Source organism: Williamsia sp. Y721, assembly GCF_059683565.1.
The window spans coordinates 632047-688893 of record NZ_JCASNH010000001.1 but is presented as its reverse complement, the minus strand read 5'-3'; the positions used below and the strand labels follow the sequence as shown (position 1 = coordinate 688893).

Here is a 56847-nt window from a genome sequence, read left to right as displayed (position 1 = left end):
CCCTGGGTGAGCGCACGACCGGACCATGCCGACGAGACCGGTGTCGTGGCATCGGAATCCCTCGAGGGTGCCGACCGGCCGCAGTATGCACCGACCGGAGATCGGACCGACGAGCGGTTGGTGGCACTGGCAACCGCATTCCCCGCCGACACCCACGCGCAAGAGACCGGTCTTCGCGCCTACCTGCTGCACACCGCGATCCTCTCGTCCCGGCAGCTCACGGTGTGGACCCGCGACAAGAAGGTCCTCATCCAGAGCATTGTCTTCCCCGCACTGAGCATGATCATGTTCAAAGTGGTACTCGGCGACGCGATCACCGCTGCCACAGGTATCAACAGCGCCTACGGCACCGTCCCTCTCGTGGTCCTTGTCGGTGCGATGTTCGGGTCCCTCATCGCCGGCATCAGACTTCGACGTGAGCAACGTACCGGACTGTTGACCCGCCTCTACGTCCTGCCGGTTCACAAGGCAGCCGACCTGAGCGCGCGTCTCATCTCAGAACTGTCCCGGATCCTCATCGCCACAATCGCTCTGACCACGTTCGGCATGCTGATCGGGTGGCGTTTCGACCAGGGACTGCTGCCCGCGTTGGGGATCTTTCTCGTGCCACTGCTCTTCGGTGCCGCATTTTCGACAGTCATGCTGACGGTCGCGATGTCGTCGACCAACCTGCCACTGGTACAACTCATGTCACTGTTCTCGAGCCTGCTGATGTTCTTCAATTCCGGTTTCGCACCGGTGTACGCCTACCCCGCGTGGATACAACCGATCGTGCGCGAGCAACCGATGACGTGTGCGATCGACAGTATGCGCGCACTCGCACTCGGTGGTCCGGTGGCCGAGAGTCTGACCAAGACCATACTGTGGGCAGTTCTCGTCATTGCGATCTTCTTCTATCCGGCTGTCCGTGGATTCCGCAGGGCTGCAGCCACCCGCACCTGACGGCTAGGCCGTCATATCGAGCGCTGCAATGACTTTCGTCGGCTCGATCCAGATCACCAGTTCGCCGGGCACACCGTTGCGGTCGCCGAACTCTTTCCCGCGATCGGCACCCATGTAGCGCGCCCCGCACGCTGTTGCGATTCGATGCACCTCACCCAGGTCGTCACTGACATGCGCGATGCCCTGAACCTGGACAAAGGCATAGGGCGGTTCTTGTAGGTCGACACACATCACAACCCGATCGTCGCGGACAAGCGCCTTGCCCTTTGCCGTATCCACTCCGGTGTTGAATGCCAACCGGTCACCGTCGACCACGAACCAGACCGGGGCCACGAGCGGTCTGCCATCCGAGGCGGTGAAACCGAGGTGACCGGTCTTCGTTCCATCTTCGAGGAACGCCCGGACCGCAGGATCAGAAAGTGAGGTCATCACTTCAGGATACCGACGATTGCCCTTCTGATCTCAAATATTCTGTGTACTCACGCAATCTGGTCTGCGATCTGCGCGGCCACCATCATCACCGTTGCATGCGGACCACTCGACCCCGCGGTCGGCAGAATCGACGCATCGAGAACGCGCAACCCGGGGACCGCGCTCACCGCGCCGAGCCAATCGGTGTCGACACCCATCGGAAGTGTCCCCCACGCATGTTGGGACGTACGGATCACCGGATCGGCCACGGCTCCACCCCGGCTTCGATCGGCCAGGCCTGCGAAGCGCGGGCCGTCGAGCATCAGGCGGACGCGCTCGGCCCATGCCGCGAGTTTCTCGGTGTCGGATCGGCTCACCTCACCGAGATCGACAACCAGACCACTCACCAGATCCCACGCGATCGACCCGGGGTTCTCGGGGTGCATCAGGGCAACCCCCATTGCGGGCCCAGTGGCCGGGACTCCGGAGATGAAGTCCGCGAAATCTCCGTTATAGCAGCGCACTTCGATTCCGTCGTCGGTATGCAACACCGATTGCAACAATGCCCGCGCCACCGGCACCGCCGGATCGGCCGCTGTGAACCGGACAAGCATCTCGCGATGCTCCCAGACGCGAACGCGTTGCGTGCCGGAGATGCCCGACCGGGCCAGGAGCGCAGCGGTACCCAATGTTCCTGCGCACAGGATCACCTCGTCGGCGGTGATGACCTGCTCCCCGACCACGACCGCGGTGACGCGATCACCACGGCGCCGCAATCCGATCACCTCGGCGTCGGTGACCAACTGCAGATTGGACCGGCCCTCGATACGCTGCGCGATCGATTCCGCCGCGGTCCACCGCAGATCGCCATCGCGATTCGATCGCACCCGGACCACACCCACATCCGGCCACGGCGCCACAGCGTCACCGAAACCCTGGTCATGCCAATGACTCTCAAACGCTCGCGCGTAGTCATGCAACTCGTCGTCACCGAAGGCCGACACATGCATGCTGCCGCCACCGGGACGGCCCCCGTCGAGCCGGTCGTAGGCCGCGGAGATCTCGGATCGCTCCCACGGCCAGCCGGCGAAATCGGATTCGTGCCAGCGCATGAAGTAACCACCGTTGACCACCGACGAACCGCCGAAACCCCGTCCACGTGGCAGATCGAAACCCTGGCGGCTCGGAAAGTGGACCGCACGCCCGGAACCGGCCTCCACCGGCAGTCGATCCAGCCTCAACGAGGCCGCCTCCGGCATGCCGGCACCGGCCTCCAGCCACAACACCGTGCGTTCGGGATCGCGCGAAAGTCGTTCGGCCACCACACATCCGCTGCTACCGGCACCGACAACGATCACATCCGCGCCACTCGAGGGCAACCGGGATCGCCCCGGCGCAACCACACTCACCCGGCGGCAGCGGGCGCGCCCGGTGAACGCGGCCGGGTGTTGGCCGAATCCCCGATCTGCGGGTAGAGCGCTTCCATACTGCGCCCGGTCAACGCACCCTGCCAGAGCCCGGTCCCGTAAGCGAGGTCATCGAGACGTTTGAGGACCATGAACCGCCACCAGCCGACCCTGGCGCCAGGGGTGGGGTTGACCAGTTCGAGCCGCACCCACTCGTATGCGGCCTCACCCACCGCAACGGCGAGGAGCAGTGTCCGGAATCGCTTGGACACCAGTGCAAGCAGGAATGACAGCGGCCAGTAGTGCCTGCACATCGCCGACGCCGACTGCAACAATCCGAATCCCACCGATTGGGCGGTCAACTTGGCCGCCATCCGGGCCGCATCCGGCATCGACGACACCCTGCGATGCAGACGTCCGCCCAGCACACCGAACACGACCAATGCCACCAGGACACCCCAGCCGGTACCGGTCACCAGTGCGGCCATTGCCGCGGCCATCGGGACGGTCAAGGCCAGCGGGGCAGCCATGCCGGGGTGACGGCCGGACAGCAATGCTGCGCCGGTCCCGTAGTACCGTTTGCGATCCAGACTCTTCGACAGTCGCTGCCGATGATCGTGAGCCACCGTGGCCACCGGGTCGTACCGCAGCGACCAGCCGCGCTGATGTAGCCGCCAGCACAGATCGACGTCCTCGGCCACTTCCATCGACTCGTCGAAGGCGTCAAAACAGCTGCGCCGCACGACCATCGCGGCGCTCGGAACATAGGGGATCCGCGACCGGGGCGCGATCTGCCCCTCTCGCCAACCCATGTCGAGTGACGAGCACAGCGCCTCGTAGCGCGACATCGCGCCGCCACCCGGGTCGAGCGCGACGATCCGCGGCGCCACCAGCGCCACCTTCGGATCGGAGAAATGGCCGAGCAGCTTGGTCAGCCAGTCGTGTTCGGGAACGACATCCGAGTCGAGGAACGCGACCAGTTCGGTATCGGCCTGCGCGGCACCACGATTGCGGGCCGCGGCGGGCCCCAGACTCTTCTCGTTGCGCAACACCGTCGCGCCGGACGCCGTGATCGGAACGACCGAACCGTCATCCACCACGACGACCTTGTGGCCGTCGAGCACAGTCAACAGCCGATCGATACCGGATTGGTTGTCGCGAACCGGGATCACCACGGTGACAGCGGAATCCGTGGGTCCGAACATCGGCCGGGGATGCCCTACCCCGGCATCGAGGAGTTTACGGGCCAGACTGGAGGTCAGCTGATCGCGCACGGTCAGCCTGCCGTCGGCATCGAGTAGGCCTCCGGCGACCTCGGACAGGTTCAGCAGTCGCACCGGAGAGCCGCCGACGATATGGCGGCGATCGGACGTCACCGTGCAATGGGAGTCGATCTGTACCTGGAAACCGATCGGCGGAAACTGTGCCGCCGGATCCACCGCTGCCGGGACCACATACTCATCGGGGCGGTTGTCTTGCTCCGAGATCACTGCAGCATTCCATTCGCATCGACCTGCCACCGCTCGAGCCCGTCCGAGAGTTTCGCGGCCATCTCGTTCAACATTCGCCTTCCATCGGCCGCAGAGGCGGCCAGGGGGTCTCCGAGTACTCCGTTGTCACTCACCGCCGCGACACCCCCGGTACGCATCGACGCCATGAGCTCCGAGACCGGGGCCACGTTGCCGCGGACCATCTCGCCGGACCGCACGACCAACGGTGAAATATGAAGCAGTAGCGATGTTTCGGTGTGGCCTGCGTGCGCATCGCCGCCGGCCGTGGCGCAGGGAAACCAAGCGACGTCACGTCCTTCCGAACGTAGCTGCGTGACCGCGGAAACCAGGGTCCGACCATTACCACCATGCCCGTTGACGAACAGTAACCGCGGAGACCAACGGCAGGCACTTCGACCGTACTCGACCAGCACCGAATGCAGAACCTCCTGACCGATCGAAATCGTGCCAGGAAAGCCTTCGTGCTCACCGGCGGCGCCATAACTCAGTGGCGGGGCGAGCAAGAGGTCGCGGGCGACGCTCGCCGGGCCATCGACGCTGCCGGGTCGAACTGCCTCCTCCGCCACCGCCACCGCGATCCGGACGTCGGTGTCGAGGGGCAGGTGTGGTCCATGTTGTTCGATGGATCCCAAAGGGACGACAAGAGTTGTTGATCGCTCGTTCAGCTCGGTCCAGCTCTGAAGTCCGAGCTCGCCCGCCGGTGTCATTCCGACCATGTTAGACCGTATCGGGCAACGCCTGAAGGGTTTACCGCCCGAGCAATCGCTCGGTACCTGGTTTACTGGGAAACCGACCGTATCTGGTTGCGAAAGATCGCGCCCGCGAGACGCGGTGCACGACCATTCAACGATGAGGGGCAGTGAATGACGAAAAACGGGCCGTTGAGCGGGACACGGGTGATCGAGTTCGCGGGGATCGGGCCGGGCCCGCATGCCGCGATGATGCTCGGAGACCTCGGCGCCGATGTCGTGCGTATCGAGCGGGCGGGCAAGTTGCCCGCTTCCGGCGATGTTGCCGACCAATTGCTACGCAACCGGACCGTCGTCGAAGCGAACCTCAAAGACCCGGTCGACAAAGAGGCGATCATGAACCTCATCGCGAAGGCGGATGTGGTGATCGAGGGTTTCCGGCCCGGTGTGACCGAGCGGCTGGGGTTCGGACCCGAGGACGTCGCGAAGGTCAACCCACGCATCGTCTACGGCCGCATGACCGGATGGGGCCAGGACGGACCGCTGGCGAACGTGGCGGGCCACGACATCAACTACATCTCCCTGACCGGCATGCTGCACGCGGTCGGTCGCGCGGACGAGGTTCCCACTCCCCCACTGAACCTCTTCGGCGATTTCGGCGGTGGGTCGATGTTCCTGGTGCAGGGCATCCTGGCCGCTCTGCTCGAACGCGAGAAGTCCGGAAAGGGCCAGACCATCGACGCCGCAATGGTCGACGGAGTGTCCGTGCTCGGCCAAATGATGTGGGCCTGGCGCGGTACCGGCTTCTGGGGAGACCAGCGGGGCTCCAATCTTCTCGACACCGGCGCACCGTTCTATGAGGTCTACGAGACCGCGGACGGCAAGTACTTCGCCGTCGGGGCCATCGAGCCGCAGTTCTATGCCCTGCTCCTCGAAGGCATGGGCCTGACGGACGACACCACACTGCCGCACCAACTCGACATGCCGCAGTGGCCCGCGATGAAGATCCGTTTCGCCGAAATATTCAAATCCAAGACCCGCGACGAGTGGACCGCGATCTTCGATGGCACGGATGCCTGCGCGTCGCCGGTTCTCGATTTCGAGGAGGCCACCGAGAACAAGCACCTGGTGGCCCGCCGGACCCTGATCGAACTCGACGGTGTCACGCAACCCGCTGTGGCCCCGCGCTTTTCGCGGTCGGTCCCCGATGCCCCGGCCGCACCGGCCCGCACCGCGACCGACCCGGCCACCCTCTGGCTCGACTGACACCGGCCAGACGCTCCACGTATACGAGGACGCTCCACATATTTGTGGAGCGTCCTCGTATTTCCGGAGCGTTTGCGGGTGGTCAGACCTTGGTGGCACCCATGTCGACCTCGATCGAGGACGCGGTGATGAACTTCGCCTTCTTCGAGCACAGGAACATCACCGAATCGGTGATGTCGACGGACTTGGCCATCCCGGTCAGAATCGGCTCGAAATGCGCCTTGTACTGGGGCATCTCGAAGATGGCAAGCGCATCGGTGTCCTCGAGACACATCGGGGTGTCCACGCCGTAGGGGTGGACGGTGTTGACGCGAATCCGGTGCTGTCCCAGCTCTTTTGCGGTGGTGTGCGCCAAACCCACCAGCGCGTGCTTGGACGCCGAGTACGACGCCTGCATCGGCATCGACTTGATGCCCGCGACCGAGGAGATGATCACGATCGAACCGCCGTTGCCGGCCTCGATCATCGCCGGGATGGTCGCCTTGAGTGTCTTCCAGGTGCCGTTGACGTTGATGTCGATGACGTCGGTGAACTGACTCTCGCGCAGCTCGGTGACACCACCCCAGGTCAGGACGCCGGCATTGGCGATCACGTAGTCGAGACGACCGAACTGCGCCACTCCGTCGGCCACGAGCTGTTGCTGGGCAACAAGATCGCGCGTATCGGCCTGCCGGGCCAGGATGCTGCCTCCGGCCGCCTTCACCAAGCGGATCGTCTCCTCCAGATCCTCCGCGGTGGCAGGCGGATATCCGGTGGCGGTGACCGCCTGGCAGACATCGAGCCCGATGACCGCGGCACCCTCCTCCGCGAACCGAATCGCGTGGCTACGACCCTGCCCACGGGCGATGCCCGTGATGTAGACGACCTTGCCGTCGAAATCTCCCATAGACGGACTGTAACGTGTTCTAGTCTCGTTGCCCAGTAGTCCCCGGACAGACAAAACCACCCGTTGCAGTCATACCCAGGTGTTGTAACTGCTGGATGTGACCGCAACGGGTGGCTCTGTTCGTGATCCCTACGCGGTGGTCTCGCCGAACCGCTTCTCGAAGCCTTCCGGGATGATGATGTCGTCGCGGGTGAGGTCGTGGATGCTCTTGCGTCCCAGCCCCATCAGCGCCGAGTCGATACCGCCGCGCAGGATGTCGAGGACGTTCTCGACACCGGTCTGGCCGTTCGCCGCCAGGCCCCACAGGTATGCGCGACCGATCATGACCGCGTCGGCACCGAGTGCCAGCGCCTTGACCACGTCGCTGCCGCGCCGGATGCCGCCGTCGAGCAGCACCTGGATGTCGCCACCGACCGCGTCGGCGATCGGTCCGAGCATCCGGATGGTGGCCGGGGTGCCGTCGAGGTTGTTGCCGCCGTGATTCGAGACCGAGATCGCGGTGGCGCCGATGTCCACGGCACGCTTTGCGTCATCGAGGCGGGTGATGCCCTTGACCATGAACGGGCCATCCCACTCCTTGCGGAGCCATTCCAGATCCGCCCAGGACGGGGGTGCGGTCTGCATCCACTGTCCGTACGCACCGAAGAACGTCGGACCCTGCTCGCCCTTGTCAACCACGTTGGGAGCGGTCAGGTCCGGGATGTTGATCTTGCCCCTGTTGAACCAGTCCAGCGCGTAGCGCGGGCGCATCGCGATCTCCGGTGCGAGCTTGAGCAGCGCCTTGAAGTCGACCTTCTCGGGGATCTCCGGGCTACCCCAGTCGCGGCCCATCGAGAACGACCAGTCGGTGGTGACGATCAGGCCCTTGGCTCCGGCTTCGCGAGCCCGCTCGGCGCGCTTGAGGATGTCCTCGCGGGAGTTGAGCCAGTACGCCTGGAAGAAGATCTTGTCATTGACCGCGGTGACCTCTTCGATGGGCTTGCTGGCAAAACTCGACAGTCCCATCGCGGTGCCCCGTGCCGCCGCTGCACGCGCGACGGCGACCTCGCCCTCCGGGTCAACCGCCTGTACACCGGTCGGCGAAATGATGACGGGCAACGAAATGTCTTGCCCCATGATCGATGTCGACAACTCGCGCTCCGCCTGCGCGCCGACGACGTGCGGAGCGAACCCCAGTTCGGAGAACGCATCGACATTGTCGGCGAGCGTGATGCCCTTTTCACTGCCCGCGATCAGCGAGGAATAGACCGATTTGGGGAGCCGCTTCTTCGCCCGACGCTGGGCTTCGAGCACCGTCTCGAACCAGGGGTTCGCCATTACTTCATCCTTTGCTCACCCGGCAACGCTGCCGGGGGTTCTTCGTTACTTGGCGGGGGTCAGACCGGCCGGCTCGAGACCGGCACCGTCTTTGAGATCGCCGGGCAGGAACCCGGCGAGTGGGTTTTCGTCGCAGTCGCGTGAAGGCGGCCTGGTCATCAGGGTCAGCGGCACGCCGCGTGAGTGGTCCTTGTTGGCCGAGGGCACCTTGCGGTCTTCGGCGAGCAGGGATTCACCGAAGCCCTGTACACATTCGGGGTCGGGGCCGGCCAGCGGGAGTCCGGTGAAGAACTTTGCTGCCATGCAACCACCACGGCAGGCGTCGAAGTGCTGGCACTTGGTGCAGGCGCCGGCGTTCTGCGGCTCGCGCAACTCGAGGAACAGATCCGACTCTTGCCAGATCGTCTTGAATCCACCGTCCGACAAGATGTTTCCGGCGAGGAAGTTCTCGTGGATGGCGAACGGGCAGGCGTACACGTCGCCGATCGGATCGATCAGGCAGACAACACGTCCGGCGCCGCAGAGGTTGAGCCCCGGCAGGGCACCCTGTCCGGGTTCGGCGAAGGCCGACAGGTGGAAGAACGAATCCCCGGTCAGAACCCGATCACCGTGTTCGACCAGCCAGTTGTAGAGGTCGCGCTGCTGCTCCGGCAACGGGTGCAGGTCGTCCCACACGTCGGCGCCGCGGCCCGACGGACGAAGGCGGGTGATGCGCAACGTGGCACCGTACTTGTCGGCGAGCGCTTTGAACTCGTCGAGCTGGGTCGCATTCTGGCGGGTGACGACCACACTGATCTTGGCATCGGCGAATCCGGCCTCGTGAAGGTTCTCTAGCGCCTTGATCGCCATGGCATAGGAACCGGGTCCACGCACAGCGTCGTTGACCTCGGCGGTCGCACCGTCGAGCGAGATCTGCACGTCGACGTAGTCGCTGGCGGCGAGCCGCTGTGCGACCGCCTTGTCGATCCGCAGTCCGTTGGTCGAGAACTTCACGCCCACTTGGTGATCGGTGGCGTAGTCGACCAGTTCCCAGAAGTCCGGGCGGACCGTCGGCTCACCACCACCGATGTTCACGTAGAAGACCTGCATCCGCTGCAGTTCGTCGATGATCGCCTTGCACTGCTCGGTGTCGAGCTCACGTGGATCACGCTTGCCCGACGAGGACAGGCAGTGCACACACGACAGGTTGCAGGCGTAGGTCAGCTCCCACGTCAGGCAGATCGGTGCGTCGAGGCCTTTCTCGAACTGATCAACCAGACGGCCGACCGGCTGACGAGGCGCCGCGGGGCGCTCCAAAATGGAAGTCATTGGGGTTCCTCACAGGTGAACATGGGGCGTGGGCGTACGCCTGGCGTGATGCTCGGGGCCGAGGGCTGCGGCACCGAGCATCACGGGACTACTCAGGATTTGGGGACGATCATTCCCGAAGTCGCCAGCGCGGCAAGCGCATTGACGTACAGCGAGCGGTCACTGTCGGCGATTCCGGCAGCGGCGATCGCATCAGCGGCGTTGTCGTGGTCACCGAGCGACTGCACCACTTCGACCACTGTCAGATTCTTCAGAAACGACAGCTTACGTGTGCCGAAGTGGTACAGCAGCGCGCCGAACGGTTCGGGTCGCAGGGCGACCGAAGAGTTCAGGACCCACGCCCGGTCGACATCGAAAACAGTCACAGTCGGCGTGGGTGCAGACGAAGGCGAAGCCGGAGCTCGACTCGTCGAAACCGACATGTCAGTAGACGCCGCACATGCCGTCGATGGACACCTCTTCGACCAGCGACTCGGTGACGAGATCGTTCTCGGTGCCGGCTGCGTCGGCTGACACGGAAGGATTCTGGGCTGCCATCTGGGTTACCTCCTGGTTGTTGATGTGAGCTCCACCATAATGGCACCGAGTGCATAAACGCCAGGGTTTCTGGCCGATCCTTCTGTTAAATCTTTGAAAAACGACCATAAGCACAGGTCCGGGGCTCGCACCTAGACTCCGAGATCCCGCCCGATGAGATCCTTCATGATCTCGGTGGTGCCACCGAATATCGTCTGGATCCGGGCATCGACGTACGCCTTGGCAACCGGATACTCGTTCATGTATCCGTACCCACCGTGCAACTGCACGCAGTTGTCGACCACGCGCTTGGCGAGCTCGGTCGTCCACCACTTCGCCTTGGCCGCATCCACGGCCGTCAGTTCACCGTCGACCACCGCTTGCAGACAGCGATCGACATACTGCTCGGCGATGTCGAGTTCGGTGGCCATCTCGGCGAGCTGGAACCGATTGTGCTGAAAAGACCCGATGGATTGACCGAAGGCCTTGCGGTCCTTGGCATACTGCAGGGTCTGCGCAAAGGTCTTTCGCGCACCGGCGACCGCCGCGATCGCAATGGACAACCGCTCAGATGGAAGGTTGTGCATGAGGTGGTAGAAGCCCTTGCCGACCTCCCCCAACACGTTCGTCACCGGCACCGCCACGTCGATGAAGTTCAACTCGGCCGTGTCCTGGGCGTGCTGACCCATCTTGTCGAGCTTGCGGCCACGCTCGAATCCGGGCATGCCGCGCTCGACAACCAGCAACGTGAATCCCTTGTGCCCGGCGTCGGGATCGGTGCGTGCCACCACGATCACCAGGTCCGAGTTGATACCTGCGGAGATGAATGTCTTGGCACCGTTGAGAATCCAGTGGTCGCCATCGAGAACCGCGGAGGTCTTGATACCCGCCAGATCACTGCCCGCGCCCGGTTCACTCATGGCGATGGCGCCGATCAGTTCACCCGAGGCGAATCCCGGTACCCAGCGTTCTTTCTGCTCGGTGGTGGTCAGGTTCGCCATATACGGGCCGACGATGTCGTTCTGCAGGCTCAGCGCCGGACATGCGGACCCGAATTTCGCGAGTTCTTCGACGATCACGGCGTTGAACCGGAAGTCGTCGATCCCGCCACCGCCGTACTCCTGCGGGAGATTGAATCCGATGAGCCCGCATTTGCCCGCGGCCACGTACACGGATCGGTCGACCAGGCGGTCGGATTCCCATTGCGCCGCATGGGGTGCGATCTCACGCTCGATGAATTGCCTTGCGGTATCCCGCAATTGTTCATGTTCGGTCTCGAAGACGAGCCTGCGCATTGACTTCCACCCCTCACCCGGTGCCGATGTCTTCGGTTGTGCGACCTCGGCATCGGCTGCCATGGTAGACGCTGAAGATGCTGGTCACGGGCGATTCGGCGAGAATTGGATCGCCCCCGGCCGGGCGTCCGCCCGAGCGCGAACCCGGGCCACCCACCCTGCCGACCGCGCGGCGAGCCGAGGTGGCACAGTCGAGGCGATCCCCCGAGAGGAGTTGCATCCGTGCCGACAACAACACCACCGCAGCCCAGGCAAGTCGAGTTCACCGGGTCCGGCGGTCTCCGACTCGTGGCCGACCACTGGTCCCCCACATCGCCGGACCGGGCTGCCGACGGTGCGATCGGCACGTCGTCACCACGGATCGTCCTGCTCATGCACGGTGGTGGCCAGACGCGGTTCTCCTGGAAGAACACCGGAGCATTGCTGGCGGCCCACGGCCATGAGGTGATCTCCCTCGATGCCCGCGGGCACGGCGAAAGTGATTGGGCCCCCGACGGCGATTACAGCCCGGCTGTCCTGCAGGCCGACGGACTCGGGGTGCTCGAACAGCTCCCCGCCGTGACGGGCCGAACACTGCCGGTCACGATCGTCGGCGCCAGCCTCGGCGGGCTGACCGGCATCGGGATGGCTGCGATGGCACCACCGAACACGGTCGACCGTCTCATCCTCGTCGATGTGGTGCCCCGGCCGGAAGAGCGTGGCACCACGCGGATCCGGGATTTCATGGCATCCGGCGGTGACGGATTCGCCGATCTCGAACAGGCCGCGGCTGCCATCTCCGAATACCTGCCGCACCGACCGTCCACCGGAACAATCGAGGGCCTCAAGCGAAACCTGCGGCGCCGCGAGGACGGTCGGTGGTACTGGCACTGGGATCCGGCGTTCCTGAGCGTCACCGGTGGTCCGGCCGTGCTGCCCAGCGACATGTTCGAAGAACAGGCGCTGGGGCTCACGATCCCGATCCAGTTGATCCGCGGCCGGCTCTCTGACGTCGTGAGCCAGGAGTCGGTGGACGCGTTCCGCGAACTCATCCCGAACCTCGAGGTGACCGAACTGCTCAGCGCCGGGCATACCGCGGCCGGTGACAGCAACGACGCCTTCACCTCGGCGGTGATCGACTTCATCGACCGATGACGATCTACCATGGATCTTCCACACAATTTGCAGGTCAGGCGAACGGAGATGATGGGTTGATCAACGCATCACGGCTGCCATGACCACCCCGATCGGCCGCAGGCCCACCACCACCAAGTCGAAGATCACCGACGCGGCCATCGAGCTGTTCACCGAGGCCGGATTCGACGAGACCAGCGTCGACGACGTTGCCGCGGCAGCCGGCATCGCCCGTCGCACGCTGTTCCGCTACTACCCGTCGAAGAATGCGATCGCGTGGGGTGATTTCGACGAGCATCTCCACGACATGCGCCGCCTGCTGGCCGACGTACCGGCCGACATGCCCGTCTCCGAAGCACTGCGCAGCGCCCTGCTGGCCTTCAACCAGGTTCCGCCGGACTACCGCGATCACCATCGCAAACGGATGCGGCTGCTGCTGGGTGTTCCTGCACTACAAGCACATTCGATGCTGATGTACACCGGCTGGCGCGAGGTGGTCGCGGAGTTCGTGGCCGCCCGCACCGGTGCCGAGCCGGGCGACCATCTACCGCAGACCGTCGCGTGGACGTTGCTGGCGACCGCCTTGGCCGCATATCAGCAGTGGCTCGACGACCCGGATTCCGACCTCGACGAACTGCTCACCCGAGGCACCCGCGTGTTGAGTAACGGCCTCAACAGCGAGTTGGGGTCGACCACAGCTGCTGGTAATCTAAACTAGAACGTGTTCTCGTTTTGTGGGCATCTGAGTATTCATGGCATTGAGCTGAGTATTCATGGCATTGAGGAGGTACGCCGGTGACCGTCACCCCACACAGCACGCGCAGTGTTGTGCTGACCGTGGCCGAGGTGATCGACGAGACGAGCGACGCGAAGTCGCTGGTCTTCGACGTCCCGGACGACGCCGCAGGCCGGTTCGATTACAAACCCGGCCAATTCCTGACGCTCCGGATCCCCAGCGATCAAACCGGTTCGGTGGCCCGCTGCTATTCCCTGGCCTCGTCCCCGTGGGGTGACGAGAAGCCCAAGGTCACCGTCAAGCGCACCGTGGACGGCTATGGATCGAATTGGATCTGCGAGCACGTCAGCGCCGGTGACCAGATCGAGGTTCTCCCGCCCTCAGGGGTTTTCACACCAGCCGATCTCGACGCGCCGATCCTGCTGCTCGGCGCAGGCAGCGGCATCACCCCGGTGATGTCGATCCTCAAATCCGCACTGCTCAAGGGCAGTGGCCGTCTGGTCCTCGTCTACGCGAATCGCAGCGAGACCGACGTCATCTTCGGCGACGAGCTGAAGGATCTGCAGAACCGATACCCGCAGCGTCTCACCGTCGTCCACTGGCTCGAATCGGTCCAGGGTCTCCCGTCGGCCGACAAGCTCGCCACACTGCTCCGTCCGTTCAAGGCGTATCACGCCTACATGTGTGGCCCCGGGCCGTTCATGGACGCCGTACACAAAGCCCTCGCCGAGGTGGAGATGTCGCACCATCAGGTGCACGCCGAGGTGTTCACATCGCTGTCGGGCGACCCGTTCGAAGACACCGAACCTGCCGAACTCACCGAGGAGCAGCTCGCCGACGCCGCGTCGGTCGAGGTCGAGCTCGACGGTGAAGTCCACCAGTTGTCGTGGCCCAAGAGCCGAACCCTGGTCGACATCATGCTCGGTGCCGGTCTCGACGTGCCCTACTCCTGCCGCGAGGGCGAATGCGGTTCGTGTGCCTGCACACTCACCGAGGGAACCGTCGAGATGGAACACATCGGCGCGCTCGACGAGGAGGACGTCGCCGACGGCTACATCCTCGGATGTCAGGCACGACCGACGTCGCCGGTCCTCAAGGTCGAGTTCTGAGCGCGGGTCTCACCTGAGCGCACGATAGTGGGCGCGCTGATCGGGGTCGAGGTGCTCGGTCGCGTAACTCAGTGCGGTACGGCCCATCTCGGCCGCATGGGCTTCGAGGAAGGCGAGCAGCAACGCCCGGTCGATGCGCTTGCCCATCTCCCGGAGCATCCAGCCGACCGCCTTCTGGATGAGGTCGCGACGGTCGGCCAGAACCCGCGGCGCCACATCCAGGATCGGCACCGGGTCTCCGCTCTTGATGAAGGCGGCGGTCGCGATGATCGCCACCCGGCGCACCCAGAGATCCTCGTGGTCGGCGAGTTCGAGCAGTAGCCCGTGGTCCCCATCCAGCATCCAGGCCCCCAGGATGTATTCGGCGGAACTGTCCACCAGATCCCAGTTGTTGACGCAGCCGTCGAACACCGCCCGCAGGTAGAGGTCGACCCAGGCCTGACGGTCCGCTGCGGTCGTGGCGCTCTCGAATCCGCTGCGCAACAAGAATAATCCGGTCAGCCGATGCTCATGGACATCGCTGTCGAGCATCGCCGCGACCCCCACCCGGTCGAGGCCACGAAATTCCTTGGCGACCCGGCGCTGCTGCGGAACCGTCACCCCGATGAAGTGATCACCCTCGCCGTACTCGCCGGGTCCGGTCTTGAAGAACGACGCCGAACTCAGGGCTCGATCGGGGTCACCGAGCGCGTCGAGTGCTGCCATCACCGCAGCCGCGGTGGGCCGCGGGCCCGGCGCGGCGGCCCGCGACATCAGCCCAACAGGTCCGAAATCGGGGTCGGGGCAAGAAGTTTGGCACGCATCTTCATCACCGCAGCCGGCTTGCCTGCACCGACCACCGCCGTGAAGATGCCACTGCGGCTGTAATAGACCACGAACTTGCCGTCCTCTTCGAGGACCACATGTACGTCGTCCAGTCCAGACGGATGCCCGAGCGCCTGGATCTTCACCTCGAACTGATCGCTCCAGAAGTACGCAACAGCGGGGCGCGGGTTCTCCACCACGACACCGAGAATCGCATTGGCGACCTTGCTGGCCTGCTCGACCACGTTGTTCCAGTGCTCGACTCGCGACGGCACTCCGGCCGCGTCCTTCCAGTTCGCGACGTCGCCCAGTGCATAGACATCTGCTGCGCTGGTCCGGCCTTCGGAGTCACAGGCGATACCGCCGCCGACGGTGCGGTCGGCGAGTTCGATACCGGAACCGTCGAGGAAGTCGACAACCGGTGTCGACCCGATGCCGACGACAACGATGTCGGCGGGCAGTACAGTCCCGTCCGTCAGTACGACACCGGTCACCTTGCCGTCGCCGACGATATCGGCGACGCCGACGCCGGTGCGGACCTCGACCCCACGATCGGTGAGGATGCGGCCGACCATGTTGCCGACCTTCTCGCCGAGCGCCACGGCCATCGGCGCGGGTGCCGGTTCGACCACGGTGACGTCGAGACCGCGGGTCTTCAGGCTCGCGGCGACCTCACAGCCGATGAATCCGGCCCCGACGACCACCGCACGGGTGGCACCGTCGATCTCCGAGCGCAACGTGTGAGCATCGTCGACGGTGCGCAGCACGTGGACGCCGGACAGTCCGTCGGCGAACGGCAGGGTGCGGGGATCCAGACCGGTCGACAGGATCAATGAGCTGTAGGCGATCGTCTCGGATTCGCCGCCCCTGGTGGGCCGCACCGTGATCGTGTGCGCAGCCGGATCGATTGCGGTGACCTGGGTTCCGGTCCGCAGATCGATCTTGTTCTCGACGTAGAAGTCGTCGGGCTTGAGGTCGACCCGGTCCTGCTCCCCGACCAGCACGGCCTTGGACAGGGGCGGCCGGTCGTACGGTGCGTAGTCCTCTTTGCCGATGAGGATGAGGTCGCCCTCGTAACCTTCGCTGCGGAGGTCGTCGACCACCCGCGCGCCACCGAGCCCGGCTCCGACAATCACAATTGCGGCGCTCATCGCCACACCTCGCATCCCTACTTGGAGTTGATCGCCCGCGCTAGCCCGGCCCAACAGGTTGCAACCCGGCAAGGCGCCAATTGCCGTTGACCTTACGCATGTCCGCCCACCTTGTGACAGCCACCACCTGTTGTTGCGGTTGTGCCGTGGGTAACGAGATGTACTGATTCACGAACACCAGCACCCGAGCGCTGTCGTCGTCGATGTCCTCGACTCCCGTCGCCAGAACCTGCGCAGTCATCTGTGCCCCGGACTCGACCGCGGTTGGCAGGACCACCCCGGGGCCCTGGCTCCGGAACTGCAGCAGCAGCCGTCCGGTGAGACGGGCGCCGACGGTCTCCTGTGCCGCGGTCAAGGTGTCGGGCCGAAAGGTCATCAGTGCGGTGACCGCGTCGGCGGTGGCCAACTGCACCGCTCGGCGCTCACCCTCGTCACCACGCCCCGACTCGGGCGGTCCGATGAACCCGACGATCGCGATCGCCGACAGCACCACCAACGAGGCGGCCAGGAGTCCACCGACAATCCGTCGTCGCACCGACATCGCGCGCAAGAACCGATTCATTGGGGCTCTGTTCGATCGATGGTCCAGTGGTCACCGGAATCCTTCATTGTCACCAGCAATGCCACCCGACTCTGGGAAGGGTCCGCTCCCAGCACCGCCGGGTTGGTACCCTCCGCGACCACCAGCACCTGAGCGTCACCACCGGCGACCTCGCCGACGATCCCGGCGGAGAGCACCTGTCCGGTGCTGGGCACCCGTAGCCCGCCGATCACCTCGACCAGCTGTTCACGCGACTCCTCCAACCGGTTGCGCTGCTCGCCCGACGTCACCGAGATCGCCTGATCGACGAACTCCTCGGGCCGGGCCGGGTCGATGGTGAGCATCGTCTCCACCGCCGCGCGGGTGTCGTCGAGGACGGTCGCGTCACGTTCGCGATCTGCCTCGGCGCCACGGTCTGCGATGACGAGAACAATCGTGACTGACAGCAGGACCACGGCCACGACGGCGCAGCAGACGGTGACCAGCATCAGACGTCCACGCCGGCGTTCCGCGCGCGCCTGCAATGCCGGCGCCGCCGCGGCCCGGGCCTGCTTTGCCGCAGCGCCCGCCGCGGCCACGCGCTCGCGCGCCTTGTCGACCCGATGTGAGGCAGCGGTGGTGGGTTGGTCGCTCATAACACCTCGTCCGCTCGGGCGATCTTCCACTGATCGCCGGTTCGTTCGAGTTCTACCTCGACGACTTTGGTGACCTCGGTGGCCTCGCTGCCGGGCACGGTCTCGGTGACGCGCGCAGACACCACCACGTCGGCATGGTTCTCCGAGACGTCGGCAATACCGGTGTGCATCGGTTTCCACACGATCCTCACGCCGGCGGGGGGTTCGACGTCCAGGACGCCGGCATACTGCTGGGCGAACTCGGCGGTCACCGCAGCCCGGGCCTGCTCACGACCCGCCGGATTCGCCTCGTCGGCGGAAAAGAGCTGGGCCACCAATGGACCCGCCGCTCGAGCGACCTCGGCGCGATTCTTGTCGAGGCGCTGATCGTCGGCATGCGCCTGCCACGCGACACCGAGTCCCACCGCACAAGCGACGACCACCAGCACTGCGATGACGGCAGTGGTGATCGGTCCACGAAGGCTCATCCGAAGAACTCCAGCGCCGAGATCTTCAGGGATCCGCCGTCCGGCACCATCTCCACCTGCACCCGGAATCGGCGCGGCGCAGGGTCTGTCGACGCGGCGTCGGTCAGATCACTACTCACCGTGATCGCAGCCGTCACGATCAAGCTCGCCCGGTCCCCCGACCTCGTCGACATCCCTACGCCATCGACGGTGCCGGTCGCCACCGCACCGATCTGCGTGACGAATTGCGTATAGGCGTCGACCGATTGCGCGAACTCGTCTTCGAACTCACCAGTCGCCCCGGCCAGGATCTGTGCCGATCGACGTCCCTCGTCACCGCCGTCGGGTGTGAGCAGCACCTGAACCCGAGCCGCCGCCGCGCGCATGTAGTCATCGTCGCTGTAGCCGCGGTCAGACTGTGCGTAGCGAACTCCACCCACCACCGCTGCCACCGCCGCGACCACCACCAACGCCGCCAGAACCAACAGCCACTTCGGGCGTGTCTCACGCCGACGTTCGCCGAGGTCGGTTTCCAGCTCCGCCAACGCGGCGTCGGCAGCGCGCAACTCTGCCTGTGCTGCTGCATCGGTTTTGATCAGCGCGCGTTCCGATGCAGGAGCAGGCGTCAGCAACGCGCGAACATTGGGCATCGGTTCATCGTAGTGTCGCAGCGCACGTCCGCAGGCAATCCGCGTGCTCAGACTGCCGAACCGCACCGGCGAGGGATAGATTGCCTTGCATGAGCATCGTTGTCGGGTATCAACCAGGACGCGGCGGCGATGAGGCAATCGAACTCGGCGCCGGTCTTGCCGATGCCCTGGCAACCAACGTGGTCCTGGTGACCGCCACGCCCAAACCCTGGGCCATGCCGTCGATGGCCCGGGTCGACGCCGAGTTCAGGGCCTACGCCCGACGCTACGGCGACGACGCAGAATCCGCTGCCCGCGCACACCTCGAGCAGCGCTTCCCGCAGACTCCGGCGACGTTCCTTCGGGTCAGTGAGCGGTCCGTCTCCACGTCGTTGCAGAAGGTTCTGGCCGAACACGACGCAGACATTCTCGTACTGGGTACCAGTCATAGCTCGCAGAGCGGCCGGATGTCCTTGGGCGCGACCACAAGCCGCCTCATGCACTCGAGTTCGATCCCGTTGGCCCTGGCCCCCAAGGGGTACACCTGCTCGCAGATCACCGGCATCACCTGCGCCTATTCGGGTGACGATCGCGGCACCGACGTGGTGGTGGCGGCCCGCGATCTGGCCCAGCAGATGGCGGTACCGTTGCGGGTGGCCACCTTTGGGGTGCGGCCCGCCGACATGTTTCCGCCGGAGATCGGATTGGAGATCGAACGCAGCGTGATGGACGCCTGGCGAGAACAGATTGCCGACGCCATGAACACGTTGGTGACCGACAACATCATCGACCCGACAACAACAACCACGATCAGTACCGGCAGTGACTGGGACGCGGCATTCGACGCAATCGAGTGGCGAAGCGGTGAGCTGCTGGCCATCGGCACCACGCCCCGCGATTCGATCAAGCGAGTGTTCCTGGGCTCGCGGGCCGCGAAAATCATTGCCTCGGCTACTGTTCCGACGATCATTTTCCCAGGCTGAGGGCGCACATATGGACATGAACAAGAAGCAGGCGCAACCACCCGGTTCACTGACCGCGGCAACACTGTTGCGCCGAAAGCCCATTCCGAAGGGCGACGAGGCAGAGGCCGACACCGGTCTCGAACGCACCATCAGCACCACGCAACTGGCCTGCTTCGGTATCGGTGCGACCATCGGCACCGGCATCTTCTTCGTGATGAGCGAAGCCGTACCCAAAGCCGGGCCGTCGGTGGTGGTCGCGTTCATCGTCGCAGGCATCGCCGCCGGTCTGGCCGCGATCTGCTACGCCGAGATGGCGTCGTCGGTACCGGTCTCCGGATCCACGTATTCGTACGCCTACGCCACACTCGGTGAACTCGTCGCCATGGCGGTGGCAGGGTGTCTGCTCCTGGAGTACGGGGTATCGACGGCAGCGGTTGCGGTGGGCTGGAGTCAATACCTCAACGAGTTACTCGACCATCTACACATCCCGGCCATACCGCAGGCGCTGTCGGCCGCGCCATGGGATGACAAGGCGGGCTGGGTCAACCTGCCTGCCGTCGTCCTCGTCGGCCTCTGCGCACTGCTGCTCATCCGCGGTGCGAGTGAGTCCGCGAAGGCAAACGCCGTGATGGTTGGCATCAAACTCGCTGTGCTGGCAATGTTTTGCGCGATCGCCTTCAGCGCGTTCAGCAGCGACAACCTGACCCCGTTCTTCGCCGATGGCGCCAACGGCGTCACCGCCGCGGCCGGCGTCATCTTCTTCTCCTTCATCGGCCTGGACGCGGTTTCCACAGCCGGTGAAGAGGTCAAAGATCCACAACGCACGATGCCGCGGGCGTTGATGGCCGCACTGGTCACCGTTGTCCTGGTCTACGTACTGGTGGCGCTGGCGGCGGTCGGCGCTCAGCAGGCGTCGAAGTTCGAGGGTCAGGAAGCGGGTCTTGCCGTCATCCTCCAGGACGTCACCGGGCAGGCGTGGCCGGCGACGGTGCTCTCACTCGGCGCGGTGATCTCGATCTTCTCGGTCACACTGGTGACCCTCTACGGACAGACCCGAATCCTGTTCGCCATGGGTCGGGACGGCATGCTCCCCAAGTTCTTCACCAGGATCGACCCTCGCACGATGACGCCGATCAACAACACCGTCGTCGTGGCGATCATCGTTGCGTTACTTGCCGGGTTCGTCCCGCTCCACTACCTGGTCGACATGGTCTCGATCGGCACCCTGACCGCCTTCACCGTGGTGAGCGTCGGTGTGATCATCCTCCGCCGACGCGAACCAGATCTCTATCGGCCGTTCAAGGTGCCGCTCTATCCGGTCACACCCATCCTGGCGATCGCCGCATGTATCTACATCCTCTACGGATTGCACTGGTACACATACGTGTTCTTCTTGCTATGGGTTGCGGTGGTGCTGACCTACTACCTCATCTACGGCCGCAAGCACTCACTGCTCAACTTCGTCGGCGACACGGCCGGGGACATCGGTGGCGCTTCGGGCGGCAACAAGAGCATCTAGCGTCAGCTTGGTGACCTTGCCCTGGGCGCCACGGGGCAACTCGGGCACCACGAACACGTCCCGCGGTACGCGTGAGCGCGAGAGCTCGGTGCCGACATACGTTTTCACATCGGCCTCGTCGATCGTCACCCCGGCACGAGGGACGACAAAAGCACGCAGGCGCTGACCGAAGTCGGCGTCGGCGACCGCCACCACCGCGGCGTCGACGATGTCCCGATGACGGCCGAGAGCGAGTTCGACCTCTTCGGGAAAGACGTTCTCACCGCCGGAGATGATCATCCCGTCGCTGCGACCCTCGACGAACAGTCGACCGGCGGCATCGATTCGTCCGGTGTCGCCGGTGTTGAGCATCCCGTCGAGCGTTTCCTTCGACGTGCCGTTGGTGTACTTGCTGATCTGGCTGCCCGACCGGACATAGATCTGGCCCGATTGTCCCTCGGGCACCCGGACCCCACCGGAGATGATGGCGACCTCGACGCCGAGCGGCGGGCGCCCGGCGGTCGTCGGGGCGACCGCAAGATCTTCCGGAGTCGCGATCGTGATGTACGAGGCCTCGGTGGCGCCGTAAAGGTTGTGCAGCACATGCCCGAACTGCTTCTGTACCGAAAGCACCAGGGATTCATCGAGTTTGGCTCCGCCCGACGCGATCATCCGCAGCGTGGAGCGATCGACCCTGGACAGCTCGTCGGCGTCCTGATCCATCAACCGCCGCAACATGGTCGGCACCATCATCGCCGCGGTACAACGATGCTCGATCAACAGCTCCAGAGAGTTCGGAGCCTTGAAACGCCGGTCCATGACCACGGTCGCACCGGTGAGCAGGCAGACCATCGTCGCCAGCAGGCCCCATCCGTGGAAGGCCGGGGCCGACATCAGCACGCGATCAGTGCCCCGGACCGCGATCTTCGAAACGAATCCCGCGGGTAGCGACATCGCCAGACCGCCGTCGCGGGGCGCACCTTTCGGCGCGCCGGTGCTGCCACTGGTCAAGATGACCAACGAGGACGAATACGCCGGCGCCGGGGGTAACTCGGTGGACGAACGCGCCACCAGCGCGTCGATTGTCTGCGCACCGATTGCGCTGGTATCACCGAGTTCATCGGACCACGCGAGGTAGCGACGCACAGTCGGATCGATCAATGCCAAGACCGGCGTGAACTCGGCGTCGTGCAAGATCACGTCCACCCGTTCACGTTCGACGACCTCGGCCATCTGCTTGGCGCCGAGGTCGGTGTTCAGCAGTACGACCCGGGCGCCGAGTCCGGTGGCACAGAGCAGTCCGATGACCGCAAACCTGCTGTTACGACACATCACACCCACGGTCGGTTGTTTGCCGGTCGGCAACACCATCCGCAGGCCGTTGATCAACCCGTTACAGGTACGCGCGAGTTCGGCGTAGGTCAACGGTCCGCGGGGATCGATGATCGCAACCCGATCGCCGTACATCAACCCATAGATCGACGGGCTGGCGGCCTCACCGCCCGCACGACGCAGTTTGCCGATCTGCGGCAACAACTTCGGACTCGGCAATGCGCCGGCGCGCCACAATTCCCGGACAGCGAGCAACTCGGTCCGGATCTTCTGCAATTTTGGCATCGAGCGGTTCACCTGACCATGGGTGCGAGGTAGCGGCGCGCGAACTCGCGCACCGACTCCGGGGACTGCCGACCTTCATCGAGCGGTGGCGTATCGAGGAATGAGATGACCAGACGCACAAGGATTTCGGTCACCGCATGCAGATCATCGTCCGGCATCTGCGCTCCGGCGCCACGCAACGTCTGCATGATGCGGCCGGTGACGATCTCGATGAACAGACCGGTCACCGACTTGGTGATCCCCTGGAGCGCATCACGTTCGTCGAGCATCATCCGCCGGATCAGCGGATCGTCGTTGACCATTTGCGCCCCGGCAACAAAGGCTTCGACCACCGCGTCCTGGGCGCCGTGGCCAACGGTCGCGGCTTCGAGCATGCGCATACCGTCGAGGTAGACGTACTCGGCCACACCCAACAGGAGTGCCTCCTTGTTGGGGAAACGCCGATACAGGGTGCTACGACTCACGCCGGCCCGCTTCGCAACATCGTCGACGCCGGTCTTTCGGATCCCGTTCTCTTCGAACTCTTTTCGGGCCGCCGTCAGGATCGCATCCTCCTGCTCCTTGGGCGACTCGGTATTTCGTACCTTCCGGCCACCGGCCACACGGTCCGCCGTGCCCGAAGAGCGCTGCGCCATCACACCCGCCGCATCGTGACGGGGAACTTGTCTTTCGGGACAGGTAGCGCACTGTAATCCATCGGCATCGTGTAATCATCCGGGACGGACCATTCGAAGCCGCGCAGCAGGTGGTGCATGATCGTCTTGATCTCCAACTGACCGAAGTACAGCCCGATGCACTTGTGCACTCCGCCACCAAATGGATGCCAGGCCATCCGATGCGACTTGTCCTCTGCCCGTTCCGAAGTGAACCGCTCGGGATCGAAGGTGTATGGATCCTTCCAGTATTCGGGGTCGTAGTGGTTGGTCAATCCGGGGATCGAGACCATTGCACCCTTGGGGATGAAGTGCCCCAACACCTCGGTGTCCTTCACCGCGATCCGCGGCTGACCCGGAACCGGAGCGCACATCCGCAGCGACTCTTTCATGATCAAGTCGATGTCGGTCAGCTTGCCGAGGTCGTCATAGGCCAGGTCCGGTCCGAGTTCGAGCGACTGCGCCCGGGCCCGTTCCTGCCACTGCGGCGACTTCGCCATGTGATAGGCCATCTGGGTCATGGTCATGGTGGAGGTGTCGTGCGCGGCCATCAGCACGAAGATCATGTGGTTGACGACGTCCTCGTCGGTGAACCGGTGTCCCTCTTCGCTTTCCGCATGGCACAGCACCGAGAACAGGTCAGGGGTCTCGGTCGCACGTTTGGCTGCGATATGACTCATGAAGAACTCTTCGAGGACCTTGCGTGAGCGCAGACCCTTCCACCAGCGACCGCCCGGAACCGGACGGCGAACAATCGCCACACCGGCGCGCACCGTCTCGATGAACGCCTTGTTGATCCGGTCGGCTTCGTCCTGCGGAAGTTCGAGCCCCATGAACACCTCGAGGGCAACGTCGAGCGTCAGCGCCTTGAACTCACTGAACAGCTTCACCTGACCGACGGGGAACTGTTTGATGCGCTCGGCGATCATCGGCTGCATGGCCTGCATGTAGCCCTTGAGTACCGGCGGGGTGAAAGCCTGCTGCAAGATCAGCCGGTGGTGCCGGTGCTCTTCGAAATCGAGCAGCATCACACCGCGGTTGAAGAAGGGGCCGATGAAGAAGCTCCACGCGGGTCCGTTGGCGAACGCCTTCTGTTTGTTCATCAGGATCTGGTCGGCCGCGACAGGACCGCGGCAGGTGACCATCTGCTGCCCGAACGCGTTGATGAAGGAGATGTTGCCGAACTCGGCCTGCTGCGCCCGTGCAAAGGCAAACGGATCGCGACGCATCCGGAGAATCTGGATCACGCCGTTGGTGGTCGACCCATGGACGGGTTTGAGATCGCTGTCGGGTGGCACCGGTGCCAGGATGACCGTCATGGGTTGCAACCTCCGCTAATGGAACGTTTTGAAGAAATTGTATCTTCAAAGTCCGCGGCGATCCAGACCCAGGTTGCGTTCAGCTCGCCGCCAGCACCGCATGACACCGGCGCAATCTGTCCAGCCACCAGCGACGACGCTCCTCGGAGGCCAGTGGGACGGACGCCGTATCGAGCTCAACCCGCCGGGGTGCCACCATCCCGCCGTCGGGCACAAATGGCTCGGCCACATCGGTGACGAACAGCCCTCCGGTTCCCAGGCCGCAGGCCGGGGGTGCCTTCGGCAGCGCCGCTGCGGCGGCAACACCGGCGGACATGCCCACCGCTGAATCGAGCGCGCTGGAGATCACCACCGGGATCGGGATCTGAGCAGCCAGATCCAGGACCCGGCGCATCCCGCCCAGGGGTGCGACCTTCAGGATCGCCACGTCCGCGGCCTTCGCCTCGATCACCCGCAACGGATCCTCGGCGCGACGGATGCTCTCGTCGGCGGCGATCGGAGTGCTCACCGCCGCCCGCACCGCGGCCAGCTCTTCCAGGGTGGCGCAGGGTTGCTCGGCATACTCGAGTTCACCCAGCGCGCGCAACGCCGTGATCGCCTGCGGGACAGTCCACTTCCCGTTTGCATCCACCCGCACCGAGGCGATGTGTTCGCGCACCGCAGCCACCCGCGCGACGTCGTCGTCGAGGGTTTGCCCTTCCTGCGCGACCTTGACCTTTGCGGTGGTCGCCCCGGGGAACCGCGCGAGCAGTGCCGCCACCTCGTGCGCGGGGATGGCAGGGACGGTGGCGTTGACCGGGACAAGGTCCCGGATCAGCTCCGGCGGCCCCAGGTATGCGGCTTCGATACCGGCCGCCAGCCACGATGACGACTCGACATCGTCGTATTCCGGGAAGGCACCGAACTCACCCCACCCCGCCGGACCCCGGAACAGCAACACTTCTCGGGTGGTGATGCCCCGGAACCGTACGTTCATCGGCAGCGAGACGACAATGGCCTCCTCGGCCAACTCCGCGTAGGACGGAAGAGCAGTCATCCGGCCGTCATTCCGGAGACCCTGACAACCATCGGAGTACCAGTTCGAGCCGTGCCTCATCGCGCGCGGGCTGCGGATTGACCGCGGCCGTGACAGATTCACCGTCGAACAGATGCACCACCGTCAGTGCGATGAGTTCGATCTGCCCCTCAGGAAGGTACTGGACCGCAGGTAACGTACGTGCAAAGGCGGCGATCTGGTCGTGATACTCAGATGTCAAGGGCGCCAGACGTTCTCGCAAAGCGGCATCGGTGCGGGCGGCAACGAGCAGTTCGTACCAGGCGCCGTTGATCGGGGCCCGGCAGGCCGCACGCAGCAGCCGTAGACAGTCCGACAGTGTCCCCGCCCCCAGTAACGCCAATGATTGCGAGAATGCCTCGAACTGCTTCTGCCGCACGTCGTCCGCGGCCGCGATCACCAGATCCAGCCGGGTCGGGAAATGCCGGAACAGACCACCCTGTGACACTCCGCTGCGGGCACAGATCTCACTGATCGTGCTGCGCTGATATCCGAGTTCGCACAACGAATCCACGCAGGCTTGCACCAGCCGGGCTTTCGTGGCATTTCGTCGTTGCTCCTGGGTACGCCGTGGCGGCGGGACGATCTCGTTCTCAGCGCCGGGGGCAGAACTCACGAAGCGACCTCGACCGCGGTCGGCTTCTTGTCGCCGGTGGCCCCGGCCCGCAAAAACTGTCCACTACGCATACCGGTACCGAATCCTGGCGCGAATTGACCACGGCCATACAGGTATTCACCGGATACCACCACCGCGCTCACCGCGTCGTCATTTCTGTTGACCATCCGCTTGATTCCCCCGAACTCAGCCATCGGTGCCTCCGCATACTCTTTGCTCTCATCATTCAACCCGTGCGGGTTGACGACCACAAGATCGGCACGGTCGCCCACACGCAGGAAGCCGGCATCGAGGTTGTAGAACTCACCGAGTTCACCGGTGAGTTTGTGGACTGCGGCCTCAACGGTGAGGAACGGGGTCCGCCCGCCGCCCTGGGCTTCTTTCACCCTTTGCAGCAACCTGATCCCGTAGTTGTAGAACGCCATGTTGCGCAGGTGCGCGCCGGCATCGGAGAAGCCGACGGTCACGCCGTTCTGGTTGATCAGCCAGTCGGCGATGTCCGGGCGGTCGTTGGTGATCACGGTGCGCCACCGGAACGCCGTGCCGTGTTCGACGACCAGGTCGAGGAACAGATCCGTGCTGTGGACGCCCCGCTCGCGCGCCACCTGCTCCACGGTTTTGCCGACCACCGAGTCGTCGGGGCAGTCGGTGATCTCCGCGTCGTCGAAGTCGCGGTGCCAGATCCGAGAGCTGAACTTCTTCTCGAAATCCTCACGGAACCAACGTCGGTATTCGGGGTCTTTCAGGAGATCGTTGCGCCCCATCTCTTCTCGCAGGTGCAGGGCCGCCCGGCCCGACGCGAACTCCTCGAACACCACCAGGTCGATGCCGTCGCTGTACACCTGGAACGGAACCGGTAGATGCTGCCACCGCAACGCCCCTCGGCCCCAGGAGTTGGCAACAGTGGCGATCGGACCGAAGATCCGGCGCACCCACCGATCGGACTTCGCATCAGCGGCGGCCAGGACCGAGGTCTTGAGTGGTTTGCGGCCCAGTCCGGTGCTCGAAGCAAGGAAGAAGAGGATGTCGTACTTGGTGTTGAGATTCGGAATGGTCTGCAGCACCCGATCGCGCCGCCGCAGCACCTTGTTGATCTTGCGGCGCTCGCTCCAGCGCGCGTAGACCGATGGCAACGACCGCGACCGGTAGCGGTCTCCGTCGAGCTTGTCCCAGGGGTTGGTCATCGCGGACACCCCGAGAAAGCCCGCGTCCAGGGCATCTTCGACAGCATCGAGCATCTTTGCCATCTCACCCCTGCTCGGCCGGTGGGCGCGGTCCGTGGACCGGCCCAACCCCATGACGTCGGCGCGGATGTCGGAGTGACCCAGGAAGGCCGCGATGTTGGGGCCGAGCGGCAATCGTTCGATCGCCTCGATATACGACGCCGGATCGGTCCAGGTCTTACCGCCTTCGAGCGCAGCGATGACCTGATCCCGCGGGAGGGCTTCGACCCGGCTGAACAGGTCCGCCGAATCGATCGGGCTGGAATAGACCGTGGACAGCGAACAGTTGCCGATGAACGCCGTGGTGACCCCGTGGCGCACCGACTCCCCCAGCCCCGGGGCGACCAGCACCTCGGCGTCGTAATGGGTGTGGACGTCGATGAACCCCGGCATCACCCACTGGCCACCCGCCTCGATCACGCGTGTGTGTGATCCGACCGGAAGTGGCCGGGCCGATACCTCCACGACACGACCGTCGCGGATCCCGAGATCGCGAGCCAGGCCCGGTGCCCCCGTTCCGTCGAACCAGGTCCCCCCACGAACCACCAAGTCAAAGGACCGCCCACCGGTGTTCTCGGCGCCGCGGGTGTCGTCCACTTGCACACTCATCTGTGACCTCCATCACGAACAATGCGGCCAATCTAACATCGCGAGCAATCACTCGCTATATATTTCCCAATTCTGCCCACAGCAGATCTCGCCACCGCGGAGCGAGCGTGCCAACTATCGTCGAATCCATGGGCCCATATCTCACCCGCGTTGCCGACCCCGACCCCGTGGCGATCGAGTTGCTCTGGCGTGAAGCACTCGGGACGGTCCTCCGGCGGGTACGCACCGAACAACAACGCATCCTCACCGACATCGCCGCCGAGGCCGGGGTCTCACCGCAATATCTGTCCGAGATCGAGCGGGGCCGCAAGGAAGCATCGTCCGAGATCCTGGCCGCCGTCAGCGGCGCCCTCGGGCTTTCACTCCTACAGGTCACCCGCGGGGTCGCCGAAGTTCTCGAAGTCCTCGCCCGACCTCGGCCTGCCGTGACCCCGGTCGGTGGAGTCCAACGCACGACGGCAACGATGCGCCGCACCGGCGGTCACGTGAGCCTTCGAATGGTGTCCTGACCACCATCGAAAACCGTCCACGCGGCAGCGGCATTCACACTATGAAGTTCTCAAAGAGCTTGCAGTGCAGAGCCATCTGCGCTGCCTCGTGGTTCCGGGCTCGCTCGCCTACGCAGCGGCGAGTTCGGAGGTCAGGGTACGGCGGGCGTTTGATCTGATCGCAGTCCTCGTTGCGTCGTCCGGTGCGATGAACCAGGGATGACCGTCGCGGTTTATGAACACTTCCCACCCACGGTGGTAGATGTACCGGTGGTGTCGTCGGCAGAGATTGTTGTCGAGCAGGATCTTCGTTATGACCGAATCACACGCCACCATCTGCGCGGTGGACGCTGACGCCGGTCCGGTCCACTCGAATGACGCCGGCCGTGCCGGTGCTTTCGAGCTGACACCCCTCAGTTGTATCACCTGCAGATACTCCGGTGACACCGTCACCACCACATGAGGTTTCGCGCCACCACGCGTCGGCCGATCTTCCTGATCGACATACGAATCCAGCAGTCGCTCGAGAGCATCCGCGCGAATCTGCGCATTCGACCGGCGATCGGGTGATCCGTCAGGTTCGGGTACCGGCCTCGACAGCACGATCGCCTTCTGCCGTGCCCGCTCCGACACCGCAGCCGGACTCGCCATCAACGCTTCGGTCAGCAAGCCGCGTACACAATCGTCTCGGTCAGTATCGGGCAAGTCCGGGTTTCGTCGTTCAATATGGTTGAGGCCCTTGACTATCGAGTCCACATTCTCACCCGACCGCGCCCCGTCCACGCCATAGGCCGCCACCGACGGAATGTCGCCGAGCGCCTTACCGACCCGCACATATCGATGAGCCGCGACCGGCGCCACCCCCTCCTGTTGGTGCAGTCGCGCAGTGGATCGCTCACCCGACTTCTGCGCCAACCCACGTTTGTCGACTTCACCGACAAGCCGAAAAAGTATCTGCTCCACAACATGATTGAGTCGGATAACCGCCACCGTGCGTGATGAAATCTCAGCATCATCACCGGCGACCACAGCCGCATCCCCTGCCAGATCTGACAACCTGGCGAACATTCCCCCGAAGTCCATGATCTGAGCCTACGCCCAGAAACCCATTCGTACAAGTGTTCTATTGGGCTTCTTCTGTTGTGCCTCAACATCTTTCATGAGACTTACAAACCAATCGCCCATCCTACAGCGGCTGTACGACAATGCCCCGACCACGCATCGGACGCGGCACGTGGATCAAAGGATCTCGTCGGCCAGACCGTATGCAACTGCTTGGTCGGCGCGCAGGATGAGGTCGCGGTCGGTGTCACGCCGCAAGGTCTCGAGGTCTTTACCGGTATGCCGGGACAACAACTCCTCCAGTTCACCTCGTACGCGAAGTACCTCATCGGCGTGGATGATCAGGTCCGGGATCGACCCCTTCCCCTCAATGGCCGGCTGATGCAACACCACTCGTCCGTGGCGGAGAATCCCCCGCTGGCCGGCAGTGCCTCCGGCCAGCAGAACGGCCGCGGCACCGATGGCCTGACCCACACAGGTGGTCGCGACGTCGCAGCTGATGAAGCGCATGGTGTCGTAGACGGCGAGCATCGCCGACGGGGAGCCACCCGGCGAGTTGATGTAGAGGTTGATGGGCTGCCCGGCACTGTCAGATGCGAGATGCAGCATCTGCGCGATCAGGACGTTGGCAACACCGTCATCGATTTCGGTTCCGAGATAAACAATCCGTTCCGAGAGCAACCGGCTGTACACGTCCAGTGAGCGCTCGCCGCCCGCGGTCTTCTCGATCACATAAGGGACGGTGTAGCTGCTCATCGCTTGCCGCCCAATGCAACCGGACGCGCAAACGCCGGGTAGATGTCTTCAACGCCGTCGACAACCCGATCGACGAACCCATAGTCCACGGCCTGCGCGGCGGTGTACCACCTGTCGCGCAGGGAGTCACTGACGATCCGTTCGAGCGGCATTCCGGTATTGCCCGCGATCAGCGAGAGCACCGTGTCGCGCGTATGCCGCAGATCGTCGGCCTGCAATTCCACGTCAACGGCTGTACCGCCGATACCGGATGATCCCTGGTGCATCAGGATCCGCGAGTGTGTGAGCGCATATCGTTTGCCGGGAGCGCCTGCCGACAACAGGAACTGGCCCGCACTGGCGGCAATCCCGATCGCCAAGGTGCTCACGTCATTCGGGATCGCCCGCATGACGTCCATGATCGCGAGCATCGCAGGCACCGAACCGCCCGGCGAATTGATCCAGAAACTGATGTCCTTGTGCGAGTCCTCGGCAGACAGGAGGAGCAACTGGCTGCAGAGCCGGTTGCCCAACGTCTGGTCGAGCTGGTCACCGAGCACGACAACGCGTTGGTGAAACAGCCTGCTCACCAACTCGTCGTCGATCGTGCTGTTGCCGTTCTGAATGTTGTTCATGTCGACCAGCGTGCCGAATCGCGCGGATCCGCGAAAGAGGTTGCTGCCCAGAGCAGTTCTGCCGACGGCAGCTCCGATGGATCGGCGAACTCGGCGACCGGTTCGACGGTTACCTGCGCCGCAGGGTCACCGGCAGTCCGTCTTTCGGGATCGGCAGAGAGCTGTAGTCCATCGGGAGTTCGTAACCGGCGGGCACCGACCATTCGAAGTTGCGCAGGAGGTGATGCATGATCGTCTTGATCTCCATCTGACCGAAGTACAGGCCGATGCACTTGTGTACGCCACCGCCGAACGGACTCCACGCCATCCGGTGCACCTTGTCCTCGGCTCGCTCCTTGCTGAATCGTTCCGGGTCGAAGGTCCACGGATTCTTCCAATACTCCGCGTCCACGTGGTTCGCCTGGCTCGGCACCGCGACCATCGTGCCCTTCGGAACGAAGTAGCCCTGAATCTCGGTGTCTTGCACAGCGGTTCGAGGATGAGCAGGCACCGGCGGGCACAGACGCAGCGATTCCTTCATCACCAAGTCGAGGTCGGTCAGCGCCGCGAGATCGTCATACGACAACTCCGGCCCCAGTTCGAGCGACTGCGAACGGGCCCGCTCCTGCCACTGCGGAGCTTTCGCCATCTGGTAGCACATCTGCGTCATCGTGATGGTCGACGTGTCATGTGCGGCCATCAGCACAAAGATCATGTGGTTCACGACGTCCTCGTCGGTGAACCGATGCCCCTCTTCGCTTTCGGCAAAACACAGTTGAGAGAACAGATCCGGCGTCCGGGCGGCTCGTTTTGCGGCGATGTGCTTGTAGAAGAACTCCTCGAGGATCTTGCGAGACCGCACTCCGCGCCACCACCGAGTTCCGGGAACGGGCTTACGGATCACCGCGGTGCCGGCCTGCACCGTCTCCAGAAACGCCTTGTTGATCCGGTCGGCCTCGGCCTTCGACAGCTCCATGCCGAGGAACACCTCGAGGGCCACATCGAGGGTCAGCGCCTTGAACTCCTTGAACAGCAGCACATCTCCGGTCGGGAACTCTTCCATCCGCCGCCGGATCATCGGCTGCATGGCGTCCATGTAGCCCTTGAGTACCTTCGTGTTGAAGGCCTGCTGCAGGATCAGGCGGTGGTGACGGTGCTCGTCGAAGTCGAGCAGCATCACGCCCCGGTTGAAGAACGGGCCGATCAGATAGGACCACGCCGGACCGTTGGCGAAGGCCTTCTTCTTGTTCATCAGCAGTTCGTCAGCTGCCGCGGGCCCGGACGCGACGACGATCTTCTGGCCGAACGCATTGATCCCGGAGACCCTGCCGTATTTCGCATGTCGCTCGTCCGCATGCTTGAAGGGATCCCGCCGCATCGCAAGCACCTCGAGTGCCCCGTTGCGCGTCGAGAACGGGATCTCCTTGAGGCCGGAATCGACGGGTATCTCCGAGAACTTTGTGGACATGGGCCGAACCTCCATTGGAACGTATTTTCGCAATCGTATCTTTGGAGGCAGGTACTTGTAAACCGTGTCAACAGATAGTTGTCCGGCCCGGCACAGACAAAAGCGCCCGACCCCCAAGGGGATCGGGCGCTTTCGGTTTCTAGCTGGGTACTACTGCTTACTTGATGATCTTGGTGACGCGACCGGCACCAACGGTGCGGCCACCTTCACGGATCGCGTAACGCAGGCCCTCGTCCATGGCGACCGGCTGAATCAGCTTGACCGTCATCTCGGTGTTGTCACCGGGCATGACCATCTCGGTGCCCTCGGGCAGGGTCACAACGCCCGTCACGTCAGTTGTACGGAAGTAGAACTGGGGACGGTAGTTGTTGAAGAACGGGGTGTGCCGTCCACCCTCGTCCTTCGACAGGATGTAGGCCTGGCCCTCGAACTCGGTGTGCGGGGTGGTGGTACCCGGCTTGATGATGACCTGTCCACGCTCGACGTCCTCACGCTTGAGGCCACGCAGCAGCAGTCCGGCATTGTCGCCGGCCTGTGCCGAGTCGAGCAGCTTGTGGAACATCTCGATACCGGTGACGGTGGTCTTGGTGGTCTTCTCGCGGATGCCGACGATGTCGACTTCCTCGTTCACCTTGACCTCGCCACGCTCCACACGACCGGTGACAACGGTGCCACGACCGGTGATCGTGAACACGTCCTCCACAGGCATGAGGAACGGCTTCTCGGTTTCGCGAACCGGCTCCGGAACGCTCTCGTCGACAGCGTCCATGAGCTCTTCGACCGTCTTGACCCACTCGGGATCGCCTTCGAGCGCCTTGAGTGCCGAGACCTTGATGACAGGAGCATCTTCATCGAAGTCCTGTGCAGCGAGGAGCTCACGCACCTCCATCTCGACGAGCTCGATGATCTCGTCGTCATCAACCATGTCGGCCTTGTTCAGCGCGACGAGGATGTAAGGAACACCCACCTGACGGGCGAGCAGCACGTGCTCGCGAGTCTGCGGCATCGGGCCGTCAGTGGCGGCAACCACGAGGATTGCACCGTCCATCTGAGCAGCACCGGTGATCATGTTCTTGATGTAGTCAGCGTGACCAGGGGCATCAACGTGCGCGTAGTGGCGCTTCTCGGTCTGGTACTCCACATGCGAGATGTTGATCGTGATACCACGAGCCTTCTCTTCGGGAGCCTTGTCGATCTGATCGAACGCGAAGCTCTCGTTGAGGGTCGGGTACTTGTCGTGCAGCACCTTCGTGATGGCCGCCGTCAACGTGGTCTTACCGTGGTCGACGTGACCGATGGTGCCGATGTTCACGTGCGGCTTGGTCCGCTCGAACTTCGCCTTCGCCACTTGATTGTCCTCCTGGACTGTCGAGCGACCGGGGCAATCCCGGTCACTGTGTGTTTAGTTCTTGGTCGGGGAAGGGTTTTTCGAAACCCTTCCCCGCACAAGCGATCTCTTAATTGTTGTGCGCCGGTGGCGCTTATCGCCGAGGCGACGGGTGATTACTCGCCCGTTGCCTTGGCAATGATCTCCTTCGCCACGTTCGCCGGAACTTCGGCGTACGAGTCGAACACCATGGAGTAGTTTGCCCGGCCCTGGGTCCGCGACCGAAGGTCGCCGATGTAGCCGAACATCTCCGACAGCGGAACCAGTGCCTTCACGACACGGGCGCCACTGCGCTCTTCCATGGCCTGGATTTGACCACGGCGTGAGTTGAGGTCGCCGATCACGTCACCCATGTAATCCTCTGGCGTGGTGACCTCGACGGCCATCAACGGTTCCAGGATTACCGGGCCCGCCATCCGGGCTGCTTCTTTCATTGCAGCCGATCCGGCGATCTTGAAGGCCATCTCCGACGAGTCGACGTCATGGTAGGCGCCGTCGAGCAGAGTGAACTTCAAGTTGACCAGCGGGTAGCCGGCGAGCACGCCGTACTGCATCGCGTCCTGCGCACCGGCATCCACGGATGGGATGTACTCGCGAGGAACGCGACCACCGGTCACCGCATTGACGAACTCGTAGGTGGCGCCGTCTTCGGCGTCGACCAACGGCTCGAGCTTGACGATGACCTTGGCGAACTGGCCGCTACCGCCTGTTTGCTTCTTGTGCACGTAGTCGTGCTTCTCGACCGTCTTGCGGATGGTCTCACGGTAGGCAACCTGAGGCTTGCCCACGTTGGCCTCGACCTTGAACTCACGCTTCATGCGATCGACAAGGATATCGAGGTGCAGCTCGCCCATACCGCCGATGACGGTCTGGCCGGTCTCGTCGTCCAGCTTGACCGAGAACGTCGGATCCTCTTCGGCCAGTTTCTGGATGGCGACACCCAGCTTTTCCTGGTCCGACTTGGTCTTCGGCTCGATCGAGACGTTGATGACCGGATCCGGGAAGCTCATCGATTCCAGGACGATCGGCGCGCTCGGGTCACACAGGGTGTCACCGGTGGTGGTGTCCTTGAGGCCGATCATCGCGTAGATGTGGCCCGCCGTGGCATCCTCAACCGGCATTTCCTTGTTGGCGTGCATCTGGAACAGCTTGCCGATGCGCTCTTTTTTGCCCTTGGTGGCATTGAGCACGCCGGTGCCGGCCGTGATGTGGCCCGAGTAGACCCGGACGAACGTCAGCTTGCCGAAGAACGGGTGCGAAGCGATCTTGAACGCCAGCGCCGCGAACGGCTCGTCGGCCGACGGCTTGCGCGACAGGATCTCTTCTTCGTTTCCGAGCGCGTGACCCTCGACAGAGGGAACGTCGAGCGGGTTCGGCAGGTAGTCGATGACCGCGTCGAGCATGGGCTGAACGCCCTTGTTCTTGAACGCAGAGCCACACAGCACCGGGTAGAGCACGCGGTTGACGGTCAGCTTGCGAATCGCAGCCTTGACCTCTGCGATGGTGACCTCTTCGCCGCCGAAGTACTTCTCGAGAAGCACCTCATCGGTCTCGACGATGGTCTCCATCAGCTTCTCGCGGTACTCTTTCGCCTTTTCGAGCAGATCCGCAGGGATCTCTTCGATGGTCGGCTCGGCACCGGTCGGGACAACGCCCCGCCACGTGATGGCCTTCATCTCGATCAGGTCGACAACGCCGTCGAAGTCATCTTCGGCACCGATGGGCAGCTGGAGAACCAGCGGCTTGGCACCGAGACGCTCTTCGATGGTGCGAACCGTGAAGTAGAAATCTGCGCCGAGCTTGTCCATCTTGTTGACAAAGCAGATACGCGGGACTTCGTACTTCTCGGCCTGCCGCCAGACCTGCTCGGACTGCGGCTCCACACCCTCTTTACCGTCGAAAACAGCAACCGCGCCATCGAGCACACGCAGGCTTCGCTCCACCTCGACGGTGAAGTCGACGTGCCCGGGGGTGTCGATGATGTTGATCTGGTTTTTGTTCCAGAAACAGGTCACCGCAGCGGAGGTGATGGTGATACCCCGCTCCTTCTCCTGCTCCATCCAGTCGGTCGTCGAGGCGCCGTCGTGGGTCTCGCCGATCTTGTAGTTGACGCCGGTGTAGAAGAGGATTCGCTCGGTGGTTGTGGTCTTGCCGGCATCGATGTGAGCCATGATGCCGATATTGCGAACCTTGGAGAGGTCGCTGAGCACTTCCTGTGCCACTTAATTCCTCACTCTGAATTGAAAGTTGTTGCAGCTGTTGCTGTGTGTCACCAGCGGTAGTGCGCGAACGCCCGGTTGGCCTCGGCCATCTTGTGGGTGTCCTCGCGACGCTTGACTGCAGCGCCCAGACCGTTGCTCGCGTCGAGCAGCTCGTTGGCGAGACGCTCGACCATGGTCTTCTCGCGACGCTGCCGGCTGAACGTGACCAGCCAACGCAGAGCGAGGGTGTTCGCACGACCGGGCTTGACCTCGATGGGCACCTGGTAGGTGGCGCCACCGACGCGACGGCTCTTGACCTCGAGTGCGGGGCGGACGTTGTCCAGCGCGCGCTTGAGGGTCACGACGGGATCGGTGCCGGTCTTCTCGCGAGCCTGCTCGAGAGCCTGGTACACGATGCGCTCGGCGGTCGACTTCTTGCCGTCCAGCAGGATCTTGTTGACCAGCTGGGTGACCAGCGGGCTGCCGTAGACGGGGTCATTGATGAGGGGGCGCTTCGGTGCGGGTCCTTTACGTGGCATCAGCCCTTCTCCTTCTTCGCGCCGTACTTGCTGCGGCCTTGCTTACGGGCCTTGACACCCTGGGTGTCGAGCGAGCCACGAATGACCTTGTAACGCACACCCGGGAGGTCCTTCACACGACCACCGCGAACGAGCACCATCGAGTGCTCCTGCAGGTTGTGACCTTCACCGGGGATGTATGCGGTCACCTCAACCGAACTGGTGAGGCGGACACGGGCGACCTTACGAAGCGCCGAGTTCGGCTTCTTCGGGGTCGTGGTGTAGACGCGAGTGCACACGCCGCGTCGCTGCGGGCTGCCCTTCAGCGCTGCCGTTTTCTGCTTGGCAGGCTTGTCGTGACGGCCCTTGCGGACCAGCTGGTTGATAGTTGGCACTGAGAGTTCTTCCTTTTGTTGGCGTTTTTCTTACTTCTGCTGCGGTTTCTGCTCCGGGCAAGCTTCCGATGAATCATCGGAACCTCCGCAGTACGCCCCACCAGGACCCAAAAGCCCTGGTCAGGTGAGCCCTCCCCTACCCCATAGTCGGGCGTGTCGAAATTGCCCGGCGTGATAGGTGAAGGCACGCAGATGAGACCCGGCCATTTGAATTAATGCGGAGGCCGAGCACCAGCGGTCAACTCTACCGACCTGGTGACCCCAGGTCAAAATCGTCCGGCACCTGTACCGACCAAAGCAATTCTGCAGGTCGCCATCGGTCTGCCGGCGACGCCGACTGGCCACTACACAGGGCGGGATCCAGCGTGGTCAACCACCCTTTATGGCGATCTATTCCGCGGGATCAGCGCGTACTCGACCGGCGAACATCCGAGCTGGGGGATTTGCCCGACCAAGCCTGGGCAAACGGTTTACGGTCGTCTTGGCAGGGCGACGCCGCCGGCCGAGAATTGAACAGCTGTCGGAACTCGGGTTGGGGATGCCGGATGACAGAAACACCGCGTTCCGGCACATCCGGCAATTCCGGCAGTTCCGGCCAGGCGACGGCGGGCGGCAAGCGGCTGCTACCTCTCCTGTTGTCCATGGCGATGTTCGTCCTGGTGGTCGACACCTCCTTGATGAACGTGTCGATCTCGTCGGTCGTCCGCGATCTCGACACCACCGTCAGCGGTGTCCAGTCGGCAATCGCCCTGGAGGCACTCGTCTCGGCGGCCTTCATCCTGATCGGCAGCAAGGTCGGAGACCTCATCGGGCGCAAACGGGCCTACGTGCTCGGCTTGCTCGGATACGCGGTGGGAGCCTCGGCGATGGCAGTGGCCCAGAACCTGATGACCATCGTGATCTTCTGGGCCATCCTCGGTGGCATCGGCGCGTCGCTGCTCCTGCCCGCGATGCAGTCACTGATCCACGGCAACTTCGAAGGCGACGCACAGAAAAAGGTCTATGCCCTCGTCGGTGCGGCCGCTGCGATCGCCGCGGCGGTCGGCCCCCTCCTCGGTGGCTTCATCACGACATACCTGTCCTGGCGTCTGGCGTTTGTCCTCGAAGTCGTGATCATCGTCGTCGTCCTGTCGGGCATCAAGCTCGTCGAGGATGTGCCGTACACCGGGCCCCGGGGCGTCGACCTGGTCGGCGCTGCCCTCTCGGTTCTGGGCATGGGCGGCATCGTGTTGGGCATCCTCGTCTGGCAAGAAGGTGGCGAGGCCGTCGGTGCGCTCCTGGCGACCGGGTCGGTGGCCCTGGGCAGCCTGATGTATTGGCTCGTACGACGTAAGCGGCGCGGCGAACCGACATTGCTCGATCCGGAACTGTTCAAGTCCAAGCTCTTCCGGCTCGGCATCACCGGTCAGATGCTCCAGCAGATCGCGCTCGGCGGCACCATGATCGCGCTGCCCATCTACCTGCAGATGGTGCTCGAATACAACGCGATGCAGGCCGGCCTGTCGCTGGCACCTCTGTCGCTGAGCATGTTTGCGGTCGCACTGGTCGCCGGCCGGACCTTGACGCATCGGCGCCCGAGCATCATCGTCTGCTGGGGGTTCGGTCTGCTCACGGTGGGGATCGCGGTACTGGTCCCGATCGTGCCCCGCACCGACTTCGGGTGGGCGTTGGTCATTCCCCTCATCGTCGCCGGTTCGGGTCTGGGGTTGCTCGTCTCGCAGCTCAACAACTACACACTCGGTCCCATCTCGGATGAACGGGTGAGTGAGGCCGCGGGCACCAACTCGGCCGCCGGATCCTTCGGTCTGTCGTTCGGACTCGCATTCGCCGGCGCGATCATGTTGGCCGCGTTGTCCTTCACCTTCACCTCGATGTCGGAGTCGAGCTCGGTGCTCCCCGAGGCCGAGCAGGCCCAGGTGGCGCAGGTACTCGAAGACGACGCCGAGGTGATGAGCAACACCGCGCTCGACGAATTGCTCGTCGACCAGCCTCCGGCGATCAAGGACGAGATCATCCGCATCAACACCGACGCGCGACCCATCGCACTCCAGATAGCCCTGCTCATCCCGATCGTGGCCGGATTGCTCGGGCTCCTCAACGCGTTGCGGATGATCCGGCTACCCGATCCCCCGCCACCGGCATCCGACGCCGTTCTGGGCTGAGCGGTCAGGACTCCGTACCACTGAGGTGGTTGCCGCGATGGTGGAATGCGGCAACGGCGGCGTCGATGGTCGGATAGAAACGTTCGACGCCGAACCTGTCCCCCACCCCGAACCGGACGAGCCGGTCTTTGATCGGGCCTTTCATCTCCGCGAAGATCAGTCGGACGCCTTTGCCTTCGAGATACGTATCGAGGTCGACGAGTTCGTCGACGGCGGTGGTGTCCAGACCGGTCAGCGCTTCGGCGGCGACGACGACCCACTCCACGGGGGTCTTCGACTCCGCCACCACCGACCGCACATAGTTGTCGAAGACATCGCCGTTCGCGAAGAACAGCGGAGCGTCGAAGCGCACCAGCACCAGGCCCGGGATGCGCTGCCCTTCCGGATGACGTTCGACATCGTGGAAGCCGGGTTGTCCAGGCGTGCGGACGAGTTCGGTGCGGTAGGGCTGCCAGGACCGGGCCACCACGGCGATGAACGACAGCGCGATTGCCACCAGGACACCCTGCAGGACACCGACCAGCGCGACGCCGAGGAACGCTGCCGCAGCAAGACCGAACTCGGTCCGGCTCATCCGCCACATCCGGACCATGCCGTTGACGTCCACCAATGCTGTGGCGGCCACGATCACCACCGCACCCAGCGTTGCGTCGGGCAGGTATTCGGTGACACCGGGCGCGACGAGGATGAACACCAGGACCGCAAGCGCACCGACAACACCGGCCAGCTGTGTCTTGGCACCGCTCTGTTCGGCCACCGGAGTCCGGGATCCGCTCGCGGAAATGGGAAATCCACTGAACATCCCGCCTGCGATGTTGGCGACCCCGATCGCCTTCATCTCGGTGCTGCCGTTGACGTCTTCGCCGTGGCGGGCCGCGAAGGTGCGCGAGAGGACACCGGTGTCGGCGAACGCGATCAACGCGATGCCGGCGGCGGGTCCGATGAGTTCGGCCACGTCCCCCCAGTCGACGCCACCGAACGACGGCAGCGGCATCCCTTCCGGCAGTGCCCCGACCATCCCGATGTCGTCTGTCAGACCCAGTGCCGCCGAGACGACCATCGCAGCGATGACTGCGACGAGTACGCCGGGAACACGTGGGATCCAGATTCGGAAGCCGATGATGATGGCCAGCGACGCGAGACCGATTGCGGCGGCGAGGATATCGATGTCGCCGTTCGCGATGGCCTTGACGGTCTCCCGGACCTCACCGATCAAACTGTCTGCGTCGACGGAAAACCCGAGCAGCTTGGGCAGCTGGCCGACCACCACGATCAGGGCGATGGCATTGAGGTAACCGAGCCGGATGGGCTTGGACAGCAGGTCGGTGACAAATCCGAGGCGCAGGAAGCCGGCGAGGAGGAGGATGAGTCCGACCAGCACCCCGAGAACGCCGGCCAACGCGAGCGCACTCTCGGGATCATCGGTCACCGCCAGCGGCACCACAGCCGCCGCGATCAGCGGTGCCAGCGACGAATCAGGGCCGAGGACAAGGATTTTCGACGGTCCCACCACCGCATATGCCAGTAGCGGGACGATGGTGGCGTACAGGCCCGCGTAGGCAGGCAACCCCGCCGCCTCGGCATATCCCATCCCCGCCGGGATGAGCAGTGCGGTCAGAACGAGCCCGGCGGTGATGTCCGGCCGTAACCATTCCCGGTGGTAGGACCGCGCAGTCGCGACTCCCGGCAACTTGGCAAGGCCATCCGTCACAACATTTCCCACGGTGTCTCCCCGAACGTCCGACTGCTTCAGACCCGACCCGGGTGGGTCGCGCGATCCATTGTCAGCCCAAAAGATCGCTTCCGGCGAACTATTTCGCAATTCAGATCCACAGCCGACTCAGGCCGTGTGGTCTTCCTCCCCGGAATGACGATGGTGTCCGATCGCCGCGACCACAAGTGTGATGACCGCAGATGCCAGCACCCCGGCGCTGACGTCGATGAACAGCAACGCCGCACCCACCAGTGCACCGACGCCGATTGCGAGAACGGCGAGCAGTCGTCGCACCCACAACTGCTCGCGCGCGGCACCGAACCGCGAATCGCAGGCCAGGCCCGTGATCGTCGAGGTGACCACCACGGTGGTCACGTCGGCAACCGCCACGTGCCGGGCCACGGCCGCCTGAAGCCCCATCGGGGTGGCGAGCAGGACCGTTGCCAACGGCTTGGTGAGCCCGTGGTCGATCGGCACGACCAGCAGCATGATGCCGGTGGCGCAGAGCACCGCGGCCACCGCGAACAATGCGCCGGTGACCCTCGGTGTCCACTTGGCCTTCTCGTGACGGACGAACCGCCCTCCCATTGCCGCACCCGCCATGAACCCGGCCAGCGCGAGAATGGGTCCGAGCACCGGCAACCCGTCGGCCTGACCGATGCCCATACCCATGATCACGACGTTGCCGGTCATGTTCGCGGTGAACACCTTATCGAGCGCGAGGTAGCCGACAGCATCGGAGATGCCCGTAGAAAAGGTCAGGGCGAGCATGCAGAACGTCCGGATGTCCGCGGCGTCGATGCCCCGCAGACGCTCCGTCCCGAAACTCCCCGAAGTCAGTGCCATGGTGCAAAATCCGCCTTTCTGATGCGACAGTGGACGCCCTTCACATCGGCGGATCCAAAAGAAACGTCAGGGAACGCTGACGAATGTCAGCTCTGAAAGTTCAGACCACTTGGTCCGACCAAATAGACCGTAGAGCCGACGCGATTCCGGCGTCAATTGCAGACGATACTTGTTCACACCGATGAAACAGAGAATCCTGGCGAACACATCGAAGTCCCGCCGAATGAGACCAGGAGGACGCGAAAGATGCTTCTTACCAGCACATTCACGATGTTCTCCGGCTCTACGGTTTGGACCTCACTTCAATTGTTAACAGCCCGTTGCGTGTCGCCCTCACACCTGGCGGGCACTCATCACCCCGGCTAAGGTCAGACCAATTGAGCCGCATTGGTCTGGCCAATTCGACTGTTCCATCGATGAGGGAGGCACGATTTTGGCATCCGAGATCGGGCCTGGGAACTCGGGCGGACGGACGGTACCCGTCGAGGCACTGTCCATCGGCCACGGCATCCCCACCGGTCGCGACAGCGTCAGCGCCGAGATCGCGGCACATCTCGAAAAGCTCATTGCCATAGGCGAACTCGGCTCAGGCGACCGACTGCCATCCGAACGGGAGCTGGCAATTCACCTGGGTGTATCACGCGCATCCTTGCGTGAGGCGATGCATGAATTGCAGTCGAAGCACCTTGTGGAACGCCGGCCCGGACGGGGTACCACTGTGATGCCGATGCCGCAACGGATCCAAACCCTGTACACCGAGCTCTCCGATGCCGAGCATCAACTCCGTGATGTTTCGGAGCTGCGGGCAACCATCGAACCGAAGCTGGCCGAACTCGCCGCACTTCGCGCAACTCCAGCGAATCTCAGTGCACTGGAGGAGGTTCTGCGTCGATCGATCACCGACGCAACGCCAGACGAATCGCTGCGCTGCGACCTCGAGTTCCACATGCTGCTCGCGGCGGCGTCGCAGAATCCGCTGATGTCGGCCATCAATACCCTGGCCGGATCATGGACCTGCACCACTCGCGTTCTGTCACATTCCACCCGCTACGCACGGGAAGTCTCGTACCTCGGCCACAAGTCGATTCTGGCGGCCGTCTCCGCCGGAAGCGCAGATGGAGCGCGGGATGCAATGCGCAGGCACCTCGGCGAGGTGGCATCGATGACCCAGGAAACATTCGACGACATGACAGATGGCGTGAAGTGACTATTCAAGTGAACCGGGATCCGGTTCGACCCACTTGGCTCGAAGGCGCCGTCGCGGCGTTTGCGGGTGCTTCCACATTTCTCCCCGAAGGATTGCTTGCGCGAGATATGTTGATTCGCAACGGCATCGGATCGAACCATCGCTAAATGGGCCGACGCATCACTTTGTTAGACAAAACACCGTTGACCCCTCATTTGGGGCCACGGTGACTTAGTGTTGTGACCATGTCAACTGAAAATCGGGCTCATCCGGCAAGGGGCACGTTTTGGCCTGCGGCCAAACGCCTCTCCGGAACAGCCCTCGTCGCCCTCACTGTCGGTGCCGCTCTCACTGTCGCACCAACCGGCCCGGCGACCGCGGCACCCGCGCCGATCAACTGTCCGGCACCCGGCCCCTGGGTCGGTGCATGGAGTGCGCCTGCCTCGGATGTAGCCCACGCCTCCAGCGACGAGGCTCCCAGCTACGACGCCAGCGGGAATGAGGTGGTCGCCGTTGACAACTCAACCGTCCGATCCATCATCACCCCCACTCGGGATGGGCAGGTCCTGCGCATCCGCCTGTCAAATCAGTTCGGGGCAACACCATTGACCTTTGGACGGGTGAGCGTGGCAAAACAAGCAGGAGGCGCGAAGGTCGCCAATCCCGTCCCGCTGCTCTTCAACGGCCAGACATCGGTGACGGTGCCGGCGGGAGCTGATGTTGTCAGCGACCCCACCGTCTCACCCTTTGCCGCAGGCGAATCCCTGGCGATCAGCACCTACCTGCCCCAGGCCGTCGGCGCGCCGACGCGTCACTTCACAGCCCGCCAGCATTCCTACCAAACCGACCCCAATGCCGGGGATGTAACTTTTGAAACGGGGGCAGCCCCGTTCGACAACTCCACCACCTCTCGGCTGTTCGTCACCGGGATGGACGTGCTCACGCCCGGGGTCGGAGCGGTTGTTGCACTCGGGGACTCACTCACCGACGGCTACCAGGCCATCACGGGACAGCGAACCGAATCGACAGCAGGTCTCGACGAACTCGTGCGGTGGCCGGACTTCCTCGCCGCCCGTATCAATGCCCAGGGACGCCCGCTGACCGTCGTCAACGCAGGCATCACCGGCAACCACGTCACCATGGATGGCGGTGCCAACCCCGCGGCCGGCCTCTCCGCGGTCAACCGACTCAACCGAGACGTGCTCTCGGTGCCGAACCTGAGCACTGTTGTGCTCTTCGAAGGCATCAACGACCTGGGGCAGGGCGCCACATTTGAAGCGCTCACCCAGGGTTACCAGACCATCATCGCCTCGCTGCACAAACGCGGTATTCGGGTCGTGCAGGGCACCGTCACACCGTCGGGTGGCCACATCGGCCCCGGAATCTACAATGATCCCGCGACGAATCTTCTGCGCCTCAAGGTCAACGAGTGGATCCGCACCAGCAGTCCGGCCGACAGCATCGTCGACTTCGACAAGGTCATCGCTGACCCTGCCGATCCGTCACGCATTCGACCCGACCTCGACGCCGGCGACCACTTGCACTTGAATGCCGGTGGATATCAAATCCTTGCCAACACGATCAGCCTCGAGCAGATCCAGAATCCGTGCTCGTTGCCGTCCGGGTCTTCTTCCTGGGGCTCGGCAGCGTAACCGGAGTTTCAACCAACAATCACAATGAGTGAACTCTGTCCCGCCGACCGGCGGGGCAGAGTTCATTTTTTGTTGCGGGCCAGGCTCTCTCGGCGTTCGCGGACCACCGCGATCTGCTCCGGCGATCCGATCAGCTCCCGGATCGCAACCTGCTCGGCATCGAAACCCGCTGCCAGATCGGTACGGCCTGCCAGATCCAACAGCGCCTTGGCATGTACCAGGGCGTTGCGGGAGTTTCCGGCGATCTCGGTGGCCATCGCGGTCGCCGCAACCACCGGGTTCAGATTGATGCGCGTGGCCAGTCCCAGTGTCAGCGCCTCGGTTCCGGTGATCTGACGACCGGTGAAGACGAGTTCCTTGGCCACGTCCCGGCCAACGAGCTCCGGCAGAAGTTGGGTGCCGGTCATGTCCGGGATGAGACCCCAGACGATTTCCATCACCGACAGCTTGGCCTCCGGTCCGACGATCCGGATGTCGGCGCCGAGCGCCAACTGCAATCCCCCACCGAACGCCACCCCGTGCACAGCTGCGATCACCGGTACCGGCACCAACGACCAGACATGCACGGCCTGCTGGGCCAGTGCAGCCGCAGCACCCAGACGTGGGCGTTCGATCACCACCGCATCGGCTCCCGATGCCATTTTTTCGAACTCCGCCATGTCCAGACCCGCGCAGAACGCGCGACCCTCACCTGCCAGGACCACCGCCGAGATGTCGGTCCGCGTGATCAGGTCTTGGCCGACTGCCACCAGTTCTTCGAACATTGCACCGTTGAGCGCGTTCATTTTGTCGGGGCGATTGAGACGCACCTGCGCGATCCCATCGTTCACATCGCACGTCACCACAGCTTGCGTGTTCGGGGTTTGCGTCATGAACCGTTCCTACCAGACCGGCCCCGTTCCGCGACATGGCGGCGCCTGCCTCCACCGAGCGAGCCGACGGGTATCGACACGGTCAAGGGTTTTCGGCACGCACCTTGATATCGGCCAGACGGCGATCCCACCCTGATGCGATACTCGCCAGTTCCCGGCCCACCATGCTCAACCGGGCCCCGACGGCGGTGAATTGCACCTCGCGTCCCACCTTGGCCGACGATACGAGTCCGGTTTCTTCCAGTACTGCAAGGTGTTTGGCGATGGCCTGCCGCGACACCGGAAACTCGGCCGCGAGCGCCGAGGCCGACGCGGACGACTTACCCAGCCGCACCAACAGATTCCATCGGGTGTCATCAGCCAGTGCTGAAAAGACAACCGTCAGGCCAGATTCAGCCATTGGCATCGGCATGCACACCCTCGACATGACCTTTCGCAACAGCCAGCTCGACGTTCCAGCCCTTGGTGTTGTCGTCGAGCTTCTTGCGCCGCTCGGCCGCATCACCGGGAAGCGAGGCAAAGCCGCTCTCGACAACCCTGAGAGTCACTGAATCAGTGGACCTCTCGTCGATCCAGAACTCGACGAGGGTGGATGCGCTCGCCGCATCGTCGACGTCCGCGAGCCAACGAAAGGCGGCGTATTTCGGCGGGTCGAGCGATACCGTCCGGAACGCAAAGCTCCCGTGATTCGGATCATGGATGATGCTGACATCCCCGGACTTCTCGATCCGATGGTCGGTGATCTGTTCATTGTTGATGAACCAGCCAGGCTCGGAGATCAACGTCCAGACGCTCCCGGCCGGCGCGTCGATGTCGATCTGCTTTTCGATGCGATCAAGTTCTACTGTCATGATTTCCTCAAGGTCGACGATTGTTTCCGCAACCAAAGGGTTGCACATCTATCGCCCATTATGCAACCTCTCGGTTGCATATCTTGGCTCACGCCGCCGGTCAGGCCAGGGATTCCTGCAGGACCTGCGCCCAGGTGCCCACCACCTGTTTCCGTCGCGCCGAGTCGTCGGACAAGGTGTCGGCCAACCCCAGCCCCCGAGCGAAATCGAGGGTTGCCTGCACGAGCCGGTGGATACGCGGATCGGTACCGTCGACACCGAGCATCTGCACTGTCATCCGGTGTGCCGCAACACCGAATCGGCCTTCCAGCGGGAGTATCAGCTCCTTGAGTGCCTGGTCAGACGCCGCCGCACACCACACCTGCAGTGCCGCTTTGAACTCAACACCGGTGTAGAACTCCACCGCGGTCGACACCGCGACCTCTATTCGCCCCTCGCCCTGCGGTAGCCGGTTGGTCTCCTCGACGGCACGCAGCGTGAGGAGCTCGAACGCGTGCTCGAGTGCCGCGGTGATCAGGTCTTCCCGCGTCGGGAAATGGTGTTGTGCCGCGCCCCGGGACACGCCCGCACGGGTGGCCACCACGCCCACACTGCACGCGGCCCATCCGTCGGTCGCCAGGACATCGATGGTGGCGTCGAGAAGGCGCTGACGGGTCGCCCGGCTGCGTTCCTGCTGCGGTGACCGCGTGGCACCGCGGGTCATCGGTCCGCCAGCCACGGTGGGGGCTGCTTGTTCAGGAACGCCATCATGCCGGCTCTGGCCTCGTCGGAGCCGAACAGTGCCGCCGACTCCGACGCCAGGCGCTGCGCGTCAGCATCGAATCCGGCCAAGATGGCGGCGGTGGTCAGCTTCTTGCTGGCAGCCAGACCCTGCGGGGAACCTTTGCGCAGGTCAGCGCACCACTGGGCCACGACCTGGTCGACGGCTGCCGCTTCGGGGGCGGCGACGGTGATCAAGCCGATCTGCTCTGCGACATTCGCATCGAACTTCTCACCGGTGAGGAAGTACCGACCGGCTGCGCGTGAGGTCAGTCGAGGCAGGACCGCAAGTGAAATCATCGAAGGAGCCACGCCGATCCGGGCTTCGGTCAGCGCAAATGTGCTCGTCGGGCCCGCGACAACAAGATCGCACGCACCGACGAAACCGAATCCACCGGCCCGCACGTGGCCGTCGATCCGGCCGATCACAGGTTTCGGCAGTTCCAGGATCGCGCGCATCAGGTCGATCATCACCTCCGGGCGCGACTGTCCCGCCTCACTGAGATCAGCTCCGGCGCAGAAGGTTCCACCGGTATGCGTCAACACCACCGCCCGCACCTGCGGGTCGTCGGCAGCTCCGCGCAGCCGCGCAAAGAGCTGCTCCACCAACGACATCGAGATCGCGTTGCGGTTGGCAGGCGAGTCCAGCGTGATGGTGGCGACCCCAGCATCGACCCGATATCGGACAACCTCGTTCATCTGCTCATCCTGTCAGTGCGTCCTCAGTACGACTTCGGAAGGCCCAGGCTGTTCTGCGCCACGAAGTTCAGGATCATCTCCCGGCTCACCGGTGCGACCCGTGCGATACGACAGAGGTTGAGCAGCGGCGCCAGCCCGTATTCGGTGGACAATCCATTGCCGCCCAACGAATGTACGGCCTGATCAACGATTTTCACGCAGGCCTCGGCGGCCGCATATTTCGCCATGTTGGCCGGTTCTGCAGCGCCCCAGTCGTCACCGGCGTCATACAGGGTCGCGGCCTTCTGCATCATCAGCTTGGCCAGCTCCATCTCGATCTTGCCGACCGCCAGTGGATGCGCGATCGCCTGGTGGGCACCGATCGGCGTCTTCCAGACCGTCCGTTCGTTGACGTATTCCACCGCCCGCCCCAGCGCGTACCGGCCCATGCCGACCGCGGTGGCAGCGGCCATGATCCGTTCCGGGTTCAATCCTGCGAACAGTTGGCTCAGCGCTGCGTCCTCGGATCCGACAAGAGCGTTCGACGGCAGGCGAACGTCATCGAGAAAGAGCAGGAACTGCTTTTCGGGGTTGACCAGATCCATCTCGATCTGGTTGAACTCGAAGTTCGGTGCATCGGTGGGCACGATGAACAGTGCCGGCTTGAGCCGTCCGGTCTTGGCGTCCTCGGTTCGTGCCACGATCAACACGGCCTGTGCCTGATCCACACCCGAGACATAGATCTTTCGTCCCGACAGCAACCACTCTGCGCCGTCACGCCGGGCAGTGGTGGTGATGTTGTGTGAGTTCGAACCCGCGTCGGGTTCGGTGATACCAAAGGCCATGGTGATCGTCCCGGAGGCCAGGCCCGGCAGCCACGTTTGTTTCTGTTCGTCGGTACCGAACCGCGCGATCACATTGCCGCAGATGGCCGGCGAGACAACCATCATCAGCAGCCCGCTACCGATGGCGGCGAGTTCTTCCATGACAATCGACAGTTCGTACATCCCGGCGCCGCCGCCGCCGTACTCCTCCGGGAGATTCACCCCGATGAAGCCGAGTTTGCCTGCTTCCGACCACAACTCGTCGGTCTTGCGGCCGCTGCGTGCGCATTCGAGGAAGTACTCGTGCCCGAATCGGCCACCAAGGCCTGCCACCGCACTGCGCAGAGCCTTCTGTTCATCCGTTTCGACAAAGCTCATGATCTCTTCTCCCCTAGTTGCTTTCGGCCAGTTCATGCTCGGTGATGACGGCGAGGATCTCCCCCACCGACACCTGCTGCCCCGGCGCCACGGGTAGCTCTTCGACGATGCCGTCTGCGGAGGCAGCAATCGTGTGTTCCATCTTCATCGCTTCGAGCCACATCAGCGGCTCACCGCGGGTCACTCGTTGACCTGGTGCCACGGCGATCCGGATCACCGAACCCGGCATCGGCGCCAGCAACGAACCCGGCGTGTTGACCTCGGCTGGGTCGATGAACCGGGGCTTGCGGACCAATGCCACCGATCCTCCCGTGAAGTCCACCCACACGCTGTCCTCGTATCGGTCGATGGCGTACTTGCGGTCGACTCCGGTAACGGTGAGAACAACTGCATCGGTGCCGATTCGGGCAACGGTGACGTCCGGGTCATCCGGCAGGACCACGCCTTCCCGGGCGTGCCGATAGTGAACCGCGATCTCCTGCTCGCCATGAAGGTAGGACTTGGACTGTGGACCCGATGCCAGGTTGCGCCAACCCGATGGCAGCGGGCGTCCCGACTGCTGCCGGTTTGCCTCCGCATCCGCGAGTGTCACGGCGACCGCCGCGAGGCGAACCTGATCCGGCCCCGCCAGTGGCGCGGAGAGCACATCGAGACCGACCTCTTCGATGAACTTGGTGGTGGTGTTGCCGGCACGGAACTCGTGGTGACGCAACATGTTCACCAACGTGTCCCGGTTCGTCCGGGGTCCGTGCAGTCGGGCCGAGGCCAGCGCCCTGGCCAGGATGTTGATCGCGGCCTCGCGGTTGGGCGCCCAGCTGATGACCTTGGCCAACATCGGATCGTAGAACGTCGAGACCTCACCGCCATCGGTGATGCCGGAATCAACGCGCACGCCCGGCTCGGTGAGCCGACCGAACCGAACATCAGAATCGACCCCGAACCGATGGAACCGTCCCGATTGTGGCTGGTAGTCCACTGCCGGGTCTTCCGCGTACAGCCGCACCTCGATGGAATGTCCTTGCAACTCCGGCGGATGCGCAGGCAACAGGTCACCGCGCGCGATGTGCAGCTGCCAGGCAACCAGATCGAGCTTGGTGGTCTCTTCGGTCACCGGATGTTCCACCTGCAGACGGGTGTTCATCTCGAGAAAGTAGAATCGACCGTCGTCGTCGGCCAGGAACTCCACGGTCCCGGCCCCCGTGTAACCGATTGCCGAGGCGGCTGCGCGTGCCGCGTCGAACAGCTTGTCCCGCAGTCCGATTCCGACGCGCTGCACGAGCGGTGACGGCGCCTCTTCGATGACCTTCTGATGCCGGCGCTGGATCGAGCATTCGCGTTCGCCGACGGCCCACATGGTGCCGGCCGTGTCGCCGAGTACCTGCACCTCGATGTGGTGGCCCCGTTCGATGAACGGTTCACAGAAGACCGTGCTGTCACCGAATGCCGAGAGCGCCTCACGGCGGGCGCCATCGACCTGCTCGGCAAGTTGATCCAGGTCGCGGACGATGCGCATGCCACGTCCGCCACCACCGGCTGAGGCCTTGATCAGAACCGGCAGCTGGTCGGCGGTGACCGCGGCGGGGTCGAGATCGTCCAGCGTGGGGACGCCCGCTTTGCGCATCATCGCCTTGGCATTGACCTTCGATCCCATCGCGACGATGGCCGCGGGATCGGGTCCGATCCAGGTCAGTCCGGCATCAAGTACCGCCTGAGCGAATTCGGCGTTCTCCGAGAGGAATCCATACCCCGGATGGACCGCGTCGGCACCGGCCGCCCGCGCCGCGGCAATCACTGCCGCAGCATCGAGGTAGGTCTGCGATGAGGTGTTGCCCGGCAACCGGACCGCAACGTCGGCCTCACCGACATGAGGGGCTGCGGCATCGGGATCGGAATACACCGCCACGGTGCCGATTCCGAGCCGCCTGCAGGTGGTGAACACCCGCCGGGCGATCTCGCCGCGGTTGGCGACAAGCACAGAGGTCACACTCAAATTGGTCATCACCCATCACATCCGGAATACGCCGAAGTTGCTTGTACCCTGCACGGGCCCGTTGTCTATCGCCGAGAGACAGAGTCCGAGAACCGTTCTGCTGTCCCTCGGATCGATGATGCCGTCGTCGTACAACATTCCCGACAGGAAGGCAGGCATCGATTCCTTTTCGATCTGGGCCTCGATCATGGCCCGCATGCCGGCATCCGCATCTTCGTCCACGGTGCCGCCACGGGCTTCGGTGGCACTACGCGAGACCATCGAGATCACACCGGCAAGCTGGGCAGCGCCCATCACCGCCGACTTTGCACTGGGCCAGGTGAACAGGAAGCGGGGGTTGTAGGCCCGCCCGCACATCCCGTAGTGCCCGGCTCCGTAGCTCGCGCCGATCAGCATCGAGATATGCGGGACCGTCGAATTGGACACCGCATTGATCATCATCGAGCCGTGTTTGATGATGCCTCCGCGTTCGTACTCCTGCCCGACCATGTAGCCGGTTGTGTTGTGCAGGAACAGCAACGGCGTATTCGACCGATTGGCCAACTGGATGAACTGGGTGGCCTTCTGCGCCTCGGCGCTGAACAGCACACCCTGGGCGTTGGCCAGGATCCCGATCGGATACCCGTGAATGCGCGCCCATCCGGTACACAACGACGATCCGTATTCGGGTTTGAACTCGTCGAACAGGCTCTCGTCGACGATCCGCGTGATCACCTCACGCGGATCGAACGGGATCCGCAGATCACCCGGGACGATGCCCAACAGATCTTCGGCCGGATGCTTCGGCTCGATGGACGGAGCCACCGGACCCGGGCCCTGCTTGTGCCAGTTGAGCCGGGCGACAATCCGCCGTCCCAGGCGGATCGCATCCTGTTCATCGGCGGCGTAGTAGTCGGCAAGGCCGGACTGACGAGCGTGCATCTGTGCGCCGCCAAGCGACTCGTCGTCACTGACCTCGCCGGTGGCCATCTTCACCAGCGGCGGACCACCGAGGAACACCTTCGACTGCCCCTCGATCATCACCGTGTGATCGGACATGCCGGGCAGGTAGGCGCCACCGGCCGTCGAATTGCCGAACACGAGAGCGATGGTCGGGATCCCGGCCGCCGACAACCTGGTGATGTCGCGGAACATCGCCCCGCCGGGGATGAACACTTCCTTCTGCGTCGGTAGGTCCGCGCCACCGGACTCCACCAGATTGATCAGCGGCAACCGGTTCTCGAGCGCAATCTGATTGGCCCGCAGGCCCTTCCGCAACGTCCAGGGATTGGAGGTGCCGCCGCGGACGGTGGGGTCGTTGGCGACGAGAACACATTCGACCCCTTCGACAACGCCGATACCGGTGACGATGGACGCACCGACCGGGAAATCGGATCCGTATGCCGCGATCGGGGCGAGTTCGAGGAACGCACTGTCCTCGTCGATGAGCAGCTCGATCCGTTCCCGGGCCAGGAGTTTGCCGCGTTCACGATGCCGAGCGACCTTCTTCTCGCCACCGCCGGCCAGCGCTTGGGCGAACAACCCCTCGATCTCACCGAGTCTCGCGAGCATCGTCTCGGTGGCGGATCCGGTCCCGGCGGCGCTCACGGGTGGTAGCCCAGTCGTTTGCCGGCCAGACCCGTGAGGATCTCCGTGGTACCGCCACCGATGCCGATGATCCGCATGTCCCGGTACTGACGCTCCACCTCGGTGCCGGTCATGTACCCGGCGCCACCGAAGAGCTGAACGGCCTTGTCCGCCACCCATTCACCGGCTTCGACCGCGGTGTTCTTGGCAAAGCAGACCTCGGCGATGAGGTCGGTCTCCCCGGCCATCGCGGCGTCGACGATTGCGTGGGTATAGGTCCGCGCGACATCGATCTTGCGCGCCATCTCGGTGACGGTTTCCTGCACCGACTGACGTGCGATGAGCGGCTTGCCGAACGTCTCTCGACTCCGAACCCATTCGAGTGTCAGGTCGAGGCAGCGCTGCGCACTTCCGTAGGCCTGAACGGCGAGTCCCACCCGCTCGGTGACGAAGGCGCCGGCGATCTGGAAGAAACCCGAGTTCTCGGCATTGACGAGGTTGCTGACCGGAACCCGCGCGTCGACATACGAGAGTTCAGCGGTATCCGATGCGCGCCAGCCCATCTTCTCGAGCTTGCGGGTGACGGTGAAGCCCGGCGTACCCTTCTCGACCACCAACAGCGAAACGCCACCGGCACCCGGCCCACCGGTGCGGACCGCGGTCACCACGAAGTCGGCGCGGACACCGGAGGTGATGTACGTCTTCGATCCGTTGACGACGTAGTGGTCGCCGTCGCGAACAGCCGAAGTGGTCAGGTGCCCGACATCGCTGCCGCCCCCTGGTTCGGTGATGGCGAGGCTGCCGATCTTCTCACCGGCCAGCGTGGGCTTCACCCACTTCTCGATCTGGTCGGGATCATTGGCAGCGATCAGGTGCGGCAACGCGATTCCGCAGGTGAACAGAGATGAGAAGACGCCACCGGCCACACCCGAACCATGCAGTACCTCACCGCAGATGGTGGCGTCGATCAGGTCGCCGCCGCTGCCGCCGACCGACTCGCCGAAACCCAGTCCGAGCAATCCGGCCTCGGCGGCCTGCTTGTGCAGGTCGAGGGGCAGCTCGCCGCTGCGCTCCCACTCATCCTGGAATGGCAGAATGTGCCGCTCCGCGAATGTCCTGACGGAGTCACGTAACTGCTGACGCTCCGGGGTGTGCCAGACCTTGGACTCAAGAGATTTCATCTATTCTCCAAACCGGATCGGGATCGTGACGTGACGCGAACGCAGCCACTCTCCGAGCCCCTTAGCTTGCGGATCGAATCGAACGTTGTCTGCTACTCCTCGACCAAGAATTCCTTCGATCACGAAGTTCACGGCGAGCAAGTTGGGGAGTTCGTGGCGGTGGACCTGAAGGTCGGCCGCCTCTGGGATCAACTGTTTGAACAGTTCGGTGGTCAAAGTCGCCGACAGCCAATCGAAGTGCTCTGGATTACGCACCCACACACCCACATTGGCGTTGCCGCCCTTGTCACCGCTGCGGGCTCCGGCGATGTCACCCAGCGGCGCAAGACGTGTCGGGCCCCACGAACTGACCGGCAGCGGAGTTGCGGCCCGGGTCTCTTCCACAGGTGCAGCCACCTCGACCCGCGGACCGGGCTCGATGATCTGCGTGGATCCGTCAGCATGATGCACGGTGTGCGAGAGCTCGCCCACCGGAACGTACCCGGCCTCGAACACTGCATACGGCGAAGCCGACCCGGGCGGCGCTGTCATGGTGAAGCCGGGATAGCTGGCCAACGCCAACTCAACTGCAGCCGAGGAGAACTGGCGTCCCACGACCTTCTGGTCGGCATCCTTGGCAACACACTGCAGCAGTGCGCTGGCCTGCTGCTCGGTGGGCGCGTTGTCCTGATCGAGCCGGGTCAGCGTCCAGGTGAGGTCCGTGGGACGGGCGCTCAACTCGGCCTCGAATTGGGTGCGCGCCAGTACGGCCTTGGCCTCGATGTCGAGGCCGGTCAGCACCATCGTGACCTCGTTCCGAAATCCGGCGAGGTGATTGAGCGACACCTTGAGGGTCTCCGGAGGTGCCTCACCGCGCACACCGCTGACCCGAACGCGATCATGTCCGAGATCGGTGAGGGTGATGGTGTCGAGACGGGTGGTCACGTCGGGCCCCAGGTAGCGCGGACCGCCGACTTCGTACAGGAGCTGCGCGGTGACGGTACCCACGGTGACCGCACCACCCGTGCCGTCATGCTTGGTGATCACTGAGCCACCGCCGGAAGAGATCTCGGCAATCGGGAAGCCCGGGTGAGCCATGTCGCCGATCTCGGTGAAGAACGAATAGTTGCCGCCCGTGGCCTGCGTGCCGCATTCGATGATGTGCCCGGCCGCCACGGCCCCGGCCAACTGGTCGAGATCCTCGCGGCCCCAACCGAAATGGGCGGCCGCGGGTCCGACGGTCAGAGAGGCGTCGGTGACCCGGCCGGTGACAACGATGTCAGCACCGGACCGGAGGGCGGCTGCGATCCCGAAACCGCCCAGGTAGGCATTGGCGGTCAGTGGCGTCCCGAGTCCGAGTTCGGCGGCCCGGGACGTGAGGTCGTCACCGTCGACGTAGGCGATCTTCGGCGCCAGCCCGAGTTTCTCGGCCAGCTCACCGATCGCTGCGGCGAGGCCGGCGGGGTTCACCCCGCCTGCGTTGCTGACGATCGAGACGCCGGCATCCATCGCGGCACCGAGGTTGACCTCCAGTTGCCGCAGGAACGTTTTTGCGTACCCGGTCTTCGGATCCTTGAGCCGATCACGGCCCAGGATGAGCATCGTCAGTTCGGCCAGATAGTCGCCGGTCAGACAGTCGAGATGCCCGCCGGTGAGCATCTCCTGCATCGCCGAGAATCGGTCGCCGTAAAACCCGGAGGCATTGCCGATCCGGATTGTGTTCGTCATCGTCCTCCCCCGGGAGGCCCGGCGAAGCATTGCGCAATCGTGATCCAGTGGCGGGCATCGTCACCGGTCGCACGGATGTCGAGGTCTCGCAGGCCTCGGCGTTGGGTGACCAGCTGACAGAAGTCGAGGGCCGAGCCGGTGATCCGCTGGGCGGCATCGTCGGGACCCCAGGTCCAGGTCGAGCCGTCAGGCGCATGTAGTTCGACCCGAAAATCGTCGGTCGGCGGTGTTTGGCTGTTGACCTGGTAGGCAAAGTCCCGTGTCCGAACACCAAGATGTGCAATGGATTTCAGCCTCGCCGTCGGCTCGGTGACAATTCCGAGCGCATCGGCGACGTCGAGGCCATGAGCCCAGACCTCCATCAACCTGGCCGTCGCCATCGAGGCCGCGGACATCGGTGGACCGAACCACGGAAGCTTCCGCCCCGACGGGACTGCGATGAGGGCTTCGGCCAGAACACGCCGCCCCTGGCGCCAGTGTTCAAGCAACTCGACAGGCGGCTTCTGCGCCCCTGCCCTGGCCGCCACGTCGACAAATCCGGCCGGGTTCTGCCAGGCCTGCACCAGAACGCGCTCGAACTCGGCCGGATCCGTGGCCGCGACAATCGCCACCGCGTCCGTCCACGACAGATGCGCGATCTGCTCTTTCACTGCCCACCCCTCCGCGGGTGTTGGTGTAGCCCAACCGTTCTCGTCCAGATCGAAAACCATCCGGTCGACAACGTCGGCTTCCGCGGACAGCTCGGCCACCAATTCGGAAACGATGCTCACGCAGCCAGCGTGACACGGGCCACCCACAAAAGCAAGCACATGTGCTTGTTTTCTTGGTGCCGGACAACTTACTTACACGTTCAACTGCGTTTCCCTCCCGGTTACCTGTCGTGTGGTTGTCCGTACAACTCGGGCCGACACAGTCATGGCATGACCGAGCAGAGATATCGCATCATCGCCGACCAGCTCGAATGCGAGGTCAACGGCTTGGCACCAGGCTCCAAACTCGACAGCGAACACACGTTGATGCGGAGGTTCGATGTCGGTCGCGCCGCCGCTCGCGCCGCTCTCCAAGAACTGGAACGTCGGCTCCTCGTGCGACGCGTTCAGGGCAGTGGCACATTTGTCAGCAATCGCATCGACTACGTGATCTCACGCGACCGCCGACCGTCCTGGCATCGCACAGTCCGAAGCGCGGGCGCCGAACCTCGTACCGTGCTGCTCGAACATTCGTTGGCACCGCTGCCACCGGAATGTGCCGAGATGCTCGAACTGGCGCCAGCCACGCCGGCGCATCACATGATGCGACTGAACTACATCAACAACATGGTCGCCGGATTCGCCTCGGAGTGGATCTC

The 56847-nt window shown here is 63.8% G+C and carries 55 protein-coding genes (2 of these 55 cut by a window edge); 12 read left to right on the top strand and 43 right to left on the bottom strand.

Annotation, left to right across the window (positions count from 1 at the left end):
* On the top strand, positions 1-942 hold the 3' portion of the coding sequence (locus AC56PL_RS03090; protein ID WP_497152988.1) for an ABC transporter permease. Its footprint begins 192 nt before the window's first position; only the last 942 of its 1134 coding nucleotides appear in the window; the start codon falls outside the window, past its left edge; its stop codon occupies positions 940-942.
* A gap of 3 nt (positions 943-945) precedes the next feature.
* Here the strand turns inward: AC56PL_RS03090 and AC56PL_RS03085 are convergent, their stop codons facing one another.
* The 4 genes from AC56PL_RS03085 to mftE are packed head-to-tail and all read right to left on the bottom strand — an operon-like array spanning position 946 to position 4977.
* Positions 946-1371, bottom strand: coding sequence for a PPOX class F420-dependent oxidoreductase (locus AC56PL_RS03085; RefSeq protein WP_497152987.1), 426 nt, complete (start codon positions 1369-1371; stop codon positions 946-948).
* Between the two features lie 50 nt (positions 1372-1421).
* The gene (gene mftG / locus AC56PL_RS03080; RefSeq protein ID WP_497152986.1) at positions 1422-2762 is read right to left on the bottom strand and encodes a mycofactocin system GMC family oxidoreductase MftG; all 1341 of its coding nucleotides are present in this window, start codon (positions 2760-2762) and stop codon (positions 1422-1424) included.
* Positions 2759-4249, bottom strand: a complete 1491-nt coding sequence (mftF, locus tag AC56PL_RS03075; protein WP_497152985.1) for a mycofactocin biosynthesis glycosyltransferase MftF — start codon at positions 4247-4249, stop codon at positions 2759-2761. Before mftF ends, mftG begins: the two co-directional genes overlap by 4 nt.
* On the bottom strand, positions 4246-4977 hold the full coding sequence (mftE, locus tag AC56PL_RS03070; RefSeq protein WP_495514943.1) for a mycofactocin biosynthesis peptidyl-dipeptidase MftE: 732 nt from the start codon (positions 4975-4977) through the stop codon (positions 4246-4248). Before mftE ends, mftF begins: the two co-directional genes overlap by 4 nt.
* 156 nt (positions 4978-5133) lie before the next feature.
* On the opposite strand from mftE, the gene AC56PL_RS03065 reads away from it, so the two are divergent.
* Positions 5134-6225 (top strand): CaiB/BaiF CoA transferase family protein, encoded by a 1092-nt coding sequence (locus tag AC56PL_RS03065; RefSeq protein WP_497152984.1) that lies wholly within the window; start codon positions 5134-5136, stop codon positions 6223-6225.
* Between the two features lie 82 nt (positions 6226-6307).
* On the opposite strand, the gene AC56PL_RS03060 is transcribed toward AC56PL_RS03065, so the two are convergent.
* The 6 genes from AC56PL_RS03060 to AC56PL_RS03035 form a co-directional block, all read right to left on the bottom strand.
* Positions 6308-7111, bottom strand: coding sequence for a mycofactocin-coupled SDR family oxidoreductase (locus tag AC56PL_RS03060; RefSeq protein WP_495514941.1), 804 nt, complete (start codon positions 7109-7111; stop codon positions 6308-6310).
* Positions 7112-7240: 129 nt separating this feature from the next.
* Complete coding sequence (gene mftD, locus AC56PL_RS03055) at positions 7241-8428, bottom strand: pre-mycofactocin synthase MftD (RefSeq protein ID WP_497152983.1); 1188 nt, start codon at positions 8426-8428, stop codon at positions 7241-7243.
* 45 nt (positions 8429-8473) lie between these two features.
* Positions 8474-9736, bottom strand: a complete 1263-nt coding sequence (mftC, locus tag AC56PL_RS03050; RefSeq protein WP_495514939.1) for a mycofactocin radical SAM maturase — start codon at positions 9734-9736, stop codon at positions 8474-8476.
* 92 nt (positions 9737-9828) lie between these two features.
* Positions 9829-10158, bottom strand: coding sequence for a mycofactocin biosynthesis chaperone MftB (gene mftB / locus AC56PL_RS03045; RefSeq protein WP_495514938.1), 330 nt, complete (start codon positions 10156-10158; stop codon positions 9829-9831).
* 1 nt (position 10159) lies between these two features.
* Entirely contained in the window at positions 10160-10273 is a 114-nt protein-coding gene (gene mftA, locus AC56PL_RS03040; RefSeq protein WP_495514937.1) for a mycofactocin precursor MftA, read from the bottom strand.
* A gap of 131 nt (positions 10274-10404) precedes the next feature.
* A complete protein-coding gene (locus AC56PL_RS03035; RefSeq protein WP_497153552.1) occupies positions 10405-11547 on the bottom strand; it encodes an acyl-CoA dehydrogenase family protein in 1143 nt (380 codons plus the stop codon).
* A gap of 222 nt (positions 11548-11769) precedes the next feature.
* On the opposite strand from AC56PL_RS03035, the gene AC56PL_RS03030 reads away from it, so the two are divergent.
* From AC56PL_RS03030 to AC56PL_RS03020, 3 genes are all read left to right on the top strand, one after another.
* The gene (locus AC56PL_RS03030; RefSeq protein WP_495514936.1) at positions 11770-12681 is read left to right on the top strand and encodes an alpha/beta fold hydrolase; all 912 of its coding nucleotides are present in this window, start codon (positions 11770-11772) and stop codon (positions 12679-12681) included.
* A 79-nt stretch (positions 12682-12760) separates the two neighbouring features.
* The gene (gene mftR / locus AC56PL_RS03025) at positions 12761-13378 is read left to right on the top strand and encodes a mycofactocin system transcriptional regulator MftR (RefSeq protein WP_495514935.1); all 618 of its coding nucleotides are present in this window, start codon (positions 12761-12763) and stop codon (positions 13376-13378) included.
* A 77-nt stretch (positions 13379-13455) separates the two neighbouring features.
* Positions 13456-14505, top strand: coding sequence for a 2Fe-2S iron-sulfur cluster-binding protein (locus AC56PL_RS03020; RefSeq protein WP_495514934.1), 1050 nt, complete (start codon positions 13456-13458; stop codon positions 14503-14505).
* A gap of 9 nt (positions 14506-14514) precedes the next feature.
* Here the strand turns inward: AC56PL_RS03020 and AC56PL_RS03015 are convergent, their stop codons facing one another.
* From AC56PL_RS03015 to AC56PL_RS02990, 6 genes are read right to left on the bottom strand one after another with little or no spacing between them, the layout of a single operon-like run.
* Positions 14515-15210, bottom strand: a complete 696-nt coding sequence (locus AC56PL_RS03015; RefSeq protein ID WP_497153551.1) for a DNA alkylation repair protein — start codon at positions 15208-15210, stop codon at positions 14515-14517.
* Between the two features lie 47 nt (positions 15211-15257).
* A complete protein-coding gene (locus AC56PL_RS03010; RefSeq protein WP_495514933.1) occupies positions 15258-16460 on the bottom strand; it encodes an FAD-dependent oxidoreductase in 1203 nt (400 codons plus the stop codon).
* A 40-nt stretch (positions 16461-16500) separates the two neighbouring features.
* A complete protein-coding gene (locus tag AC56PL_RS03005; protein ID WP_497152982.1) occupies positions 16501-17022 on the bottom strand; it encodes a hypothetical protein in 522 nt (173 codons plus the stop codon).
* A complete protein-coding gene (locus AC56PL_RS03000) occupies positions 17019-17636 on the bottom strand; it encodes a hypothetical protein (protein ID WP_497152981.1) in 618 nt (205 codons plus the stop codon). Before AC56PL_RS03000 ends, AC56PL_RS03005 begins: the two co-directional genes overlap by 4 nt.
* Positions 17633-18103 carry a hypothetical protein gene (locus tag AC56PL_RS02995; RefSeq protein ID WP_497152980.1) on the bottom strand — a complete coding sequence of 157 codons (471 nt, stop codon included), beginning with the start codon at positions 18101-18103 and terminating at the stop codon, positions 17633-17635. The genes AC56PL_RS03000 and AC56PL_RS02995 overlap by 4 nt, the downstream gene beginning before the upstream one ends.
* Positions 18100-18732: an Rv1363c family protein gene (locus tag AC56PL_RS02990; protein WP_497152979.1), complete on the bottom strand. Its 633-nt coding sequence runs from the start codon at positions 18730-18732 to the stop codon at positions 18100-18102. The genes AC56PL_RS02995 and AC56PL_RS02990 overlap by 4 nt, the downstream gene beginning before the upstream one ends.
* Before the next feature lie 89 nt (positions 18733-18821).
* Here AC56PL_RS02990 and AC56PL_RS02985 point away from each other — a divergent pair, with 89 nt between their 5' ends.
* Positions 18822-19694 carry a universal stress protein gene (locus AC56PL_RS02985; protein WP_495514928.1) on the top strand — a complete coding sequence of 291 codons (873 nt, stop codon included), beginning with the start codon at positions 18822-18824 and terminating at the stop codon, positions 19692-19694.
* A gap of 16 nt (positions 19695-19710) precedes the next feature.
* A complete protein-coding gene (locus AC56PL_RS02980) occupies positions 19711-21195 on the top strand; it encodes an amino acid permease (RefSeq protein ID WP_495516021.1) in 1485 nt (494 codons plus the stop codon).
* Here the strand turns inward: AC56PL_RS02980 and AC56PL_RS02975 are convergent.
* The 6 genes from AC56PL_RS02975 to AC56PL_RS02950 form a co-directional block, all read right to left on the bottom strand.
* Positions 21124-22791: an AMP-binding protein gene (locus tag AC56PL_RS02975; protein ID WP_497152978.1), complete on the bottom strand. Its 1668-nt coding sequence runs from the start codon at positions 22789-22791 to the stop codon at positions 21124-21126. The genes AC56PL_RS02980 and AC56PL_RS02975 overlap by 72 nt on opposite strands.
* A gap of 8 nt (positions 22792-22799) precedes the next feature.
* Complete coding sequence (locus tag AC56PL_RS02970) at positions 22800-23426, bottom strand: TetR/AcrR family transcriptional regulator (RefSeq protein WP_497152977.1); 627 nt, start codon at positions 23424-23426, stop codon at positions 22800-22802.
* Positions 23426-24763, bottom strand: a complete 1338-nt coding sequence (locus AC56PL_RS02965; protein WP_495514925.1) for a cytochrome P450 — start codon at positions 24761-24763, stop codon at positions 23426-23428. The genes AC56PL_RS02970 and AC56PL_RS02965 overlap by 1 nt, the downstream gene beginning before the upstream one ends.
* A gap of 79 nt (positions 24764-24842) precedes the next feature.
* Entirely contained in the window at positions 24843-25799 is a 957-nt protein-coding gene (locus tag AC56PL_RS02960; protein ID WP_497152976.1) for an o-succinylbenzoate synthase, read from the bottom strand.
* Positions 25800-25806: 7 nt separating this feature from the next.
* The gene (locus tag AC56PL_RS02955; protein ID WP_495514923.1) at positions 25807-26433 is read right to left on the bottom strand and encodes a TetR family transcriptional regulator; all 627 of its coding nucleotides are present in this window, start codon (positions 26431-26433) and stop codon (positions 25807-25809) included.
* A complete protein-coding gene (locus AC56PL_RS02950) occupies positions 26430-28265 on the bottom strand; it encodes an N-acyl-D-amino-acid deacylase family protein (protein WP_497152975.1) in 1836 nt (611 codons plus the stop codon). The genes AC56PL_RS02955 and AC56PL_RS02950 overlap by 4 nt, the downstream gene beginning before the upstream one ends.
* A 128-nt stretch (positions 28266-28393) precedes the next feature.
* Between AC56PL_RS02950 and AC56PL_RS02945 the strand changes: the two genes are divergently transcribed.
* Positions 28394-28774, top strand: coding sequence for a helix-turn-helix domain-containing protein (locus AC56PL_RS02945; RefSeq protein ID WP_495514921.1), 381 nt, complete (start codon positions 28394-28396; stop codon positions 28772-28774).
* A 108-nt stretch (positions 28775-28882) separates the two neighbouring features.
* Here the strand turns inward: AC56PL_RS02945 and AC56PL_RS02940 are convergent, their stop codons facing one another.
* The 8 genes from AC56PL_RS02940 to rpsL all read right to left on the bottom strand — a co-directional run bounded on the left by AC56PL_RS02940 (position 28883) and on the right by rpsL (position 37133).
* On the bottom strand, positions 28883-29836 hold the full coding sequence (locus AC56PL_RS02940) for a DUF222 domain-containing protein (RefSeq protein WP_497152974.1): 954 nt from the start codon (positions 29834-29836) through the stop codon (positions 28883-28885).
* A 156-nt stretch (positions 29837-29992) separates the two neighbouring features.
* Positions 29993-30571, bottom strand: coding sequence for an ATP-dependent Clp protease proteolytic subunit (locus AC56PL_RS02935; protein ID WP_495514919.1), 579 nt, complete (start codon positions 30569-30571; stop codon positions 29993-29995).
* Positions 30568-31185, bottom strand: a complete 618-nt coding sequence (locus AC56PL_RS02930; protein WP_497152973.1) for a ClpP family protease — start codon at positions 31183-31185, stop codon at positions 30568-30570. The genes AC56PL_RS02935 and AC56PL_RS02930 overlap by 4 nt, the downstream gene beginning before the upstream one ends.
* Before the next feature lie 109 nt (positions 31186-31294).
* Positions 31295-32632: a cytochrome P450 gene (locus tag AC56PL_RS02925; RefSeq protein WP_495514917.1), complete on the bottom strand. Its 1338-nt coding sequence runs from the start codon at positions 32630-32632 to the stop codon at positions 31295-31297.
* Positions 32633-32789: 157 nt separating this feature from the next.
* The gene (gene tuf / locus AC56PL_RS02920) at positions 32790-33980 is read right to left on the bottom strand and encodes an elongation factor Tu (RefSeq protein ID WP_495514916.1); all 1191 of its coding nucleotides are present in this window, start codon (positions 33978-33980) and stop codon (positions 32790-32792) included.
* Positions 33981-34135: 155 nt separating this feature from the next.
* Positions 34136-36241 (bottom strand): elongation factor G, encoded by a 2106-nt coding sequence (gene fusA, locus AC56PL_RS02915; RefSeq protein WP_497152972.1) that lies wholly within the window; start codon positions 36239-36241, stop codon positions 34136-34138.
* Between the two features lie 47 nt (positions 36242-36288).
* Entirely contained in the window at positions 36289-36759 is a 471-nt protein-coding gene (gene rpsG / locus AC56PL_RS02910) for a 30S ribosomal protein S7 (RefSeq protein WP_020109663.1), read from the bottom strand.
* Positions 36759-37133, bottom strand: a complete 375-nt coding sequence (gene rpsL, locus AC56PL_RS02905; protein ID WP_023956148.1) for a 30S ribosomal protein S12 — start codon at positions 37131-37133, stop codon at positions 36759-36761. Before rpsL ends, rpsG begins: the two co-directional genes overlap by 1 nt.
* Before the next feature lie 545 nt (positions 37134-37678).
* On the opposite strand from rpsL, the gene AC56PL_RS02900 reads away from it, so the two are divergent.
* A complete protein-coding gene (locus tag AC56PL_RS02900) occupies positions 37679-39295 on the top strand; it encodes an MFS transporter (protein WP_497152971.1) in 1617 nt (538 codons plus the stop codon).
* 4 nt (positions 39296-39299) lie between these two features.
* Here AC56PL_RS02900 and AC56PL_RS02895 read toward each other — a convergent pair whose 3' ends face one another.
* Positions 39300-41018 (bottom strand): SulP family inorganic anion transporter, encoded by a 1719-nt coding sequence (locus AC56PL_RS02895; protein WP_497152970.1) that lies wholly within the window; start codon positions 41016-41018, stop codon positions 39300-39302.
* A gap of 117 nt (positions 41019-41135) precedes the next feature.
* Complete coding sequence (locus AC56PL_RS02890) at positions 41136-41855, bottom strand: YoaK family protein (RefSeq protein WP_497152969.1); 720 nt, start codon at positions 41853-41855, stop codon at positions 41136-41138.
* A 433-nt stretch (positions 41856-42288) separates the two neighbouring features.
* On the opposite strand from AC56PL_RS02890, the gene AC56PL_RS02885 reads away from it, so the two are divergent.
* Together AC56PL_RS02885 and AC56PL_RS02880 are read left to right on the top strand one after the other, a co-directional pair.
* Positions 42289-43062, top strand: coding sequence for an FCD domain-containing protein (locus AC56PL_RS02885; protein WP_495514912.1), 774 nt, complete (start codon positions 42289-42291; stop codon positions 43060-43062).
* A 224-nt stretch (positions 43063-43286) separates the two neighbouring features.
* Positions 43287-44693 carry a GDSL-type esterase/lipase family protein gene (locus AC56PL_RS02880; RefSeq protein WP_497152968.1) on the top strand — a complete coding sequence of 469 codons (1407 nt, stop codon included), beginning with the start codon at positions 43287-43289 and terminating at the stop codon, positions 44691-44693.
* A gap of 62 nt (positions 44694-44755) precedes the next feature.
* Here AC56PL_RS02880 and AC56PL_RS02875 read toward each other — a convergent pair whose 3' ends face one another.
* The 11 genes from AC56PL_RS02875 to AC56PL_RS02825 form a co-directional block, all read right to left on the bottom strand.
* Positions 44756-45565 (bottom strand): crotonase/enoyl-CoA hydratase family protein, encoded by an 810-nt coding sequence (locus AC56PL_RS02875; RefSeq protein WP_495514910.1) that lies wholly within the window; start codon positions 45563-45565, stop codon positions 44756-44758.
* 82 nt (positions 45566-45647) lie between these two features.
* The gene (locus AC56PL_RS02870) at positions 45648-45971 is read right to left on the bottom strand and encodes a metalloregulator ArsR/SmtB family transcription factor (protein WP_495514909.1); all 324 of its coding nucleotides are present in this window, start codon (positions 45969-45971) and stop codon (positions 45648-45650) included.
* On the bottom strand, positions 45958-46416 hold the full coding sequence (locus tag AC56PL_RS02865) for an SRPBCC family protein (protein WP_495514908.1): 459 nt from the start codon (positions 46414-46416) through the stop codon (positions 45958-45960). Before AC56PL_RS02865 ends, AC56PL_RS02870 begins: the two co-directional genes overlap by 14 nt.
* A 100-nt stretch (positions 46417-46516) precedes the next feature.
* On the bottom strand, positions 46517-47119 hold the full coding sequence (locus AC56PL_RS02860) for a TetR family transcriptional regulator (RefSeq protein ID WP_495516020.1): 603 nt from the start codon (positions 47117-47119) through the stop codon (positions 46517-46519).
* Entirely contained in the window at positions 47116-47874 is a 759-nt protein-coding gene (locus AC56PL_RS02855) for an enoyl-CoA hydratase family protein (protein WP_497152967.1), read from the bottom strand. The genes AC56PL_RS02860 and AC56PL_RS02855 overlap by 4 nt, the downstream gene beginning before the upstream one ends.
* 23 nt (positions 47875-47897) lie before the next feature.
* Complete coding sequence (locus AC56PL_RS02850) at positions 47898-49055, bottom strand: acyl-CoA dehydrogenase family protein (RefSeq protein WP_495514906.1); 1158 nt, start codon at positions 49053-49055, stop codon at positions 47898-47900.
* A 13-nt stretch (positions 49056-49068) separates the two neighbouring features.
* The gene (locus AC56PL_RS02845) at positions 49069-51054 is read right to left on the bottom strand and encodes an acetyl/propionyl/methylcrotonyl-CoA carboxylase subunit alpha (protein WP_497152966.1); all 1986 of its coding nucleotides are present in this window, start codon (positions 51052-51054) and stop codon (positions 49069-49071) included.
* A gap of 6 nt (positions 51055-51060) precedes the next feature.
* Positions 51061-52596, bottom strand: coding sequence for an acyl-CoA carboxylase subunit beta (locus AC56PL_RS02840; protein WP_497153550.1), 1536 nt, complete (start codon positions 52594-52596; stop codon positions 51061-51063).
* Positions 52597-52628: 32 nt separating this feature from the next.
* A complete protein-coding gene (locus AC56PL_RS02835; RefSeq protein WP_495514904.1) occupies positions 52629-53792 on the bottom strand; it encodes an acyl-CoA dehydrogenase family protein in 1164 nt (387 codons plus the stop codon).
* Entirely contained in the window at positions 53793-55499 is a 1707-nt protein-coding gene (locus AC56PL_RS02830) for an acyclic terpene utilization AtuA family protein (protein WP_497152965.1), read from the bottom strand.
* Positions 55496-56269 (bottom strand): TIGR03084 family metal-binding protein, encoded by a 774-nt coding sequence (locus AC56PL_RS02825; protein ID WP_497152964.1) that lies wholly within the window; start codon positions 56267-56269, stop codon positions 55496-55498. The genes AC56PL_RS02830 and AC56PL_RS02825 overlap by 4 nt, the downstream gene beginning before the upstream one ends.
* A gap of 150 nt (positions 56270-56419) precedes the next feature.
* On the opposite strand from AC56PL_RS02825, the gene AC56PL_RS02820 reads away from it, so the two are divergent.
* Positions 56420-56847: the 5' portion of a UTRA domain-containing protein gene (locus tag AC56PL_RS02820; RefSeq protein WP_495514901.1), read on the top strand. It continues 343 nt past the right edge of the window; the window shows 428 of its 771 coding nt (coding positions 1-428); the start codon lies at positions 56420-56422; the stop codon falls past the right edge of the window.

Excerpts from the sequence above, each read along its gene's own strand:
- AC56PL_RS03085 (WP_497152987.1), bottom strand. The coding sequence starts at position 1,371 with ATGACCTCACTTTCTGATCCTGCGGTCCGGGCGTTCCTCGAAGATGGA.
- mftE (WP_495514943.1), bottom strand. The coding sequence starts at position 4,977 with ATGACACCGGCGGGCGAGCTCGGACTTCAGAGCTGGACCGAGCTGAAC.
- AC56PL_RS03065 (WP_497152984.1), top strand. The coding sequence starts at position 5,134 with ATGACGAAAAACGGGCCGTTGAGCGGGACACGGGTGATCGAGTTCGCG.
- AC56PL_RS03060 (WP_495514941.1), bottom strand. The coding sequence starts at position 7,111 with ATGGGAGATTTCGACGGCAAGGTCGTCTACATCACGGGCATCGCCCGT.
- mftD (WP_497152983.1), bottom strand. The coding sequence starts at position 8,428 with ATGGCGAACCCCTGGTTCGAGACGGTGCTCGAAGCCCAGCGTCGGGCG.
- mftC (WP_495514939.1), bottom strand. The coding sequence starts at position 9,736 with ATGACTTCCATTTTGGAGCGCCCCGCGGCGCCTCGTCAGCCGGTCGGC.
- mftB (WP_495514938.1), bottom strand. The coding sequence starts at position 10,158 with ATGTCGGTTTCGACGAGTCGAGCTCCGGCTTCGCCTTCGTCTGCACCC.
- mftA (WP_495514937.1), bottom strand. The coding sequence starts at position 10,273 with ATGGCAGCCCAGAATCCTTCCGTGTCAGCCGACGCAGCCGGCACCGAG.
- AC56PL_RS03035 (WP_497153552.1), bottom strand. The coding sequence starts at position 11,547 with ATGCGCAGGCTCGTCTTCGAGACCGAACATGAACAATTGCGGGATACC.
- mftR (WP_495514935.1), top strand. The coding sequence starts at position 12,761 with ATGACCACCCCGATCGGCCGCAGGCCCACCACCACCAAGTCGAAGATC.
- AC56PL_RS03015 (WP_497153551.1), bottom strand. The coding sequence starts at position 15,210 with ATGGCAGCACTCGACGCGCTCGGTGACCCCGATCGAGCCCTGAGTTCG.
- AC56PL_RS03010 (WP_495514933.1), bottom strand. The coding sequence starts at position 16,460 with ATGAGCGCCGCAATTGTGATTGTCGGAGCCGGGCTCGGTGGCGCGCGG.
- AC56PL_RS03005 (WP_497152982.1), bottom strand. The coding sequence starts at position 17,022 with ATGAATCGGTTCTTGCGCGCGATGTCGGTGCGACGACGGATTGTCGGT.
- AC56PL_RS03000 (WP_497152981.1), bottom strand. The coding sequence starts at position 17,636 with ATGAGCGACCAACCCACCACCGCTGCCTCACATCGGGTCGACAAGGCG.
- AC56PL_RS02995 (WP_497152980.1), bottom strand. The coding sequence starts at position 18,103 with ATGAGCCTTCGTGGACCGATCACCACTGCCGTCATCGCAGTGCTGGTG.
- AC56PL_RS02990 (WP_497152979.1), bottom strand. The coding sequence starts at position 18,732 with ATGCCCAATGTTCGCGCGTTGCTGACGCCTGCTCCTGCATCGGAACGC.
- AC56PL_RS02985 (WP_495514928.1), top strand. The coding sequence starts at position 18,822 with ATGAGCATCGTTGTCGGGTATCAACCAGGACGCGGCGGCGATGAGGCA.
- AC56PL_RS02980 (WP_495516021.1), top strand. The coding sequence starts at position 19,711 with ATGAACAAGAAGCAGGCGCAACCACCCGGTTCACTGACCGCGGCAACA.
- AC56PL_RS02975 (WP_497152978.1), bottom strand. The coding sequence starts at position 22,791 with ATGCCAAAATTGCAGAAGATCCGGACCGAGTTGCTCGCTGTCCGGGAA.
- AC56PL_RS02970 (WP_497152977.1), bottom strand. The coding sequence starts at position 23,426 with ATGGCGCAGCGCTCTTCGGGCACGGCGGACCGTGTGGCCGGTGGCCGG.
- AC56PL_RS02965 (WP_495514925.1), bottom strand. The coding sequence starts at position 24,763 with ATGACGGTCATCCTGGCACCGGTGCCACCCGACAGCGATCTCAAACCC.
- AC56PL_RS02960 (WP_497152976.1), bottom strand. The coding sequence starts at position 25,799 with ATGACTGCTCTTCCGTCCTACGCGGAGTTGGCCGAGGAGGCCATTGTC.
- AC56PL_RS02950 (WP_497152975.1), bottom strand. The coding sequence starts at position 28,265 with ATGAGTGTGCAAGTGGACGACACCCGCGGCGCCGAGAACACCGGTGGG.
- AC56PL_RS02945 (WP_495514921.1), top strand. The coding sequence starts at position 28,394 with ATGGGCCCATATCTCACCCGCGTTGCCGACCCCGACCCCGTGGCGATC.
- AC56PL_RS02940 (WP_497152974.1), bottom strand. The coding sequence starts at position 29,836 with ATGGACTTCGGGGGAATGTTCGCCAGGTTGTCAGATCTGGCAGGGGAT.
- AC56PL_RS02935 (WP_495514919.1), bottom strand. The coding sequence starts at position 30,571 with ATGAGCAGCTACACCGTCCCTTATGTGATCGAGAAGACCGCGGGCGGC.
- AC56PL_RS02930 (WP_497152973.1), bottom strand. The coding sequence starts at position 31,185 with ATGAACAACATTCAGAACGGCAACAGCACGATCGACGACGAGTTGGTG.
- AC56PL_RS02925 (WP_495514917.1), bottom strand. The coding sequence starts at position 32,632 with ATGTCCACAAAGTTCTCGGAGATACCCGTCGATTCCGGCCTCAAGGAG.
- rpsG (WP_020109663.1), bottom strand. The coding sequence starts at position 36,759 with ATGCCACGTAAAGGACCCGCACCGAAGCGCCCCCTCATCAATGACCCC.
- AC56PL_RS02900 (WP_497152971.1), top strand. The coding sequence starts at position 37,679 with ATGACAGAAACACCGCGTTCCGGCACATCCGGCAATTCCGGCAGTTCC.
- AC56PL_RS02890 (WP_497152969.1), bottom strand. The coding sequence starts at position 41,855 with ATGGCACTGACTTCGGGGAGTTTCGGGACGGAGCGTCTGCGGGGCATC.
- AC56PL_RS02880 (WP_497152968.1), top strand. The coding sequence starts at position 43,287 with ATGTCAACTGAAAATCGGGCTCATCCGGCAAGGGGCACGTTTTGGCCT.
- AC56PL_RS02875 (WP_495514910.1), bottom strand. The coding sequence starts at position 45,565 with ATGACGCAAACCCCGAACACGCAAGCTGTGGTGACGTGCGATGTGAAC.
- AC56PL_RS02870 (WP_495514909.1), bottom strand. The coding sequence starts at position 45,971 with ATGCCAATGGCTGAATCTGGCCTGACGGTTGTCTTTTCAGCACTGGCT.
- AC56PL_RS02865 (WP_495514908.1), bottom strand. The coding sequence starts at position 46,416 with ATGACAGTAGAACTTGATCGCATCGAAAAGCAGATCGACATCGACGCG.
- AC56PL_RS02860 (WP_495516020.1), bottom strand. The coding sequence starts at position 47,119 with ATGACCCGCGGTGCCACGCGGTCACCGCAGCAGGAACGCAGCCGGGCG.
- AC56PL_RS02855 (WP_497152967.1), bottom strand. The coding sequence starts at position 47,874 with ATGAACGAGGTTGTCCGATATCGGGTCGATGCTGGGGTCGCCACCATC.
- AC56PL_RS02850 (WP_495514906.1), bottom strand. The coding sequence starts at position 49,055 with ATGAGCTTTGTCGAAACGGATGAACAGAAGGCTCTGCGCAGTGCGGTG.
- AC56PL_RS02845 (WP_497152966.1), bottom strand. The coding sequence starts at position 51,054 with ATGACCAATTTGAGTGTGACCTCTGTGCTTGTCGCCAACCGCGGCGAG.
- AC56PL_RS02840 (WP_497153550.1), bottom strand. The coding sequence starts at position 52,596 with ATGCTCGCGAGACTCGGTGAGATCGAGGGGTTGTTCGCCCAAGCGCTG.
- AC56PL_RS02835 (WP_495514904.1), bottom strand. The coding sequence starts at position 53,792 with ATGAAATCTCTTGAGTCCAAGGTCTGGCACACCCCGGAGCGTCAGCAG.
- AC56PL_RS02830 (WP_497152965.1), bottom strand. The coding sequence starts at position 55,499 with ATGACGAACACAATCCGGATCGGCAATGCCTCCGGGTTTTACGGCGAC.